At 45.0% G+C, this 57,671-nt stretch carries 57 protein-coding genes (2 of these 57 cut by a window edge); 36 read left to right on the forward strand and 21 right to left on the reverse strand.

All coding sequences use genetic code 11. The features are described 5' to 3' along the window. The 3 genes from F0229_RS06410 to galM form a co-directional block, all read left to right on the forward strand. On the forward strand, positions 1–91 hold the final stretch of the coding sequence (locus tag F0229_RS06410) for a UDP-glucose--hexose-1-phosphate uridylyltransferase (protein WP_171732490.1). Its footprint begins 962 nt before the window's first position; the window shows 91 of its 1,053 coding nt (coding positions 963–1,053); its start codon lies off the left edge, out of view; it ends in the stop codon at positions 89–91. A 233-nt stretch (positions 92–324) separates the two neighbouring features. Further along, positions 325–1,485: a galactokinase gene (gene galK / locus F0229_RS06415; RefSeq protein WP_017060799.1), complete on the forward strand. Its 1,161-nt coding sequence runs from the start codon at positions 325–327 to the stop codon at positions 1,483–1,485. A gap of 111 nt (positions 1,486–1,596) precedes the next feature. After that, positions 1,597–2,676, forward strand: a complete 1,080-nt coding sequence (gene galM, locus F0229_RS06420) for a galactose-1-epimerase (protein WP_171732491.1) — start codon at positions 1,597–1,599, stop codon at positions 2,674–2,676. Between the two features lie 219 nt (positions 2,677–2,895). On the opposite strand, the gene F0229_RS06425 is transcribed toward galM, so the two are convergent. Beyond that, positions 2,896–3,894, reverse strand: a complete 999-nt coding sequence (locus tag F0229_RS06425; RefSeq protein ID WP_017066816.1) for a substrate-binding domain-containing protein — start codon at positions 3,892–3,894, stop codon at positions 2,896–2,898. A 197-nt stretch (positions 3,895–4,091) separates the two neighbouring features. Here F0229_RS06425 and F0229_RS06430 point away from each other — a divergent pair, with 197 nt between their 5' ends. Then, positions 4,092–4,424, forward strand: coding sequence for a tRNA-binding protein (locus tag F0229_RS06430; RefSeq protein WP_017060796.1), 333 nt, complete (start codon positions 4,092–4,094; stop codon positions 4,422–4,424). Positions 4,425–4,470: 46 nt separating this feature from the next. On the opposite strand, the gene F0229_RS06435 is transcribed toward F0229_RS06430, so the two are convergent. Next, a complete protein-coding gene (locus tag F0229_RS06435) occupies positions 4,471–5,025 on the reverse strand; it encodes a gamma-glutamylcyclotransferase family protein (RefSeq protein WP_017060795.1) in 555 nt (184 codons plus the stop codon). 288 nt (positions 5,026–5,313) lie between these two features. On the opposite strand from F0229_RS06435, the gene F0229_RS06440 reads away from it, so the two are divergent. Beyond that, on the forward strand, positions 5,314–6,498 hold the full coding sequence (locus F0229_RS06440) for an NnrS family protein (protein ID WP_171732492.1): 1,185 nt from the start codon (positions 5,314–5,316) through the stop codon (positions 6,496–6,498). A 67-nt stretch (positions 6,499–6,565) separates the two neighbouring features. Here the strand turns inward: F0229_RS06440 and F0229_RS06445 are convergent, their stop codons facing one another. Beyond that, positions 6,566–7,573 carry an adenosine deaminase gene (locus F0229_RS06445; protein WP_171732493.1) on the reverse strand — a complete coding sequence of 336 codons (1,008 nt, stop codon included), beginning with the start codon at positions 7,571–7,573 and terminating at the stop codon, positions 6,566–6,568. A 355-nt stretch (positions 7,574–7,928) separates the two neighbouring features. On the opposite strand from F0229_RS06445, the gene F0229_RS06450 reads away from it, so the two are divergent. Then, positions 7,929–8,246 (forward strand): DUF3622 domain-containing protein, encoded by a 318-nt coding sequence (locus F0229_RS06450; RefSeq protein ID WP_017069509.1) that lies wholly within the window; start codon positions 7,929–7,931, stop codon positions 8,244–8,246. 202 nt (positions 8,247–8,448) lie between these two features. Here the strand turns inward: F0229_RS06450 and F0229_RS06455 are convergent, their stop codons facing one another. After that, positions 8,449–9,495, reverse strand: coding sequence for a succinylglutamate desuccinylase/aspartoacylase family protein (locus F0229_RS06455; RefSeq protein ID WP_171732494.1), 1,047 nt, complete (start codon positions 9,493–9,495; stop codon positions 8,449–8,451). Positions 9,496–9,766: 271 nt separating this feature from the next. Between F0229_RS06455 and F0229_RS06460 the strand changes: the two genes are divergently transcribed. Continuing rightward, entirely contained in the window at positions 9,767–10,306 is a 540-nt protein-coding gene (locus F0229_RS06460) for a DUF3332 domain-containing protein (RefSeq protein ID WP_017070352.1), read from the forward strand. 138 nt (positions 10,307–10,444) lie between these two features. Here the strand turns inward: F0229_RS06460 and F0229_RS06465 are convergent, their stop codons facing one another. After that, on the reverse strand, positions 10,445–11,917 hold the full coding sequence (locus F0229_RS06465; protein ID WP_017060790.1) for an aminoacyl-histidine dipeptidase: 1,473 nt from the start codon (positions 11,915–11,917) through the stop codon (positions 10,445–10,447). 1,064 nt (positions 11,918–12,981) lie between these two features. Here F0229_RS06465 and F0229_RS06470 point away from each other — a divergent pair. From F0229_RS06470 to pgpA, 14 genes are all read left to right on the forward strand, one after another. Then, the gene (locus F0229_RS06470; RefSeq protein ID WP_017066820.1) at positions 12,982–14,271 is read left to right on the forward strand and encodes an NCS2 family permease; all 1,290 of its coding nucleotides are present in this window, start codon (positions 12,982–12,984) and stop codon (positions 14,269–14,271) included. Positions 14,272–14,355: 84 nt separating this feature from the next. Beyond that, positions 14,356–14,820, forward strand: coding sequence for an oxytetracycline resistance phosphoribosyltransferase domain-containing protein Tet(34) (tet(34), locus tag F0229_RS06475; RefSeq protein WP_009847475.1), 465 nt, complete (start codon positions 14,356–14,358; stop codon positions 14,818–14,820). A gap of 89 nt (positions 14,821–14,909) precedes the next feature. After that, on the forward strand, positions 14,910–16,163 hold the full coding sequence (gene frsA, locus F0229_RS06480) for an esterase FrsA (protein ID WP_017060788.1): 1,254 nt from the start codon (positions 14,910–14,912) through the stop codon (positions 16,161–16,163). A gap of 144 nt (positions 16,164–16,307) precedes the next feature. Continuing rightward, entirely contained in the window at positions 16,308–16,697 is a 390-nt protein-coding gene (crl, locus tag F0229_RS06485) for a sigma factor-binding protein Crl (RefSeq protein WP_017060787.1), read from the forward strand. 76 nt (positions 16,698–16,773) lie between these two features. Continuing rightward, positions 16,774–17,958 carry a glutamate 5-kinase gene (proB, locus tag F0229_RS06490; protein ID WP_012604650.1) on the forward strand — a complete coding sequence of 395 codons (1,185 nt, stop codon included), beginning with the start codon at positions 16,774–16,776 and terminating at the stop codon, positions 17,956–17,958. A gap of 66 nt (positions 17,959–18,024) precedes the next feature. Next, a complete protein-coding gene (locus F0229_RS06495) occupies positions 18,025–19,275 on the forward strand; it encodes a glutamate-5-semialdehyde dehydrogenase (protein ID WP_017060786.1) in 1,251 nt (416 codons plus the stop codon). 156 nt (positions 19,276–19,431) lie between these two features. Next, positions 19,432–19,881: a transcriptional regulator NrdR gene (nrdR, locus tag F0229_RS06500; protein WP_004734394.1), complete on the forward strand. Its 450-nt coding sequence runs from the start codon at positions 19,432–19,434 to the stop codon at positions 19,879–19,881. Positions 19,882–19,921: 40 nt separating this feature from the next. After that, positions 19,922–21,040, forward strand: coding sequence for a bifunctional diaminohydroxyphosphoribosylaminopyrimidine deaminase/5-amino-6-(5-phosphoribosylamino)uracil reductase RibD (gene ribD / locus F0229_RS06505; RefSeq protein WP_171732495.1), 1,119 nt, complete (start codon positions 19,922–19,924; stop codon positions 21,038–21,040). Between the two features lie 46 nt (positions 21,041–21,086). Further along, positions 21,087–21,743: a riboflavin synthase gene (locus tag F0229_RS06510; RefSeq protein ID WP_048612249.1), complete on the forward strand. Its 657-nt coding sequence runs from the start codon at positions 21,087–21,089 to the stop codon at positions 21,741–21,743. Between the two features lie 108 nt (positions 21,744–21,851). Next, on the forward strand, positions 21,852–22,961 hold the full coding sequence (gene ribBA, locus F0229_RS06515) for a bifunctional 3,4-dihydroxy-2-butanone-4-phosphate synthase/GTP cyclohydrolase II (RefSeq protein WP_017060784.1): 1,110 nt from the start codon (positions 21,852–21,854) through the stop codon (positions 22,959–22,961). 295 nt (positions 22,962–23,256) lie between these two features. Next, positions 23,257–23,727, forward strand: a complete 471-nt coding sequence (ribE, locus tag F0229_RS06520) for a 6,7-dimethyl-8-ribityllumazine synthase (RefSeq protein WP_004741508.1) — start codon at positions 23,257–23,259, stop codon at positions 23,725–23,727. Continuing rightward, positions 23,727–24,194, forward strand: coding sequence for a transcription antitermination factor NusB (nusB, locus tag F0229_RS06525; RefSeq protein WP_004734399.1), 468 nt, complete (start codon positions 23,727–23,729; stop codon positions 24,192–24,194). Before ribE ends, nusB begins: the two co-directional genes overlap by 1 nt. Positions 24,195–24,308: 114 nt before the next feature. After that, entirely contained in the window at positions 24,309–25,283 is a 975-nt protein-coding gene (thiL, locus tag F0229_RS06530) for a thiamine-phosphate kinase (RefSeq protein WP_017066823.1), read from the forward strand. After that, a complete protein-coding gene (gene pgpA, locus F0229_RS06535; RefSeq protein WP_017060782.1) occupies positions 25,283–25,789 on the forward strand; it encodes a phosphatidylglycerophosphatase A in 507 nt (168 codons plus the stop codon). The genes thiL and pgpA overlap by 1 nt, the downstream gene beginning before the upstream one ends. Before the next feature lie 119 nt (positions 25,790–25,908). On the opposite strand, the gene dxs is transcribed toward pgpA, so the two are convergent. Genes dxs through xseB form a run of 3 tightly spaced genes read right to left on the reverse strand, consistent with a single transcriptional unit; the run spans position 25,909 to position 28,961 of the window. Continuing rightward, the gene (dxs, locus tag F0229_RS06540; protein WP_171732496.1) at positions 25,909–27,792 is read right to left on the reverse strand and encodes a 1-deoxy-D-xylulose-5-phosphate synthase; all 1,884 of its coding nucleotides are present in this window, start codon (positions 27,790–27,792) and stop codon (positions 25,909–25,911) included. A 21-nt stretch (positions 27,793–27,813) separates the two neighbouring features. After that, positions 27,814–28,698: a (2E,6E)-farnesyl diphosphate synthase gene (ispA, locus tag F0229_RS06545; RefSeq protein ID WP_017063336.1), complete on the reverse strand. Its 885-nt coding sequence runs from the start codon at positions 28,696–28,698 to the stop codon at positions 27,814–27,816. 20 nt (positions 28,699–28,718) lie between these two features. After that, a complete protein-coding gene (xseB, locus tag F0229_RS06550; protein WP_004734405.1) occupies positions 28,719–28,961 on the reverse strand; it encodes an exodeoxyribonuclease VII small subunit in 243 nt (80 codons plus the stop codon). A gap of 298 nt (positions 28,962–29,259) precedes the next feature. On the opposite strand from xseB, the gene pomA reads away from it, so the two are divergent. The 7 genes from pomA (at position 29,260) to rlmM (ending at position 36,423) form a co-directional block, all read left to right on the forward strand. Then, positions 29,260–30,024 (forward strand): flagellar motor protein PomA, encoded by a 765-nt coding sequence (pomA, locus tag F0229_RS06555; RefSeq protein ID WP_017060778.1) that lies wholly within the window; start codon positions 29,260–29,262, stop codon positions 30,022–30,024. Positions 30,025–30,036: 12 nt separating this feature from the next. Beyond that, on the forward strand, positions 30,037–30,984 hold the full coding sequence (locus F0229_RS06560) for a flagellar motor protein MotB (protein ID WP_017060777.1): 948 nt from the start codon (positions 30,037–30,039) through the stop codon (positions 30,982–30,984). A gap of 318 nt (positions 30,985–31,302) precedes the next feature. Beyond that, positions 31,303–32,751, forward strand: coding sequence for a tRNA uracil 4-sulfurtransferase ThiI (thiI, locus tag F0229_RS06565; RefSeq protein WP_029235325.1), 1,449 nt, complete (start codon positions 31,303–31,305; stop codon positions 32,749–32,751). Between the two features lie 671 nt (positions 32,752–33,422). Next, positions 33,423–34,331: a transcriptional regulator GcvA gene (locus F0229_RS06570; protein ID WP_012604639.1), complete on the forward strand. Its 909-nt coding sequence runs from the start codon at positions 33,423–33,425 to the stop codon at positions 34,329–34,331. Next, on the forward strand, positions 34,324–34,947 hold the full coding sequence (locus F0229_RS06575) for an alpha/beta fold hydrolase (protein WP_171732497.1): 624 nt from the start codon (positions 34,324–34,326) through the stop codon (positions 34,945–34,947). The genes F0229_RS06570 and F0229_RS06575 overlap by 8 nt, the downstream gene beginning before the upstream one ends. Continuing rightward, positions 34,937–35,335 carry a DUF423 domain-containing protein gene (locus F0229_RS06580; protein ID WP_102319950.1) on the forward strand — a complete coding sequence of 133 codons (399 nt, stop codon included), beginning with the start codon at positions 34,937–34,939 and terminating at the stop codon, positions 35,333–35,335. Before F0229_RS06575 ends, F0229_RS06580 begins: the two co-directional genes overlap by 11 nt. Beyond that, complete coding sequence (rlmM, locus tag F0229_RS06585; RefSeq protein ID WP_017070491.1) at positions 35,332–36,423, forward strand: 23S rRNA (cytidine(2498)-2'-O)-methyltransferase RlmM; 1,092 nt, start codon at positions 35,332–35,334, stop codon at positions 36,421–36,423. Before F0229_RS06580 ends, rlmM begins: the two co-directional genes overlap by 4 nt. Positions 36,424–36,503: 80 nt before the next feature. Here the strand turns inward: rlmM and xni are convergent, their stop codons facing one another. The 5 genes from xni to queF all read right to left on the reverse strand — a co-directional run bounded on the left by xni (position 36,504) and on the right by queF (position 43,825). Beyond that, on the reverse strand, positions 36,504–37,277 hold the full coding sequence (xni, locus tag F0229_RS06590; protein ID WP_017069498.1) for a flap endonuclease Xni: 774 nt from the start codon (positions 37,275–37,277) through the stop codon (positions 36,504–36,506). Positions 37,278–37,370: 93 nt separating this feature from the next. Further along, positions 37,371–38,735, reverse strand: a complete 1,365-nt coding sequence (gene ppnN, locus F0229_RS06595; RefSeq protein WP_017060771.1) for a nucleotide 5'-monophosphate nucleosidase PpnN — start codon at positions 38,733–38,735, stop codon at positions 37,371–37,373. A gap of 243 nt (positions 38,736–38,978) precedes the next feature. Then, positions 38,979–40,544 (reverse strand): GGDEF domain-containing protein, encoded by a 1,566-nt coding sequence (locus F0229_RS06600; protein WP_171732498.1) that lies wholly within the window; start codon positions 40,542–40,544, stop codon positions 38,979–38,981. Positions 40,545–40,662: 118 nt separating this feature from the next. After that, positions 40,663–42,921 (reverse strand): tetratricopeptide repeat protein, encoded by a 2,259-nt coding sequence (locus tag F0229_RS06605; protein ID WP_065584007.1) that lies wholly within the window; start codon positions 42,919–42,921, stop codon positions 40,663–40,665. 58 nt (positions 42,922–42,979) lie between these two features. Continuing rightward, complete coding sequence (queF, locus tag F0229_RS06610) at positions 42,980–43,825, reverse strand: NADPH-dependent 7-cyano-7-deazaguanine reductase QueF (RefSeq protein WP_171732499.1); 846 nt, start codon at positions 43,823–43,825, stop codon at positions 42,980–42,982. Between the two features lie 131 nt (positions 43,826–43,956). Between queF and syd the strand changes: the two genes are divergently transcribed. Together syd and F0229_RS06620 are read left to right on the forward strand one after the other, a co-directional pair. Next, complete coding sequence (gene syd, locus F0229_RS06615) at positions 43,957–44,502, forward strand: SecY-interacting protein (protein ID WP_171732500.1); 546 nt, start codon at positions 43,957–43,959, stop codon at positions 44,500–44,502. A 4-nt stretch (positions 44,503–44,506) separates the two neighbouring features. Further along, positions 44,507–45,283, forward strand: coding sequence for a Zn-ribbon-containing protein (locus tag F0229_RS06620; RefSeq protein ID WP_017060766.1), 777 nt, complete (start codon positions 44,507–44,509; stop codon positions 45,281–45,283). Positions 45,284–45,403: 120 nt separating this feature from the next. Here F0229_RS06620 and F0229_RS06625 read toward each other — a convergent pair whose 3' ends face one another. The 3 genes from F0229_RS06625 to metN form a co-directional block, all read right to left on the reverse strand. Beyond that, a complete protein-coding gene (locus tag F0229_RS06625) occupies positions 45,404–46,213 on the reverse strand; it encodes a MetQ/NlpA family lipoprotein (RefSeq protein WP_171732501.1) in 810 nt (269 codons plus the stop codon). 66 nt (positions 46,214–46,279) lie between these two features. Beyond that, entirely contained in the window at positions 46,280–46,963 is a 684-nt protein-coding gene (locus tag F0229_RS06630) for a methionine ABC transporter permease (protein ID WP_017060764.1), read from the reverse strand. Next, positions 46,953–47,987: a methionine ABC transporter ATP-binding protein MetN gene (gene metN, locus F0229_RS06635; RefSeq protein ID WP_017060763.1), complete on the reverse strand. Its 1,035-nt coding sequence runs from the start codon at positions 47,985–47,987 to the stop codon at positions 46,953–46,955. Before metN ends, F0229_RS06630 begins: the two co-directional genes overlap by 11 nt. Before the next feature lie 207 nt (positions 47,988–48,194). On the opposite strand from metN, the gene gmhB reads away from it, so the two are divergent. From gmhB to treC, 5 genes are all read left to right on the forward strand, one after another. Next, a complete protein-coding gene (gene gmhB, locus F0229_RS06640) occupies positions 48,195–48,779 on the forward strand; it encodes a D-glycero-beta-D-manno-heptose 1,7-bisphosphate 7-phosphatase (protein WP_017060762.1) in 585 nt (194 codons plus the stop codon). A 112-nt stretch (positions 48,780–48,891) separates the two neighbouring features. After that, a complete protein-coding gene (locus F0229_RS06645; RefSeq protein WP_017060761.1) occupies positions 48,892–49,233 on the forward strand; it encodes an MliC family protein in 342 nt (113 codons plus the stop codon). A gap of 91 nt (positions 49,234–49,324) precedes the next feature. Beyond that, complete coding sequence (gene treR / locus F0229_RS06650) at positions 49,325–50,269, forward strand: trehalose operon repressor TreR (RefSeq protein WP_017060760.1); 945 nt, start codon at positions 49,325–49,327, stop codon at positions 50,267–50,269. A 205-nt stretch (positions 50,270–50,474) separates the two neighbouring features. Next, on the forward strand, positions 50,475–51,899 hold the full coding sequence (gene treB, locus F0229_RS06655; protein ID WP_017063347.1) for a PTS trehalose transporter subunit IIBC: 1,425 nt from the start codon (positions 50,475–50,477) through the stop codon (positions 51,897–51,899). 141 nt (positions 51,900–52,040) lie between these two features. Continuing rightward, the gene (treC, locus tag F0229_RS06660) at positions 52,041–53,726 is read left to right on the forward strand and encodes an alpha,alpha-phosphotrehalase (protein WP_171732502.1); all 1,686 of its coding nucleotides are present in this window, start codon (positions 52,041–52,043) and stop codon (positions 53,724–53,726) included. Between the two features lie 181 nt (positions 53,727–53,907). On the opposite strand, the gene F0229_RS06665 is transcribed toward treC, so the two are convergent. Beyond that, entirely contained in the window at positions 53,908–54,510 is a 603-nt protein-coding gene (locus F0229_RS06665) for a YitT family protein (RefSeq protein ID WP_171732503.1), read from the reverse strand. 347 nt (positions 54,511–54,857) lie between these two features. Here F0229_RS06665 and glyA point away from each other — a divergent pair, with 347 nt between their 5' ends. Then, complete coding sequence (gene glyA / locus F0229_RS06670) at positions 54,858–56,108, forward strand: serine hydroxymethyltransferase (RefSeq protein ID WP_017072002.1); 1,251 nt, start codon at positions 54,858–54,860, stop codon at positions 56,106–56,108. A gap of 334 nt (positions 56,109–56,442) precedes the next feature. On the opposite strand, the gene F0229_RS06675 is transcribed toward glyA, so the two are convergent. From F0229_RS06675 to F0229_RS06690, 4 genes are all read right to left on the reverse strand, one after another. Next, positions 56,443–56,769, reverse strand: a complete 327-nt coding sequence (locus F0229_RS06675) for a hypothetical protein (RefSeq protein WP_102394418.1) — start codon at positions 56,767–56,769, stop codon at positions 56,443–56,445. 232 nt (positions 56,770–57,001) lie between these two features. Continuing rightward, the gene (locus tag F0229_RS06680) at positions 57,002–57,193 is read right to left on the reverse strand and encodes a DUF4250 domain-containing protein (RefSeq protein ID WP_010436438.1); all 192 of its coding nucleotides are present in this window, start codon (positions 57,191–57,193) and stop codon (positions 57,002–57,004) included. A gap of 1 nt (position 57,194) precedes the next feature. After that, positions 57,195–57,398, reverse strand: a complete 204-nt coding sequence (locus F0229_RS06685) for a YaeP family protein (protein WP_008222923.1) — start codon at positions 57,396–57,398, stop codon at positions 57,195–57,197. Positions 57,399–57,562: 164 nt separating this feature from the next. Beyond that, positions 57,563–57,671 carry the 3' portion of a tellurite resistance TerB family protein gene (locus F0229_RS06690; RefSeq protein ID WP_017060754.1) on the reverse strand. 581 nt of this gene lie beyond the right edge of the window, so the window shows 109 of its 690 coding nt (coding positions 582–690); its start codon lies beyond the right edge, outside the window; the stop codon is at positions 57,563–57,565.

Raw genomic sequence — 57,671 nt, forward strand, 5'->3', positions numbered from 1 at the left:
AATGTTGGCTGAATCTCAACGTGATTTAACCGCAGAACAAGCGGCACAGCGTCTGCGCGACTTGAGTGACGTGCATTACAAAGAGCAGTAATACGTTACTTCGTAGATAACAAGCAAGATCCCCGATATCTCGTCCCTCGATTCTGGAATGACGACAGGTGAGAAGCCCACAAGTGTAAGAGCTTAGAAGCTTAAAAGTTTAGTCGCAGATGTTGTCATTCCCTACCTGAGGTGCGAACGAGATAGGGAGTCTAAAAGAATTAAAGTGGTGCCGTGAAGGGGCCATAACCAATTGAACAAAGAGTTTAACCAGAGAGTTTACTTATGTCTGACCTAATCCAAAACGTGAAAGCATCTTTTGAGCAAGTCCTTGGTTACCAAGCGACTCATATTATCCAAGCACCAGGTCGTGTGAACCTGATCGGCGAGCACACTGACTACAACGATGGTTTTGTTCTACCGTGTGCCATTAACTACCAAACGGTAGTCGCCGCGGCTAAGCGTGACGACAACATTGTTCGCGTAGTATCAGTGGACTACGGTAATGCAGTCGATGAGTTCGATTTAACTCAAGAGATCACATTCCAACAAGACAAGATGTGGGCTAACTACATTCGTGGTGTGGTGAAGTGCTTAAAAGGTCGCGGCTTTGAATTTACAGGTGCAGACATCTCTGTAACGGGCAACGTGCCTCAAGGTGCAGGTTTAAGTTCTTCTGCGGCGCTGGAAGTGGTGATTGGTCAAACATTCAAGGTGCTTTATAACCTAGAGATCAGCCAAGCTGAAGTGGCGCTAAATGGTCAGCAGGCCGAAAACGAATTTGTGGGCTGTAACTGCGGCATCATGGACCAAATGATCTCTGCAGAAGGTCGCGCAAACCACGCGATGCTTTTGGATTGTCGTAGCCTAGAGACTCAAGCGGTTTCAATGCCAGAAGATATGGCTGTGGTTATCATTAACTCAAACAAGAAACGCGGCTTAGTCGACAGCGAATACAACACACGTCGTGAACAGTGTGAAGAAGCGGCGCGCATCTTTGGTGTTCCGGCACTTCGTGATGTGACCATTGAGCAATTCAAAGCGAAAGAGTCTGAATTGGATGAAATGGTCGCGAAACGTGCTCGTCACGTGATTACTGAAAATGACCGTACTGTTGAAGCGGCTCAAGCTCTACGCACTCATGATATGAAGCGTATGGGCGAGTTGATGGCTGAATCGCATGCATCAATGCGTGATGATTTTGAAATCACGGTGAAAGAGATTGATGCGCTGGTTGATATGGTCAAAGAAGTGATCGGTGAACAAGGTGGCGTGCGTATGACTGGCGGTGGTTTCGGTGGTTGTATTGTGGCATTGGTTCCACCTGCATTGGTTGATGAAATCAAAACAACCGTTGAACAGAAATATCAAGCGGCGACGGGGCTAAAAGAATCTATTTATGTGTGCCAAGCGAAAGACGGAGCAGGCTTAGTTGAAGTAATCTAACGGCTTCGAGACTTAATATAGAGCTTACCAAGTAAAAAGATCATGGTAGGCCAAATGCTAAAGCCTTTACTTCAGGTAGAGGCTTTTTACTGGCACTAGAAGGAATTTAGAATGACACAAGAGCAAAACCTGCATCAATCCATGACGCAGACTCCTGCCTATGATGGCCAACCCGCTCAGTTAGTGACGCTATCAAATACGCATGGCATGCAAGTGACATTCATGGATATTGGTGCAACATGGTTGAGCTGTATCCTGCCAGTAAAAGGAAACAAAAGAGAAGTGTTGTTGGGTGTTAACTCAATGGAGAACTTCGATAAACAAGCCAGCTATATGGGCACAACTGTTGGCCGTTATGCTAACCGCATTGCTAATGGTCGTTTCAAAATTGATGGTCAGAATTACAAGCTGGAAACCAACCAAGCGGGCAATACCTTACATGGTGGCCCGAACGGATTTGATAAACGCCGTTGGAATATTGCCGAGCAAACCGAAACGTCAGTGGTGTTTACTCTTGAGTCTGCTGATGGCGACCAAGGATTCCCGGGGAATTTGAATGTGTCGGTACGTTATGACATCACCGAAGACAATCGAGTGTCCATTAATTACTCTGCAACCACAGACAAGCCGACTGTAGTCAACCTAACGAATCATGCGTACTTCAATCTACTTGGCGCTGAAGCTGGACATGATTGTTTGTCACACATTGTCAGTATCAATGCTAATCAGTTCTTACCGACCAATTCGGTGGGTATTCCGTTAGGTAACCTTAAATCAGTGAAATCGACCAGCTTTGACTTCAATCAGCCTATGATGATCTCAGAGCGTTTGTTGGGCGATGAACAGCAGAAAGCAGCAAAGGGTTACGACCACTCTTTCTTATTGGCTGATGGCTGCAAACGCACTCAATGCGCCGCGACCGTAACCTCACCGGATGCGCTCGTCACACTAAAAGTATTTTCAACCAAACCTGCGATGCAGCTATACACCGGAAACTGGCTTGGTGGCACACCAAACCGAAGTGGTGGCAGCTATGAAGACTACGCTGGTTTGGCGCTAGAAACCCAGTTCTTACCTGACTCTCCTAACCACCCAGAGTGGAACCAGGACAGTTGTATTCTCAAGCCTGAACAAGAATATAACTACAGTACCTGTTACCAGTTTGAATTTTCGGGGGATTCTTCAAACTAGTACGCTCTAGCTCAAAGCGGTTACGTCAATATCTTTTGTTTGTGAATAGGACGATGTGAATTATCGCGTTGTTCTTGGGGGATGAGCAAAAGTGGCGCTCAACAAGAGTGCGGTTTATTAAGCGCGATTGTTGAGTATCTGAGTAAGGTAGGAAAGCCCTAACAGAAGCGATTCTGTTAGGGCTTTTTTTTGTTTATTGCTTGATGAGTCGACCAGAACCTAGACTTTCTCTACCGAATTACGGCGTACCAGAGTTGGAGAGAACATCATTGGTTCAGTTGAGGTGTTTTCACCTTTGGCTAAGTGCAACGCGAGTCGTGTCGCTTTCTCTGCCATCATCTGAATCGGGTAGCGAATAGTGGTGAGCTTTGGATGAACATAGCGGGCAATCAAACCATCATCGAAACCGATGATCGACATTTTGTCTGGCGCTTGAATACCGTTTTCATCAAGGACAGACAAAGCACCAGCTGCCATGTAATCGTTGTACGCCACAATGCCAGTGATTGGCAGTGACTTAGTCAGAAGGTTAGTCATGGCGTATTCGCCACCGTCACTGGTCGGCGCTGAGTATTCAATATAGCTGTCAGAGAGCGCTATTTTGTAATCTGAGAGTGCCGCTAAGTAACCTTGGATACGCTCATCGGCATCTTCAATGCTATGCGATGAGGCGATACAGGCAATGTTCTTATGGCCATGGCGGATCAGATATTCCGTCGCAAGATACGCACCTTTTTTGTTGTCTAAGAAAATACAGTGGTTGGCAATCTCAGCAATATAACGGTTGATCAGTACTAAGCCTTTGACCTCTTTTGCATAGGCAATCAGTTCTTCGTCGGTGAGGCCTTTAGAGTGGATCACCAGGGCGTCACAACGGCTGTTAATCAGCAATTCAATCGCTTGTCTCTCTTCTTCACGATCGTGCGAGCCATTACCGACAAGGATATGTTTTCCGTTCTCACGAGCGACATTGTCGACAGCCTTAACCAGCGTGCCAAAAAAGGGATCGGAGATGTCACCGACCAATACACCAACAGTGTTCGTGCTTTGGCTTACCAGCGCTCGAGCATTGGCATTCGGTCGATAGCCAAGTTTAGACATCGCTTTAGTTACAGACTCTACCGAGCTTGCACTCGCCTTGGGAGACTTGTTGATCACTCGAGATACGGTTGCAACAGAAACACCAGCTTCCTTTGCTACATCTTTAATTGTTGCCATTTTTAACCTCTATACATTGCTTCATCTATTTAACACCGACAATGATAGTAAGGCAACGAAACTCTCATTTTACTTCCAGTAATGAGATCTTTACCGCTTGTAATTATTAGGCTTAATGCTAGTGTAAACATTTACATTTTACTTAATTTTAGTAAATGATTTAATGAGTGAAAATAAACCAATATAGGAAGTGAGAAATGGATACTGTCTCTTATGGTGACTTTGCTAAGTTAGAAATGCGTGTGGGTAAGATCATTGAGGTTGTGCGTCATGAAAACGCCGACAAGCTTTACATAGTGCAAGTGGATGTTGGTGACAAGACACTGCAAACGGTGACCAGCCTAGTCCCTTACTACACAGAAGAAGAGTTGATGGGTAAGCAGGTTGTTGTTTTGTGCAATCTAGCGAAGGCGAAGATGAGAGGCCACACTTCTGAGTGCATGTTGCTTTGTGCAGAAACGGAAGATGAATCTGAAAGTGTATTGCTAACACCTGAACGTGCGATGCCAGCAGGTATTCGTGTCGTTTAAGCTCACTTTAGGTTGGTGAGTCAATGTGTTCACCAACCTAAATCAACTAGCTGCGTACAGTTAGTATCAAGCCATCAATCACACTGTGATGGTGATCGGAAACCCCAGCAAGGTTGCCGTATTTAGGCTGGTGGCGATCATTTTCTAATGGGTGATGCCAACCTTGTGTGTGTTTAACGAAGTGCGCCGCAAAGCTTTCAGACACCTCTAAACATCCTGCTAATACAGTATCGACGTAGGTTTGAACGATAGGGCTGTTTTCGCAAGGTGCTTCAATCTCGTCTTTGATGTAAACCCAGATCGGTTGATCCTGTTTGAATTCATCTTGGCTTTCTATCTGAGAGGCCTTTAATTCGATTCGGTGATAACCACGCTCACGGCGATCAAACTCAGCCAGTGCAATATCATCCACCTCAAGCAACACACCATTCACTTGTCCTTCGCCGAGATTGACGATCAAAGGGGATAAGACATAGCTGTCATCGATCTTGCTCCAATGGCGAATCAAGCCATGAACAATCGCAGGGATCGCTTGCCCTGTCTGACCGGTAAGCTGACGTGAAGATGAGTTGATTAAACTGCCATAACCAAAAATATACATCGCATTCCTTGTCTGAGTTGTTCCATTTAAGTCTAGTCTTACTATATGTGGCGAGATACCAAAAGTCAGTAAGTTTCTATTTATACATGTATATGTCTTTATGACTCTTTTGGTTGTGTTTTTTTGACTTATTTATTGGCTATTGAATCTCGTGAGTCGCTGTTTTTACTGGTTTTATCTAATTGGCGCGTTTCATGCAATGTGATCTGCATATTGCATCGGATTTGATGCACACAAAATTTGGTTTAGGTAATACCTTGGCCGCTTATCTGAGAATTAGGAGCGAGTTTGTTAAATATCACAGATAAAAGTGTAGAAGACGCGATTCCAGCCTACCTGCGTTTAGGCTTTCGACCTTTCTTCTTTTTAGGCAGTCTCTATGCAGTGATCGCAATTGTCGCTTGGGTGATCATGTTCCAAAACGGTCAGCCTGAGATTTTAAAAGTTCCCGCACTTTGGTGGCACGTGCATGAGATGCTGTTTGGTTTCTCAATGGCGATAGTGGTCGGTTTTGTGTTAACGGCAGTACAAACGTGGACGGGTGTCAATGGCACCAAGCATTATCGATTAGCTGCGCTAGTCGGTTTGTGGCTCGCACCTCGTATTCTGTTTTGGACACCCGCTCCGTTATGGCTGATCTCGTCGGTTGAGGCGCTGTTCTTAATCTTCGCCGCCTACGAAATTGGTTTCCGAGTCGTGAAGTCGAAAGGCTGGAAGAATCTATTCTTTGTGCCACTGTTTATATTGGCTATCGTGGCGAACTTTGCTAGTTACGCGACCATTAAGGGGATGCCTCCATTCCCATCGTCTGCAGTTTGGCAGGCTATGTTGTGGTGGTTTACCTTGCTGTTATCAGTGATGGGTGGGCGAGTGCTCCCATTCTTTACAGCGCGTCGTTTTGATTTCGAAAAAGCACAACCACTAGTTTGGTTAGAATGGTTAGCGAATCTACCTTTGGTTGGCTTATTTGTATTGAGCTTCTTCCCATTGACCTTTGCTCAAGTCGGCAATGAGTTGATTGTATTTGCAGGTGTGGCTCAGTTGGTGCGCTTTATCCGTTGGAAGCCTTGGACAACCTTGTCTGAGCCTTTGGTGTGGTCGCTGCATGCGGCTTACCTATGTATCCCTCTCAGTTTGCTGTTACGTGGTCTGTTAGACAACCCGTTCGCGAGCCACAACATGCTGCACTTGTTTGCGATTGGTGGCTTGAGTGGGTTAATTCTGGCGATGATTACGCGCGTGACAATGGGACATACTGGTCGTGCTATCTATAAAGGGCCAAGTATGGCGTTAGCGTTCTCGGCTATTTTTATCGCGGCTTTGGTTCGCAGCGTAGGTGTGACTTTCTTCCCTGCGTATTTATTTGAGATGGTGAACATCAGCGCGGGTTTATGGACGTTAGCGTTCGGTCTATTTATCTGGAAATTTGGGATGATGCTGTTAACGCCAAGAGTGGATGGTCACCCGGGCTAAGCCAATTAGTTATCTATTGATATAGATAGGGAAGCTCAGAGCTTCCCTTTTTGATCTTGATAACTCATTAAGTACTCGCAGCAAGGTATTGGCGTACCTGTGTGATGAGATCTTCCTTGGCGTGAGGCGAGATAAAACTGGCTTCGATGGCATTAATACTGAACTGCGCCAATTCGTTTTTGGTCACTGGGTGAGCATTGGCGACGGCGAGGAAGTTATCATTCATATAGCCGCCGAAGTAAGCCGGATCATCGGAATTGATGGTGACGCACAGCCCTTTTCTCAGCAACTCGACGATGTTGTGCTCTTGCATGGTCTCAAACACCTTGAGCTTGGTATTCGACAGCGGGCAGACGGTCAGTGGTGTACGTTTTGCTATTAGCTGTTCCATCAACTCTTCATCTTCTACACAGCGAACGCCATGATCAATTCGGGTAATGCCTAGCAAGCTCAGTGCGTCGCTAATATTTTGTGCTGGGCCTTCTTCTCCGGCGTGCGCGACAGTCAGAAAGCCTTGATTGATCGCTTCTTGGAATACATGTTTAAACTTCTCTGGTGGATTGCCCTGTTCTGATGAATCTAACCCAACGGCAATGATCTTATCTTTATAAGGAAGGGCTTGTTTGAGCGTTTCAAAAGCGCTGTCTTCATCAAGGTGACGCAGAAAGCACATGATCAGTTGGCTGCTGATGCCAAGTTCTTGCTCTGCTTGATTCAATGCTCGAGTGATCCCACCGACTATGACTTCAAAGGCAATGCCGCGTTTAGTGTGAGTCTGAGGGTCGAAGAATATTTCGGTATGAACCACATTATCTTGCTGGCACTTCAGTAGATAAGCCCATGTCAGGTCGTAGAAGTCTTGTTCATGAATGAGTACGTTAGCGCCTTGGTAATAGATATCGAGAAAGGACTGAAGATTGTGAAATTGGTACGCGTCCCTTACTTGGTCTGGGGTCTCAAAGGGAATCGACAGGTTATTACGCTTGGCGAGTTGGAACATCAGCTCTGGCTCTAATGTGCCTTCTATATGTAAGTGCAGTTCAACTTTAGGTAAATTTTTGATAAAGCTATCCATAGCAACCCCTTCGCTATTGTAATTATGGGCGGAGTAGGTGAGGTGTTTCGATGGTGAGATCCGAGTCTATAGGCTATCTCTTTCATTTATCTCTATTTGAGCATAGTTCATTTGCTCGTTATCGAGAAAGTGCCCCGTAAATTGGAAGCTATTTTGGAGTTATGAACCGATTGAAATTAGGCGCAAACGATTTGCAGCATTGGAGTGTGATCCGCTGCAAATATTTGCAGCAATATTCATTGATTTGTGCTCTAATACCGCGCTTACCAAGGGATGGTGTTAAAAGATGCTCACTTAGATGGAGTTATCAAAGTTGACCGATCCCTTAATGATCTCCCTTAGGAAAAAATAGAACATGTCTAAGAACAAAAAATTTGATATCCGCCTTACAGAAAAACGCAACGGTTGGTGTGCAGAGATTACTCGTCAAGTAACGTCTCGCAGCACTACAGTATCTAAGCGTGAGTCTGGTTTCGAAACTGAAGCTCTAGCACAAGAGTGGGCAGAGAAAGAGCTAGCATCTTTCATCGCTAACCAAGCTGAACGTAACGAGCGTAAATCAGAGCAACGTAAAGAGCGTGACGAACTACGTCACACTAAAGAGCTTAAAGCTGAGCAAGCACGTGAAGCGCGCGCTAAAGCTCGTGCAGAAGAGCAACAAGACGCTGAATAATTCAGTGCATGACTAATTTATAGATCCCTTAATTTTAAGATAAGGGATTTGTGAAAAAAAAGCCCCGATACAACTTTTTTCTTTCGAGTTAAAAGTGTTTTGGGGATTTTTAGTTTGTGGAGTTCTGTTTTATTGTGTTTAAGAGCTCGGTTTGGCTTCTCGCTTTTAACGTCGAGCTCTTAAACTGTTAAGCATTGTCTGATCAGTTATTCAGTGCAGTTAGCCAATCGTCTTCTGCCACTTCTTCAATGTAGCTTTCTACTGATTGTCCTACTTCTTCATCGTCTTGCTTGAAGTAAGCGATGTGGAACACAGCATCACCTTCGTTGACCAAAGGCAGAGTTTGCTGACCAATCACGATACCGCCTTTGGTTGTGATCACTTGGCCTTCTTGGTGACCCAATGGAGAGCTGATGTAAGCAAGGGTTTGTCCTGCTTCAACCTGTTCGCCAAGTCTTACCATGTTACGCAAAATACCGTCTGATTCAGCGCGGATCCAGCTGGTGGATTTACTCAATACTGGCTCTGGTAACTTCTTACGGTTAGGGCGCAGCATGCCTATTTCTTTCATCACTTGATGAACGCCTAGATAGCCTGCACGAATCGCTAAAGGATCAAAACGCAGCGCTTCACCACCTTCATAAGTCAGTACCGGGATGCCCAGTTTTTCAGCTTCGCTACGCAGTGAACCATCACGCAAAGGTGAATCAATGATTACTGGCGTTGCGAACGCTTTCGCAATTCGTAATGTTTCTGGATTTGATAGGTTTGCACGAATCTGTGGCAGGTTAGTACGGTGAATAGCACCTGTATGTAGATCCAAAATGTAATCACAGTGCTTCGCTACGTTTTCGAAGAAGGTGTAAGCGATGCGTGATGTCAATGAGCCTTTCTCACTACCTGGGAAGCAACGGTTTAGGTCGCGACGGTCTGGTAAGTAACGAGATTTATGAATGAAGCCAAATACGTTTACGATCGGCACAACAATTAATGTACCTTTCAGTTTATTAGGTTCTATTGCGTTAGTTAACTGTCGTGCAATCTCAACACCGTTTAGCTCATCACCGTGAATAGCAGCGTTTACCATTAGTGTTGGGCCTGCTTGGCGACCGTGGATGATCTCAATCGGGATCGAAAGTGGAGAGTGCGTGTAAAGCTGAGCTGCCTGTAGTTCAATCTCTTTTCGTTGTCCTGGCTGAACAGTATAACCAAGTAATTCGAATGGTTGATTAGGTTTTAGTCTTGCCATTTAGGTTGTTCTCAACATAGTGATAATTCGTTAACACGGAATGTAGCAATCGTTGATTTTTAGTACGAATCAATCGCTTTACGGTGACGACAAAAGTTTTTTATGAAGGGGCTTATGAATTGGTTTCAGTTTTTTATTTGGTTAATTGAAGGGTGTTTCAAATTGTGAATTTTCTGACAATACATTGATTTAGCGCTGATATTTGTCATTTGGTTCGTTGGTATTATCCACCGCCATTTTTTGGCGGCCAAATTCAAATATTGAGATCAAAATGAAAAAAACAATTTCAAAAGTTGTAGCACTAGCGGTGGTATCTGTTGCTTTATCTGGCTGTGTTGGTAGCAACGCAGTAACGGGTTACCTAATGAAGTTCAACATCAAGGCTGTTGATAACCGTTACGCTCGTGGTGGTTTGAACATGCTATTTGCACCTGCATACGGTCTAACAGTTGCTGCCGATTACCTAGTATTCAACTCACTAGAGTTCTGGACTGGTAGCAACCCACTAACAGGTGCTCCGCACATCTTTGATACTAAGACTGATACTTACCTAGACATCAACCACCAACTTGATCCGTCTCTAACGGAAGCGCCAGTGGGTCCTATCACGAGTGCAGATGTGATCGAAAAAGGTCAAATGCAGCAGATTGATGAAAACACGATCCAAATGGACATTACTTACCAGTCTGGTGAGCGTGCGACGTTAATCGGTGTTCGTGATGGCGAGATGGTGACGTACTTCATCGATGGCGAAGTTGTGGCACAAACTTCAATTGATGAGCTAGAAAGCTACGCGGCTTCACGCGCTTAATTGTTTATTTAGTCACAAGTAGTAGCTACAAAGATTAGATACAAAAACAGGTACTCATTGAGTACCTGTTTTATTTTGTCTCAGATAAACGGTGTTTACTGTAAAACACCATTTACTGAACAAACATAGCTTATCGAATTAAGCTTTTTCTGGGATCGCTTCAAGCAATGCAACCATTTGGTTCCAGAATAGCTCAACGGTGTCGATCTTCACTTTCTCATCAGGAGAGTGCGGAAACTTGATGGTTGGGCCGAAAGAAACCATATCCATGTTCGGGTAAGGTTCTTTGAATAGACCACACTCAAGACCAGCATGGATAACCATGATGTTTGGCTTGTGACCGTAGATACCTTCGTACATGTCACGGAAGATATGCATGATTTCTGAATCTGCGTCTGGTTTCCAACCTGGGTAAGCACCAGAGAACGCGATGTTAGCGCCTGCTAGTTCAGCAACAGAGTGAAGCATGCTTTCTACTTGGCTACGACCTGAATCGATAAGAGAGCGGATCAGGCAAAGTACTGTGATTGAGTTCTCTTCTGTTGTGATAACACCTACGTTTAGAGACGTTTCCACAACACCTTCAATCTCGTCACTCATACGAATCACGCCGTTTGGACATGCGTTAAGTGCCGCGATAAAGCGAGCTTGGTCTGCTGACGCAAGTGCGCCCATTTCTACAGAAGCTTCTTCATTGAAAGTCACGATGCTGTCTTCTACTTTACCTAGCTCTGTTGAAAGCAGCTCAGTGTAGTAGTTGTATAGTGAAGCCAGTTTTTCTTGGTTTGCCGCAGGAACAGCAACCGTTACGAAACCTTCACGAGGGATCGCGTTACGAAGGCTACCACCTTTGAATTCGACGATGCGAAGGTCTAGCTCTTTTGCGTGACCCGCTAGGAAGCGAGCAAGCAGTTTGTTTGCGTTTGCACGACCTGTGTGGATGTCACAACCAGAGTGACCGCCTTTTAGGCCTTTTAGCGTTAGCTTACGTGTTACGAAGTCAGCTGGAATCGCATTACGAGCAATTTCAAATGTCATTGCGCCGTCGATACCGCCAGCACAACCCATGTACACTTCGCCTTCTTGCTCTGAATCGGTGTTAAGAAGGATATCGCCTTCTAACCAACCCGCTTCAAGACCGAAAGCACCAGTCATGCCTGCTTCTTCATCTACTGTTAGTAGAACTTCGATAGGGCCGTGCTGGATTTCGTTTGAAGCAAGAACCGCTAGGCAAGAAGCCATGCCCATGCCGTTATCAGCGCCAAGCGTTGTCCCTTTTGCTGTAACCCACTCACCATCAATGTATGGTTGAATTGGATCTTTAGCAAAGTCATGAACTGTGTCTTCGTTCTTTTGTGGAACCATATCGATGTGAGCTTGTAGCACTACACCTTTTTTGTTTTCCATACCCGCCGTTGCTGGCTTTTTGATGAATACGTTACCCGTTGGGTCACGACGTACATCTAGGCCTTGCTCTGTTGCCCAAGCAATAATGTATTGAGCAAGCTCTTCTTCATGCTTAGAAGGGTGTGGGATTGAGCAAATCTTATCGAAGAACTGCCAGATAGGGGCAGGGGATAATTTACTGATCTCAGAATGGAATTCAGACACGGATGACTCCTTTTTTATTTAATAACCATATATTTAGGTTTTGTATGGGGAAAAGCCTAGAACAAAAATCTAAAATATGGGTCTGTTTTGATGGCAACAGCATACCACTTGAGCGTTTTGACGAGTAGCGGTTCTAAACCTCAAATAGCTCAAATTTTGAAAGCGATCTTGTCCATCTGATCACAGCTAAGCGCCTTGATGCTTATAAATGGAGCAGGCAAACGTTTGTTTAATTCTATTCTGTAATTTTATTACAAAAATAAGTTTGCAAAATAACCGTAAATGGCCAAAAATGTGACGTATAGCAAAAAATACTTGTAATCTTTTTTCTTTAGGGTATATTAATAACCAACTTCTGAGATGAAGAGTAAATGCTCAAAGGATGAGTCCGTTTTATCGCCTCCAAGGAACCGAGAAATCAAATTCGTTTTTTATTGATTTATTAAGGTGATAGTTATGAAAGGTTTACCATCTGCAATGTTCTGGCTTAACAGCTCTGTTTACACTAGCAACTTTGCATACCCTACAAGCTTTGGTTACTAATACCGTAAGCATGTAACTCGAACAGTTTTGTTCACCCCTATATATTGGAATTCTTTTACAGCCCTTTTGGTTGACAGATTCTACCGCCACTCAGTTTTGAGTGGCGTTTTTTTTGCCTGCTACTTTTCCAAACCGCTTTCGCTTGTCACTTTCCTTGCTGTTCTGCGTGGTTGTTTTTTAAACGCCGAAATATCAATTTGCGCCTTATTACTGATCCTGTTGAAAAATACATAACTATTGTGAGTTTGAATTCAGAATTTACTGGCTAGATTATCAATGAAAATAACCGATGGTAGAAAAAACAACCAACTAGTTTTAGTGAGTCTATTGTTATTAATTGTTTGTTTTTAATGGTTATTTATCGATGATATCTTCATTTTTAATCGCTTTGTTTCATACGGCATTCTGATAAATATCGATTAGAGCCTTAATTCTATCTGGAATTTGTTATTTGATAACTTTATAATCCACAGCCAATCGATTACGCAACCGTTTACTTTTTACCCTTATAGGATTCGATAATGTTCGAAAAGCTATTCAAACTCAGTGAAAATGGCACCAATGTGCGCACTGAAATCATCGCAGGTCTAACAACCTTCCTAACAATGGCTTACATCATTTTTGTAAACCCAATGATTCTAGCTGATGCTGGTATGGACCATGGCGCTGTATTTGTAGCAACCTGTTTAGCGGCTGCTATTGGCTGTTTCATCATGGGCTTTGTTGCTAACTACCCAATTGCTCAAGCTCCAGGCATGGGTTTGAACGCTTTCTTTACCTACGCTGTTGTAATGGGTATGGGTTATACGTGGCAAGTTGCTCTGGCAGCGGTTTTCGTATCAGGCGTAATCTTCATCTTCTTAAGCATCTTTAAGATCCGTGAATGGATTATCAACTCGATCCCTATGTCTCTGCGTGTTGGTATCTCTGCAGGTATCGGTCTTTTCCTAGCGTTTATTGCGCTTAGCAATGCAGGCATCGTTGTTTCTAACCCAGCAACTAAAGTTTCACTGGGCGACATTACCGCGATTGCTCCTATCCTAGGCTCAATTGGTTTCTTCCTAACGATTGCTCTTGTTCACCGTGGCGTGAAAGGGGCAGTAATGATTGCGATTCTAGCTATCACAGCTCTTGGCATTGTTATTGGTGACGTTCAATACGGCGGCATCATGTCTACACCACCAAGCCTTGCTCCTACATTCATGCAGCTTGATTTCTCTGCTGTATTTGAAATCGGTATGATTTCAGTGGTATTCGCGTTCTTGTTCGTCGATTTGTTCGATACAGCGGGTACTCTGGTTGGTGTTGCAACGAAAGCAAACCTAATCAAAGAAGACGGCAAACTACCTCGCTTGAACAAAGCACTGCTTGCTGACTCTACAGCAACATCTATTGGTGCACTGCTAGGTACATCAAATACTACTTCTTATGTTGAGAGTGTTGCGGGTGTTGCTGAAGGCGGCCGTACCGGTCTAACGGCTGTTGTTGTTGGTATCTTATTCCTACTGGCTCTTTTCTTCTCGCCACTTGCAGGTATGATTCCGGCTTACGCAACATCAGGTGCACTTTTCTATGTAGCAATTCTGATGATGTCTGGCCTAGTTGGCATTGATTGGCGTGATCTTACGGAAGCAGCACCAGTCGTGGTAACATGTCTGCTTATGCCGCTGACGTACTCTATCGCTGAGGGTATCTCACTAGGTTTCATCGCTTACGCTGCAATTAAGCTGCTAAGTGGTAAAGGTCGCGACGTTTCACCTGCTGTGTGGGTAATGTCGGCTATCTTTATTCTTAAATACATTTTCGCTTAATCGTCTAGATTTCTGCTTAATCGCTGAAGAGGCTATGTTTGAAATAGCCTCTAATAACATGACAAAATTATTAGGTTTTATACTATGAGCAACAAATTCGTTATCACTTGGGACAACATGCAGACTTACTGCCGTCAACTTGCTGAAAAGCAAATGCCAGCAGAGCAGTGGAAAGGCATCTGGGCAGTAAGCCGTGGTGGTTTGGTTCCTGGTGCAATCTTGGCTCGTGAGCTAGGTATTCGTCACGTAGATACGATTTGTATTTCTAGCTACGACCACGATCACCAACGTGATATGACAGTAGTTAAAGCACCTGAAGGTGACGGCGAAGGCTTCCTAATCGTTGAAGACTTGGTTGATAGTGGTGACACTGCACGTAAGCTTCGCGAAATGTACCCTAAAGCGAAACTGATCGCTGTATGTGCAAAACCATCTGGCGCTGATTTGCTAGACGAGTACATTGTTGATATCGCTCAAGACACATGGATTGAGCAACCTTGGGATACTAGCCTAAGCTACGTAGAGCCAGTAAATCGCAAGTCAAAATAAGCGTAAACTTAGTTTTTTGAGAAATGACCCTTTATAGGGTCATTTTTTTTTATATTATTAGTGACAACCATTTCTTATTAAGTATCCCAATGTCTGAACCAGAAGAAACGAGCTCGAACCTTTCGGAAACTTTGTTTGTAAAGCACAAGCAAGCGAAAGAGACCTCAATGTTGACACAATACATGCCAAGCTCTGAAGCGCTATTGGATGAGAAACGTGAACAGCAAAACTCATCATGGTATCGAAACCTAAGACGTCTTCAGTGGGTATGGCAAGGCGTTAATCCAATAGAGCAGGAAGCGGTATTGGCTCGCATCGCGTCATCAGATAACTCTCGTACAACCGATGAGTGGCTTGATACGGTCATGGGTTACCGAAGTGGTAACTGGGCATACGAATGGACCAAGCTGGGTATGCAGCATCAAAATCGTTCTAATGAGAAGAATGGTGAAGAGATGGCTGAAGAGCTATTTTCCGCATCGTTGTGCTTCAGTATTGCGGGTTACCCACACCTCAAGAACGACAACTTGGCAGCTCAGGCTCAAGTGTTGGCCAACGCAGCGTATTCTGAAGCGATCAAGCACACTAAGTTGATCGTCAAGCAGATTGATATTCCATACCAAAACAAGAAGATCAAAGCGAACTTGCATCTAACCAAGACAGATAAACCACAACCGGTTGTGATTGTCAGCGCGGGTCTAGATAGCTTGCAAACCGATATGTGGCGCCTGTTTAGGGATTATTTAGCACCTAAGAACATTGCTATGTTAACGGTAGACATGCCATCAATAGGGCACAGTGCACATTGGCCGTTAACAGAAGACTCATCTTGTCTTCACCAAGCAGTGCTGAATGAATTGCCTAACATCCCATGGGTCGATCACCACAAAGTCGGCTTGTTTGGTTTCCGCTTCGGTGGCAATGCGATGGTGAGATTATCTTTCCTCGAGCAACATAAGATTAAAGCGTGTATTTCTTTAGGCGCGCCAATTCACGATATCTTTGTTCATGCAGACAAACTTAAGCAGATGCCTAAAATGCATCTAGATGTGTTGGCTTCGCGCCTTGGTAAAGGGGCGGTCGATATCAATAGCCTTTCTGGGCAGTTGATGGCGTGGTCACTCAAGGTACAAGGTTTGCTGTCAAACAGTAAAACCAGTGTTCCTATCTTGGCATTGGCTCTGGAAGGCGACCCGGTTTCACCGCCAATGGATAATCAACTGGTTGCTATTTACAGTGATTACGGAAAAGCGAAGAAAATCAAAGCTAAGTCAATTACACAAGGTTATGAGCAATCCCTCGAATTGGCGATAAAGTGGCTTGAGGATGAATTATTTAGATGACATTTCTCCTAAATTAGTTAAGCATGAAAAATGTACAAACTAAGTACCTGATACTCAGAGGTCATTTATAAAATCCAAATGCGTAGTTTCTACGTATAACAGTCTGAGTAACGTCATTCTTAACATTGAAAATGGAGATTCAATATGTCAGAAGTGACACAACAACCTACGCATTACCGCTTGTTGAATGTTTTAAAGGCGATCGGGCCTTACTTAAGGGAACCGCAATCAGAAGAAGGCCACTATATCTTTGATTGCTTGTCTGTATGTGTGAACGATAAAAAATCACCAGAAGAACGCGAGTTCTGGGGCTGGTGGCTGGAATTGGATAAGTCGGAAGAGGGATATTCGGCGAAGTACAATATCGGCAAGTACAACATCGATGGTAACTGGGATTCTTTGCCGTTACCTAAAAAGGCGGTCGCTGAGGTCTCTCGAACTCAAGAAGCCTTCCACAAGAAACTGGTTGATGAACTTCAAAGTAAGTTTGAAATCAGTATCCAATTAGACGAAGAGTCTGTCGAATTCGTCTAATTTTAAAGGTTACTCTTCTATATAAAGCAAAAAGGTGCGATTTCGCACCTTTTCTGCTTGTGAATTCCCCTTTTGATTGCTAAAACATCACCTCTTATTTGTTTTATCCATAAAAGACTTCATGACAACAAATCATCAAAGCGGGACAACAACACAGCGTAAAACTGTCGTTGTTAAACTGGGTACCAGTGTCTTAACTGGTGGAACATTGGCATTAGACCGCGCTCATATGGTTGAGCTGGTTCGTCAATGTGCTGAATTAAAAAAACAAGGCCACTCTGTGGTTATGGTTTCGTCTGGTGCAATTGCAGCAGGACGTGAGCACCTTGGTTACCCCGCACTTCCCAACTCAATGGCGAGCAAACAGTTGCTTGCGGCAGTTGGGCAAAGTCAGTTGATTCAAGTTTGGGAGTCTTTGTTTGCTATCTATGGCCTTAAGATTGGCCAGATGCTACTGACTCGTGCTGATCTCGATGATCGCGAGCGTTTTCTTAATGCACGTGACACGATCAACGCACTGGTTGAGCACGATATTATTCCGGTAGTAAACGAAAACGACGCAGTAGCAACCAACGAAATTAAAGTGGGCGACAATGATAACTTGTCGGCCTTAGTGGGTATTTTGTGCGGTGCTGATAAGCTTTTGCTACTAACAGACCAAAAAGGCCTGTTTACGGCTGACCCTCGTAAAGATCCAAATGCTGAGCTCATCAAAGAAGTGAAAACCATTGATGACACGCTGCGTAAGATCGCAGGTGGCAGCGGTACTACGTTGGGTACTGGCGGCATGGCGACAAAACTGCAGGCGGCTGACATTGCTCGTCGCGCAGGCATCGAAGTGATTATTGCTGCGGGCAGTGCTGAAAATGTGGTGTTTGATTCACTGAGTGATAACCCACAAGGCACACGTTTCTTGCCTTTAGCGGAAGCGCTTGAAAACCGTAAACGCTGGATTTTAGCGGGCCCTGCTTCAGCAGGTGACATCGTGGTTGACGACGGCGCAGTAAACGCAGTCAACACCAAAGGCAGCAGCTTGTTGGCGAAAGGGGTTGTTCGAGTTAAAGGCGAATTCTCTCGTGGTGAAGTTACCCAAGTCACAGACAGCAAAGGCAAAGTAATTGCGCGTGGTATCGCCAGTTATTCAAGCCAAGACCTAGCAAAAATTGCAGGCAAGCACAGTAAAGATATTGGCGACATCCTTGGATACGATTATGGGTCAGAAGTCATTCACCGTGACGACCTAGTTGTAATCCAAGAGTAGCTCGTGATGATAAGGTGAATCACCTTTTTGCATCCAAAGACAGACAGAATTTAGGGAGAGTTAAACGTGGATTTAACTAACATGGGTATCGCAGCAAAAGACGCTGCTTTCCACCTAGCGACCGCATCTACGGCGCAAAAGAATAAAGCATTGGCGATTATCGCTGATGAGCTAGAAGCAAACGCAACAACGATTTTAGAAGCGAACGCGAAAGACATCGAACTGGGTCGTGAAGCGGGTTTAACTGACGCACTGCTCGATCGTCTACTTCTTAACGAAGAGCGCTTAACCGGTATCGCTAACGATGTTCGTAACGTGATTAGCCTGAATGACCCAGTTGGCAGCGAAATTGACAGCAAAGTACTAGAAAACGGTATGTCACTGTCTCGCCGCCGCGTGCCACTTGGTGTGGTGGGTGTTATCTATGAAGCGCGTCCGAACGTAACCATCGATATTGCAGCTCTGTGTCTGAAGACAGGTAACGCAAGCATTCTACGTGGTGGTAAAGAGACGTTTTTCTCGAACATGGAACTGGTTAAGGTTATCCAGTCTGCATTAGAGAAAGCGGAGCTTCCAGCCGCTTCTGTTCAGTACATCGAGAAGCCTGATCGTGAACTCGTTTCTCAACTGCTTAAACTGGACGACTACGTGGATATGATCATTCCTCGTGGCGGCGCTGGTCTGCACAAGATGTGTAAAGAGAACAGCACCATCCCAGTAATCATCGGCGGCTTTGGTATCAGCCATATCTTCGTTGATGAAAGCGCTGATCTTGAGAAATCTGTCGATGTGGTCGAAAACTCAAAAGTTCAACGTCCATCGGCGTGTAACTCGTTAGATACACTGCTAGTGCATGAAGCGGTTGCTGAAGCTTTCCTAACTAAGCTGAAACAGCGTTTAGCCGGCAAGGTAACCTTAGTTGCTGATACCAGTGCAAAATCGCTGCTAGCGGGTTTTGAAGACCAACGTGATGCGGTTGAAGGCGACTTTGACACTGAATGGCTAAGCTACACGCTAGGCGTGAAAGTGGTAGCGGATGTGGCAGAAGCGATTGACCACATGCGTGTACACAACGCGAGTCATTCAGATGCGATCATGACCAATAGCTTAGAGAGCTCAGAGCGTTTCATTAACTCTGTTGGTTCTGCAGCGGTTTATGTGAATGCATCAACACGTTTCACTGATGGAGCGCAGTTTGGTTTGGGCGCTGAAGTAGCAGTCTCTACCCAGAAATTACATGCTCGCGGCCCTATGGGCTTAGAAGAGCTAACAAGTTACAAATGGGTAGGTAAAGCGAACTATTTAGTTCGCGGTTAACGCTGGTCGTTAATTTTACTCCTCAGCTCATTTTTGAAATGGCGTTCGAGTAGCAATAATCAATGAATCACCACACAAAAGGGCCTTAATTGGCCCTTTTTCTTTCCTAACGTTTGGCAATTCCGTTACACTGATATTCAATTATTTGGAGGTGATATGCATTGTCCTTTTTGTTCAGAGAACGACACTAAAGTAATCGATTCAAGACTGGTTGCCGATGGCCATCAGGTTCGTCGTCGCCGTCAATGCCTTGCATGTAGCGAGCGTTTTACTACGTTCGAATCGGCAGAACTTGTGATGCCTAAAGTAATTAAGTCGAATGGAAACCGCGAACCATTTAACGAAGATAAAATGGTCGGTGGTGTTCAGCGCGCCCTCGAAAAACGCCCAGTGAGTGCTGATGCAATTGAACTTGCGATCAGTACGATTAAGTCACAACTCCGTGCAACTGGTGAGCGTGAAGTACCAAGCGAGATGATTGGTAACCTTGTGATGGGCCAATTGAAAGAATTGGACAAAGTGGCGTACATCCGTTTTGCCTCTGTTTACCGTAGTTTTGAAGACATCCGAGAGTTTGGCGAAGAAATCGCTAAATTAGAGGATTAACTCCTCAATCATGTCAAACTTTACTCCCCTAGATTTTCAAATGATGTCGCGTGCTATTCAGTTAGCAAAACGCGGCATTTACACTACTGCACCAAACCCGAATGTGGGCTGTGTCATCGTACAAACCGATGGTCAGATCGTCGGTGAAGGTTTTCATGCTAAAGCGGGCGAACCTCATGCCGAAGTGCATGCCATGAGAATGGCAGGCGATAAGGCCAAAGGCGCGACAGCTTATGTCACACTTGAACCTTGTTCGCATTATGGTCGAACGCCGCCTTGTGCCGAAGGTTTGATTAAGGCTCAAGTTGCAAAAGTAATTTGCGCTATGCAGGACCCAAACCCAAAAGTCGCAGGTCGTGGTATAAAAATGCTACGCGACGCGGGTATTGAGGTTGAAATTGGTTTGTTAGAGCAAGATGCTCTTGATTTGAACCCTGCATTTATCAAGCGTATGCAAACTGGCATGCCATTTGTTCAGTTGAAGATGGCGGCTAGCCTTGATGGTCAAACGGCATTGGAAAATGGCCAAAGCCAGTGGATCACATCGCCAGAAGCGCGTCGTGATGTTCAGAATTACCGAGCAAAAGCGGGCGCAGTGTTATCCACAAGCCAAACGGTGATTGAAGATAACGCCTCGTTGAATGTTCGCTGGGCAGAGTTGCCAAGCAGTATTAAAGCTCATTACGCTGAAGATGAACTTCGTCAGCCAATTCGCGTGATTCTTGATCGTCAAAATCAACTGCGTCCTGAGCTCAAGTTATATCAATCGCCAACACCAGTGTTAAGAGTGGCTGAAGCGTCTGCGGATATTGAAGTAGGAACCACAGATGCAGGTCAGCTCGATTTGCACGATCTGATGCGTCAATTACCTGCCAATCATATCGACCATATTTGGGTCGAAGCGGGCGCAACATTGGCAAAAAGCTTGATTGAAGAACAGCTGGTGGATGAGCTAATCCTCTATTTAGCACCTAAACTTATGGGCAGTGACGGACGAGGTTTGATGGGCGCATTAGGGCTCACTTCAATGTCTGACGTTATTGACCTAGAAATTAAAGATGTTCGACAGGTTGGTGTGGATATTCGCATTGTGGCTAAACCAATAGCGGCGAAACCAATTGTGGCTAAACCAATAGCAGCGAAACCACTCTCGAAATAGTTACTCCAACTGCATACGTGTCGTTGACAACAAAAAGAGTTTTAAAATGTTTACAGGAATTGTAGAAGCCGTAGGTACATTGAGTGCAATCACTCCCCGCGGAGAAGACATCACCGTAACGGTCAACGTTGGCAAGCTTGATATGGCTGACGTTCAGTTAGGCGACAGTATCGCAACCAATGGTGTGTGTTTGACAGTCGTTGAATTCAACGACCACAGCTACAGTGCAGATCTTTCGCTTGAGACCCTGAAAAAAACGGGTTTTGTCGATTACCAAGCGGGCGATAAAGTTAACCTTGAGAAAGCAATGTTACCAACCACGCGTTTCGGTGGACATATAGTGTCTGGTCACGTTGATGGCGTGGGTGAGATTGTTGAACGTAACCAAGTTGGCCGTGCGATTGAATTCTGGGTAGAAATGCCAGCAGAAATCTCAAAATACGTGGCTCAAAAAGGCTCAGTAACAGTTGATGGCATTAGCCTGACTGTGAACGATTTACGTAAGAACGCATTCAAGCTGACTATCGTTCCTCATACTTCTTCAGAAACCACCATCGACCAATTCAATGTCGGTCGTAAAGTGAATCTAGAAGTTGATGTATTAGCACGTTACATGGAGCGTTTACTGCAAGGTCAGCAACAAGAATCTGAGCCTGAATCTCGATTAACGATGGAATTCTTACAGCAGAATGGTTTTGCCTAACCGTTGATACAAAGTGCGTTAAGCGAGACTTTGTAAAGCGAAGCAATATCATCAGGTTTAAATAGTGTCGGTTCTAGGAAGCAGAACCATTTCAAAGGATATAGAACAATGCCAATTAGTACTCCTCAAGAAATTATTGAAGACATTCGCCTAGGAAAAATGGTTATCCTGATGGATGATGAAGATCGCGAAAATGAAGGCGATCTGATCATGGCAGCAGAACATGTGACGCCAGAAGCGATTAACTTCATGGCGATGTACGGCCGTGGTTTAATCTGTTTAACGTTGACTAAAGAGCGTTCAAACCGCATGGGCCTAGCGCCTATGGTTCAAGATAACAACGCACAGTACACCACTAACTTTACTGTTTCGATTGAAGCGGCAGAGGGCGTAACAACGGGTATCTCTGCATCAGACCGTGCAGTGACGGTTCAAGCTGCAGTGGCGAAAGATGCGAAAGCGGCTGACCTTGTTCAACCTGGTCATATTTTCCCACTGACAGCGCAAGATGGCGGTGTTCTAACACGCGCAGGTCACACGGAAGCAGGTTGTGATTTAGCTCGTCTAGCAGGCTGTGAGCCAGCATCGGTTATCGTTGAGATCCTAAACGACGACGGCACCATGGCTCGTCGTCCAGATCTTGAAGTGTTCGCAGAAAAGCATGACATCAAACTAGGCACAATTGCTGACTTGATCGAATACCGCAACAACACAGAAACAACGATTGAGCGTGTAGCACAATGCCATTTACCAACAGAGTTTGGTGATTTCGAGCTGGTGACTTACCGCGATACAATTGATAACCAGATCCACTACGCGATGCAAAAAGGCGACCTATCTGAAGGTGCTCCTTTGGTACGTGTTCACCTGCATGACACGTTCACCGATCTGCTTCATTCAGACCGTGGTACTGAACGCAGCTGGTCGCTAGATAAAGCGATGAAGCGTATTGGCGACGAAGGCGGTGTGTTGGTTATTCTTGGCAACGAAGAGTCGTCTGATTCTTTGATTCACAAAGTGAAGACATTCGAAGCGCAAGACAAGAACGAGCAGCCAACTATGGCGAAGAAGCAGGGTACCTCGCGTCGTGTTGGTGTCGGTTCTCAGATTCTTCAAGATCTAGGTGTGCACGATATGCGTCTGCTTTCTTCAAGCACTAAGCGTTACCACGCATTGGGTGGTTTTGGCCTTAACGTTGTTGAGTACGTTTGCGAATAAACCATGCGTTAGCAAGCAGACGTTTCTCCGTTTGTAGCAACATAATTTACCGATGATTTCAGTGGCTCTTTTGGTGATAAATCTTGCCAAAAGAGCAAAGTAGCCAAGTCCGACTCAAAACGTGTTCAACACACAAACTTGGTTACTCGCTGTTCCTATATGCTTGGGATCAGCGCTGCATTATCATCTTTACATTGCCGGTGTCTGTTCTTCTAAATTACCATTAGATATTGCTCACAGTTTTGTGCTAGAATCCGGCGATTCTCACTTGATGAAAATAGTTAAAGGAAGGCTTATGAAAGTGATCGAGGGTGGCTTCCCAGCGCCAAATGCAAAAATTGCTATCGTTATTGCTCGTTTCAACAGTTTTATTAACGAAAGTTTACTTTCTGGTGCAATCGATACTTTAAAGCGTCATGGACAAGTAAGCGAAGACAACATCACTGTTGTTCGTTGCCCTGGTGCAGTAGAACTTCCACTTGTAGCGCAGCGCGTTGCAAAAACAGGTAAGTTCGATGCGATTGTATCTCTTGGTACAGTAATTCGTGGCGGTACACCTCACTTTGACTATGTTTGTAGTGAATGTAATAAAGGTTTGGCACAAGTGTCTCTGGAATATTCTCTTCCAGTAGCGTTTGGTGTTCTTACTGTTGATACGATCGATCAAGCTATTGAACGCGCAGGAACCAAGGCTGGTAATAAGGGTGCAGAAGCAGCACTTAGCGCACTTGAGATGATCAACGTTCTTTCTGAAATCGATTCCTAATGGGGGCCAGTGTGAAACCAGCCGCACGTCGTAACGCACGTCAATTTGCTCTACAAGCAATTTATTCTTGGCAAATTACTAAAGAAAATATTGCTACCGTTGAAGAACAGTTCTTATCTGGTGGTAAGTATGATGAAGAAGAGCATCATGCTGCAGAGCCTGCTCTTGCTATGCCAGAAACAGACGTTGCATACTTCCGCGACCTACTAACTGGTGTTGCTCTTAGCCACATGGAACTTGATAGCAAGCTTCGTCCATTCGTATCTCGCCCTATGCAAGATCTGGATCTGATGGAACTAGCGCTTCTACGTTTAGCTATGTACGAGATGACTCGTCGCGAAGATGTACCATACAAAGTGGTTATCAACGAAGCTATCGAGCTTGCAAAAGTATTTGCAGCAGAAGACAGCCATAAGTTTGTTAACGGTGTGCTTGATAAAGCTGCACCGCACGTTCGTAAGAAATAAGACGTTCGTATATTGAATCTAAAGGTCAGCTTTTATGCTGGCCTTTTTTGTAACTAAATTTCTGTAATATCCATGATTACGGCGATTTTTATGAGACTAAAGATAGGGCATGTGATGTCTGGCGAATTTAACCTGATTGAAAAATATTTTGTAAATCGACAACCACAACGTAAAGACGTTCTTCTAGCTGCTGGCGATGATTGTGCTTTGGTCAAAGCGCCGGGCAATGTTGAGATAGCGATCAGCACGGACACCTTAGTGGCTGGTACCCATTTCTTAGCTGAGGCGAATCCGGCTTGGGTGGCACACAAAGCGTTGGCTTCCAATATCAGTGACCTTGCTGCAATGGGCGCGACGCCTGCTTGGGTGTCTTTTGCTTTAACCATGCCTGAAATCGATGAAGCATGGCTTGCTCCCTTCTGTGACTCCTTTTTTAAACTCGCAGACTACTTTGGTATTCAGTTAATTGGTGGCGACACAACCAAAGGTCCACTAAGCCTGACACTGACGGTACAGGGCTTTGTTCCTGAAGGACGAGCGCTGCGCAGAGATGGCGCGAAAGTGGGCGACTGGATTTACGTAACAGGTAATCTAGGTGACAGCAAAGCTGGCTTAGAAGTGTTACTTAACCCTGAGCAGAACAGAGCGAAGCCCTATGCTGCTGAGCTTGAAGAGAGACATTATGTGAGCGCCCCACGAGTGTTAGCGGGTCAGGCTCTAGTGAACCTTGCTTCATCTGCGATTGATATCTCTGATGGCGTTATTGCTGATTTAAAACATATCCTTAAGCGTTCTCAAGTTGGCGCGAGTATTGATGTAAGCACGCTGCCTATCTCTCCAGAGTTACGTCAGTTCGCTCCTGATATCACTTCAGCTCAGCAGTATGCGCTAACGAGTGGTGAAGAGTACGAACTGTGCTTTACTGTACCAGAAGAGAATAAAGGGTCGCTGGAAAGTGCTTTGTCACACACTGGTACAAAAGTCACCTGCATTGGCCAGATAAGACCTGTAGAATATTTTGAATTACACAATAATGGTGAACCACTAAGCTGGAACTTAACTGGTTACGATCACTTTAAGGTTAATTGATGACAAACCCACTTTCTCTTATTTCTCTTAAAAATCCTTGGCATTTCTTAGCAACGGGTTTTGGCAGTGGCTTATCGCCTATTATTCCCGGCACAATGGGCACGCTTGCGTCAATTCCGTTGTACCTATTGTTGGTTCAGCTACCGTTTCCTGCTTACGTTGCCGTGGTGGTGGTAAGCTGCATTATTGGTATTAAGATCTGCCAAGTAACGTCTGATGATATGGGCGTGCATGACCACGGTTCTATCGTTTGGGATGAGTTTGCGGGCTTTTGGATCACCATGAGCTTAGTGCCTATGCTGAATATCCCTGCCGATGACTGGAAATGGCTTCTGACTGGTTTTGTGCTTTTCCGCTTCTTTGACATGGTAAAACCTTGGCCGATTGGTTGGCTAGATGCGCGAATTCACGGCGGCTTGGGTATCATGATTGACGATATTGTAGCGGGTATTATGGCGGCTATTTCGTTGTATGCCGTGGCACATTTCGCAGGTTGGTTAGTGTGAGTTAACTGAAGGGCTAAGGTTTAGTTGGCGATACACCAAACTAATTAGCAGATACTAAAAAGGTTGACCCTAGGGCCAACCTTTTTAGTTTGCATAGCTTACGAGCTTACGTATTAAAGCTACTTGGCAAGATAGTCAGTGATAGACTTCTCAATCCCTTTCGCATCTAAGCCAAGCTCTTCATGCAGCTCACCTTGAGTACCTTGAGCAATAAACTTGTCTGGTAGGCCAAGGTTCAATACTGGCATCAGTAGTTTTTCTTGCATCAAGAATTCAATCACACCCGCACCCGCACCACCTGCAATCGCATTCTCTTCGATAGTTACCAGAATATCGTGGTCAGCAGCAAGTTGTTTGATCAGAGCTTCATCGAGCGGTTTCACAAAGCGCATATCTGCAACTGTCGCATCGATGGCGTCAGCGGCTTGAAGTACACTCTCAAGGAAAGTACCGAAGCTTAAGATAGCGACTTTCGAGCCATCTTTTGCTTTTTCGCTTTCGCGAACGATACGACCTTTACCAATCTCAAGCGCGGTAAATTCACTTTGTATCTCAGTGCCCATACCATTACCGCGAGGGTAACGAACGGCACTTGGACCTGTGTGCTGGTGGCCGGTGTAAAGCATTTGGCGACATTCGTTTTCGTCGCTTGGCGCCATGATCACCATGTTTGGAATACAACGCATAAAGCTTAAGTCGAACGCACCTTGGTGTGTTTGACCATCAGCGCCGACAAGACCAGCACGGTCGATAGCGAACATGACAGGTAAGTCCATGATAGCCACATCGTGGATCAGTTGATCGTAGCCACGTTGTAGGAACGTCGAGTAGATAGCGACTATCGGCTTATCACCCGCAATCGCCATACCGGTTGCTAGCGTCACAGCATGCTGCTCAGCAATTGCTACGTCGAAGTATTGTTCTGGGTACTCTTTCGAGAAACGCACCATGCCAGAACCTTCACGCATTGCAGGCGTGATCGCCATTAGCTTAGGATCTTGCGCAGCCATATCACACAGGAAGTCACCAAAAATCTTAGAGAAAGTTGGTTTAGAGCTGGTGCTCTTAGGCAGACTTGAGTGTGCTGGATCGAATTTCGGTACGCCGTGGTAACCGATTGGATCTTTCTCAGCTGGCTCGTAGCCTTTGCCTTTCTTAGTCATGATATGCAGGAACTGAGGGCCTTTAAGGTCTCTCATGTTCTTAAGCGTTTTAATCAGCTCATTGACATCGTGACCATCAATTGGGCCAATGTAGTTAAAGCCTAACTCTTCGAACATGGTGCCAGGGACAACCATGCCTTTTAGATGTTCTTCTGTACGACGAACCAGCTCTTTAATCGGCGGAACGCCTGATAGCACTTTCTTGCCGCCCTCACGAATTGACGTGTAAAGACTGCCAGAAAGAACTTGAGCTAGGTGGTTGTTTAGCGCACCTACGTTTTCAGAGATCGACATCTCGTTATCGTTCAGGATAACCAGCATGTCATTGTGAATATCGCCCGCGTGGTTCATGGCTTCAAATGCCATACCCGCAGTAATCGCGCCATCACCAATCACACTCACGACTTTACGGTTCTTGCCTTCTTTCTTCGAACTGATAGCCATACCAAGTGCAGCACTGATCGATGTTGAAGAGTGACCAACAGAAAGGGTGTCGTATTCGCTCTCTTGACGCCATGGGAATGGGTGCAGTCCATCTTTTTGACGGATAGTCGACAAGCGGTCGCGACGACCTGTAAGAATTTTGTGCGGGTATGCTTGGTGGCCAACATCCCAAACCAACTGGTCAAAAGGCGTGTTGTACACATAGTGCAGAGCAACGGTTAGCTCTACTGTACCTAAGCCTGACGCTAAGTGACCACTTGACTGGCTCACTGAGTTAAGAAGATAGGTACGTAATTCATCACAAAGCTGTGTCAGCGTCTCTTTTGGAAGTAGACGCAAATCCTCTGGCTTATCAGCCAAAGCAAGAGTTGGGTACTTTGATATATCAAGAGTCATAGGTAATGCGCGCTTATTGTCTTAGTTCTTGCGCTCGATGACGTATCGGGCGAACTCTTCGAGTAACTGGGTATTGTATGGGATTGCAGCCAAAGCTTGAAGCGCTTCCTGTAGCAGAGTTTGCGCTTTTTCTTGAGCGCCCTCTAAACCTAGCAAAGAAGGGTAGGTGCTTTTGTTCAATTCTTGGTCAGAACCCTGTGGCTTCCCCAAAGTTTCAGTATCGCCAGTGATATCTAAAATATCATCTTGAACCTGGAATGCTAATCCAATGGCGTCGGCGTACTTGTCTAATTGAGGCATCACTTCAAACGCTTTTTCACCAGCAGCGAGAGCACCTAAACGAATCGCACATTTCATTAGCGCGCCCGTTTTATTGCGGTGAACTTCTTCTAACTCTTCTAGCGTGACAGAGCGGTTTTCAGCTTCAATATCAAGTGCTTGTCCAATGCACATACCTTGTGCACCAGAGGCTTCGGCTAGGCGTTGAATCATTCGAACGCGATTGCTTTCACCGTCAGCACTTAATGTACCTTCCGCAAGTATAGTAAACGCGAGAGTTTGTAGTGCATCGCCAGTTAAAATTGCCGTTGCTTCATCGTATTTGATGTGACAAGTCTGATGGCCACGACGCAGTTCATCGTCGTCCATTGCTGGAAGGTCGTCGTGAATCAGAGAATAGGCATGAATACATTCGATTGCAGATGCTGGAGTGTCGAGTTCTTCAGCGGTGCAGCCGAGCATTTCCCCTGTAATGTAGACAAGAAATGGACGTGCGCGTTTACCGCCTAAAAGTAACCCATAACGCATCGCGTTGATCAGGTTCTGATCTTGGTGTGGTAGGCGATCAAGCCAAAGGTTCAGTTGCTCGTTATTACGTGCTTGATAAGACAATAAAGTCTCAATCATAGGGGATCTCATACAATTCGTTATTCTGGTTGTGGGTTAAAGTCACTAAGTTCTGCGTTTTCATCATTTTGCAGTAGGATGCTAACACGCTGTTCAGCATCGTTTAGTTTGCTTTGACCGGCACGAGCGAGGGAGATGCCTCGTTCGAACTTTTTCAGCGCATCATCTAAAGCTAGATCACCATTTTCTAGTTGATCAACCAAGCCATCAAGCTCTTCGATTGCTGCTTCAAAGCTCATATTTTCAGGTTTCTTAGTAGCCATAATAAATCTGCGTTTGGAAAGATGAACGAACGTTACCCTAGGCCGCTGAGATGGTCAAATGTAACCAAGAAATTTTGCTAGAAAGTTCGTTTTTAAGGGGCTTGAACGTACTTTGCTTGAATAACCTTAGCTTTATCGAGTTTATGCGCTACGTATAAGAGCAAAGTAAGCCAATAGTTGGGATTCAAAAACGAAAAGTGTGATACTTAGGCCAAGAATTTACTAAAAGATCTTATAGTCTTGCCGATACAAAGATTATCGTCGACATAGAGCTACAAAAAAGCATGAGGAGTGCTCAGTGGATTTAGCAACCCTAATAGGTTTGATTGGTGGATTTGCCTTTGTAATTATGGCAATGATCCTAGGTGGAAGCCTCGGGATGTTCTATGACACGACATCCATTTTGATCGTAGTTGGGGGCTCAACCTTTGTTGTTCTAATGAAGTTCACCATGGGACAGTTCTTTGGTGCGACTAAAATCGCAGGCAAAGCTTTTATGTTTAAAGCGGATGAGCCTGAAGATCTTATTGCGAAAGTTGTAGAGATGGCTGATGCGGCTCGTAAAGGTGGTTTTTTAGCACTGGAAGAGATGGAAATTAACAACAGTTTCATGCAAAAGGGCATCGATCTTTTGGTGGATGGCCATGATGGAGATGTAGTTCGTGCTGCACTGCAAAAAGACATCGCATTAACCACAGAGCGTCATGAGCAGGGCGCGAAGGTGTTCTCTGCATTTGGTGATGTAGCACCCGCGATGGGTATGATTGGTACCTTGGTTGGCTTGGTTGCCATGCTTTCTAACATGGATGATCCAAAAGCGATCGGCCCTGCGATGGCGGTGGCACTTTTAACCACCCTATATGGTGCGATTCTTTCGAACATGGTGTTCTTCCCAATTGCCGACAAGCTTGCGCTGCGTCGTGACCAAGAGACACTCAACCGTCGTTTGGTTATGGATGGCGTACTCGCGATTCAAGATGGTCAGAACCCACGAGTAATCGATGGTTACCTGAAGAGCTACCTAAACGAAGGTAAGCGTACGATTGATGGTGAACCTGCGTAAGAGGAGTTGAAGATGGATGAAGAAAATCCATGTAAATGTCCTCCTCCGGGATTGCCTCAATGGATGGGGACATTTGCTGACTTGATGTCACTGCTGATGTGTTTCTTCGTACTGCTGCTCTCATTCTCTGAGATGGACGTACTGAAGTTCAAACAGATCGCTGGCTCGATGAAATTTGCGTTTGGTGTACAAAACCGCTTGGAAGTGAAAGACATTCCTAAAGGCACCAGCATCATTGCACAAGAGTTTCGACCTGGTCGTCCAGAGCCGACACCGATTGATGTGATCATGCAGCAGACGATTGATATTACGCAGCAAACGCTTGAGTTTCATGAAGGTGAATCTGAGCGTGCTGGCGGTACCATGCGTGATCAAGGCAAGATGACCGGAGGCAAGTCGCCAGAGGTTTCGACTCACGACAATCAAAACTCTGAGTCAGACCAACAGCAACAACAAGCTGAAGCTCAATCGCAAGAGATGGAAACCTTGATGGAAAGCATCAAGAAGGCGTTGGAGCGAGAGATAGACCAAGGCGCGATTGAAGTTGAAAACCTTGGCCAGCAGATTGTGATTCGAATTCGTGAGAAGGGTGCATTCCCATCGGGTTCTGCTTTCCTACAGCCTAAGTTCCGACCTTTGGTGAGACAGGTTGCTGAGTTGGTGAAAGATGTTCCGGGTATCGTTCGAATCTCAGGGCACACCGATAATCAACGTCTTGATTCCGAGCTTTATCGCTCTAATTGGGACTTGTCATCACAGCGAGCAGTGTCTGTTGCTCAAGAGATGGAAAAGGTGCGTGGTTTCTCTCATCAACGCTTGAGAGTACGCGGCATGGCGGATACCGAGCCAGTCGAGCCGAACGATACTGAATGGCAACGTAGCCTCAACCGCCGCGTTGAAATCAGCATCATGCAGGGCGAGCCGCTTTACAGTGACGAAGTACCTGTTATTAATGAATAGCCGATACGTGTACACACGGTAGCATGCAGATAGCATCGAAAGCCCAACCTTATAATGAGGTTGGGCTTTTTGTTTGCTGGTCTTCAATGGTTCTCTCTGCGGCATTTATGTCGTTTCGAAACCTGCTACTGTTAATAACAAGCGGTTTAATGATGGTGTTACAGCAAGCACTCTTTTCCTTGCTTCACTTTCTCATGTATAATTCGCGCCCTTAGATTTAGATATGATCTATTCTTGCTTCAAGTGCTGTGTAAATTCTCTAATTTACTTGGCGATGAGCGTTTTCAAAATTTTGAACATTAATGTTGTGAAAGTACTATGAAATTTATTGTTAAGCCCCATCCGGAAATTTTTGTAAAAAGTGAATCGGTGCGTAAGCGCTTCACAAGGATTCTAGAGTGCAACATTCGTAACGTTATTCAACGTCGCTGTGAAAGTGTTGCGGTATTCAACCGTCGCGATCATATTGAAGTGACGTCTGAGAGTGACCAGTACTACGCAGAAGTGTTAGAGGCTCTGACTCACACTCCAGGTATTCACCACTCTCTTGAAGTTCAACAGTCTGAATTCAAAGACTTGCACGATATTTACGAGCAAGTACTAGAACGCAGCCGTGCTGACATTGAAGGCAAGACTTTCTCTGTACGTGCTAAGCGTCGTGGTAAGCATGACTTTACCTCTATTGAACTTGAGCGCTACGTAGGCGGCGGTCTAAACCAAGCAGTTGAGTCAGCGAAAGTTCGACTTAAGAACCCTGATGTAACCGTTAAGGTTGAAGTGGCTAACGACAAGCTAAACCAAGTTCTAGCTCGTCACAAAGGCCTCGGTGGCTTCCCTCTTGGTACTCAAGAAGATCTACTGAGCTTGATCTCTGGCGGCTTTGATTCTGGTGTTTCAAGCTACCTGCATATCAAACGCGGCTCTAAGGTTCACTACTGTTTCTTCAACCTTGGTGGCCCAGCGCACGAGATTGGTGTTAAACAAGTGGCTCACTACCTATGGAATAAATACGGCTCATCTGCAAAGGTGAAGTTCATTTCTGTAGACTTTGAACCTGTGGTTGCTGAAATCCTTGAGAACGTAGAAGACGGCCAAATGGGCGTTGTTCTTAAGCGTATGTTCATGCGTGCTGGTGGTATGGTTGCAGACAAGTTCAAGATCGAAGCGTTGGTTACTGGTGAAGCACTAGGTCAGGTATCAAGCCAAACGCTAACTAACCTGCGTCACATCGACAACGTGACAGATACTTTGATTCTTCGTCCGCTTATCAACTGGGATAAAGAAGACATCATCGACCTTTCTCGTATCATCGGTACTGAAGACTTCGCTAAGGTAATGCCTGAGTACTGTGGTGTTATTTCTAAGAAGCCAACAGTGAAAGCGAAGAAAGGCAAACTGGAAGCAGAAGAAGCTAAGTTTAACTTTGAAGTGCTGGATCAAGTGATCGAGAACGCTCGTGTTATGGATATCCGTGACATCGAGAAAGAGAGCCAAGAGCAAGCGCCTGAAGTTGAACAAGTTCAAGCTGTTGCTGAGCACGCTATCGTTCTTGATATCCGTAGCCCAGAAGAAGAAGACGAAAGCCCATTAGAGATCGAGGGTGTTGAAATTAAACACATCCCATTCTTCAAGCTTTCGACTCAGTTTGGCGACCTAGACCAAGCGAAAGAGTACTTGCTGTACTGTGACCGTGGTGTAATGAGCCGTCTACAGGCACTTTACCTACAAGAGCAGGGCTTCCATAACGTTAAGGTTTACCGCCCATAGTGGTGTGTTGACCAAGCGTTAATCATTTTGCAAAGCCGTTTACTGAAAAGTAAGCGGCTTTTTTATTTTCTATTGTGAATGATTTACAGTAGTCAGACAGAGGCGTGAGTTTGGGCGTGCTATCGTCATGCTCAGCTTTGAAATTTTTGATTGATAGAAAGAGTGTGTTCTAAACGGGTTTATAAGTACCGAAGAAGTGTGAGTATCTTGAAGTATTCTGTTACTTTTTAGTGCAACTCAATGGTGCTATTTGTATGTGTTCAGTTGATTATTTGAGTGGGTGTCTGATTCTGTGATTGGCGATGAAAAATAATAAAGATTAATTAGCACAGCTATTGATAAACTTGTTGTTACATTTCTTTGCACATAAAAAAACACCGCCCATAAGGCGGTGTAAACAAATTTGACAGACAGGTCAAAATAAATACAGGAAGTACATGCCTCGTTTCAGTATAAACTGCAACAAAACATTTGGTAGAACTCTACCCAACTCGAAAAGAACGAGTTTGCAAACACAACATCGCAGGAGCTAAGCCAATTGATTCTAGAGAGAATCAAGCCGTTCAGGCTAGCTGCTGCGGGATGAAATATAGAATTTCTCTGGCTGCTAGGCAATGGACAAATTATAATGTTTCAGATAAAAAAAACTAATGCTTATTTAGAGAGTAACTATGTCTCGTCGATTACCCCCATTAAACTCGCTAAGAGTGTTTGAAGCTGCAGCTCGACACTTGAGTTTTACGCGTGCTGCAGAAGAGTTGTTTGTTACTCAAGCGGCAGTCAGTCATCAGATCAAAGCGCTTGAAGAATTCTTATCTTTGAAGCTGTTTCGCCGAAGAAACCGCTCTTTGCTGCTAACTGAAGAAGGTCAAAGCTACTTCTTAGATATCAAAGATATTTTCACATCACTAGCAGAAGCGACAGACAAAGTGCTGGAGCGAAGTGAGAAGGGCGCATTGACCATCAGTTTACCGCCGAGTTTTGCTATTCAATGGTTGGTACCAAGGCTCGCTGACTTTAATCAGCAAGAGCCTGATATTGATGTAAGAATCAAAGCCGTTGATATGGATGAAGGCTCGCTAACCGATGATGTAGACGTCGCTATCTATTATGGCCGAGGTAATTGGTCGGGGCTTAGAGCCGATAAGCTTTACCAAGAATACTTGATCCCTCTTTGCTCACCTTCCGTGCTGCTAGGAGTAAAACCATTAGAATCTCTCAGTGATTTGGCATGTCATACGCTACTGCATGATACATCTCGAAAGGATTGGAAACAGTTTGCTAAGCAAAATGGTATTGATGGGGTAAACGTTAATCATGGCCCTATCTTCAGTCACTCAACCATGGTATTGCAGGCGGCCGCTCACGGGCAAGGTATTGCTTTGGGTAATAATGTGTTGGCGCAACCTGAAATCGAAGCAGGTCGTTTGATTGCACCTTTTGATGAAGTGTTGGTAAGTAAGAACGCCTTCTATGTAGTGTGTCATGAGAAACAAGCTGACATGGGGCGTATTGCGACTTTCCGTGATTGGATGTTGGCGAAAGCGCAAAGTGAACAAGAGGACTTACTTGATGAATAACCTCATCATTGATGGTGAAGACAACCCAATAACCTTTATCTTTGCACATGGTGCTGGCGCAGGTATGGATCATGAGTTCATGCAGTCGGTAGCAAAAGGGTTGGCGTTTAAAGGGATACGAGTGATTCGTTTTAATTTCCCTTACATGATTAAACGTGCTGAAGATGGTAAGCGTCGTCCACCTGATCGAGCCCCTAAACTGCTCGAAGCTTACCAAGATATTATCGGACAGGTAGATGCCGATAAGCTTGTGATTGGCGGTAAGTCGATGGGAGGACGTATGGCGAGCCATTTGTCTGAACTTGATAAGGTGGCCGCAATGGCCTGTTTAGGCTTTCCTTTCCACCCACCAGGTAAACCCGAGAAATACAAAGGTGAGCATCTGGCTGAGTTAGCAAAGCCATGCCTCATTTTACAAGGTGAGCGCGATACCTTTGGTAAGCGTGAAGAGTTTGCTGATTTTGATCTGTCTGATTCTATTCGTGTTGAATTTATTCCCGATGGCGACCACAGCTTTAAACCTCGTAAGAGTTCTGGTTACACCGAGCAGCAGAATATTGCGTTAACCGTTGAGAAGTTATCAGCGTTTATCAAAGAGGTACTCAATGAGAAGTAAGTATTTACTCACGTTTGCTGGCATCTCTGGTGCGGTTGCTGTGATGCTTGGCGCCTTTGCAGCTCACGGTTTGAAAGCTATCTTGTCTGAATATCTGCTAGGCGTGTTTGAGACGGGTGTTCAGTACCAATTTATCCATACTCTAGCGATATTGGCGTGTGGCGCTCTGCTGCAGATGAAACTTGGCGCTAAATCACAAAAATATTTTTTCATTGCGGCAATTTGCTTTATCATCGGCATCCTTTGTTTTAGTGGCAGCCTTTATGGCTTGGCACTGACAGGAATAAAATGGTTTGGCCCTATCACTCCGTTTGGTGGTCTACTATTTATCATTGGTTGGGGAGTCTTCTCCTTCGCTGCTTTGAATATAAAAGAGGTAACTCAGTGAAACACGTACTACTTTATTGTCGCTCTGGTTTTGAAAAAGAATGTGCTGGCGAAATTCAAGACAAGGCAACACAACTGGAAGTGTTTGGTTTTCCTCGCCTAAAGAACAATACAGGTTTTGTATTGTTTGAATGTTACCAAGCAGGTGAAGCGGACAAGTTGATCAAAGAGATCGATTTCCAATCACTGATCTTTGCTCGTCAAATGTTGGCAGTGGCTGTTGAAATTAAAGACCTGCCAACCGATGACCGTATTTCTCCAATTCTTGAGGCGCTTTCTGAGAAAGAAGGTTTCCCTCGTTGTGGTGATATCCGTATTGAAACGCCAGATACTAACGAAGCAAAAGAGCTTTTGAAGTTCTGCCGTAAATTTACCGTGCCGATGCGTCAAGCTATGCGTGGTAAAGGCCTGATGACTGCGAAAGATAACGCTAAGAAGCCTGTGCTTCATTTATGCTTCATCGCTCCGGGCCACTGTTTTGTTGGTTACTCTTACCCAACGAATAACTCCCAGTTCTTTATGGGTATCCCTCGTCTGAAGTTCCCATCAGATGCGCCAAGCCGTTCTACATTGAAGCTAGAAGAAGCATTCCACGTATTCATCCCTCGTGATGAGTGGGACGAGCGTTTGGCTCCAGGTATGTGGGGTGTTGATTTAGGTGCATGTCCAGGTGGTTGGACTTACCAATTGGTTAAGCGCTCGATGTTCGTTCACTGTGTTGATAACGGCATGATGGCAGACAGCCTAATGGAAACAGGTCAAATTAAGCACCACATGGTGGATGGCTTTAAGTTTGAACCAGACCGTAAGAACGTAACTTGGATTATCTGTGACATGGTTGAGAAGCCAGCTCGTGTTGCTCACCTTATGGGTGAGTGGATCATCAAAGGCTGGGCGAAAGAAGCACTGTTCAACCTTAAACTGCCTATGAAAGGCCGTTACGATGAAGTACTGCAAGATATCGAGAACCTAAAAGTGTTCCTGATTGAGAACAAAGTGAAGTTCAAGATGCAGGCTAAGCACCTTTACCACGATCGCGAAGAGATCACGGTTCATATTCAGGCGCTTTCAAACATCTCACCGCACTAATATTTACGTTAGTGTGTCAGTGATAAAAAATGCTCCTTTAAGGGGCATTTTTTGTATCAATATTATCGAGTCACAGCGACTTAAGCGTTTGCTTCGTAACGAATATCTTGCAGGTTGAACCCTAAATCAATATCGGTTTTGAGTGCCGATACTTGCTTACATACACGAGCGGATTCGATGTGTTCGTCGAACTTCTTACGATATTTTTTCGGCAGATCTTCTGCTTGATAGGCCGCTTCGATATCTGGGTAAGTGGTCAATATCTCTTTGGCTGCTTTTGGCCCGATACCTGGGATGCCCGGTACTTGGCTTGAGCTTACGCCCGTTAATCCCCAGTAATCCGCCAGTTGTTCAGGTTTAACGCCAAACTCAGCTTCGATAAAGGGTTTATCTAACCAGCGGTGCTGGAAGTAATCTCGGATCTGAAGCGTTGGTGACAACAGTTGGCAGTAGCCCTTATCCGTCGAGACGATGGTGACGGTTTCTCCGTGGTCAGCCACTTTCTTTGCCAGTGTTGCGACGAGATCATCCGCTTCATCGCCATCAGACAGCAGTGAATCAATGCCTAACTCCCACCAAGCTTGTTGAATAGCATCAAGGCCTTTCATCAATGGCTCAGGCATGGGTTTACGGTTCTGCTTATAAGCAGGAAGCACATCTGCGCGCCAACCACGGTCTTGTAAATGGTGATCAAATACCGCGATGATGTGGGTAGGCTTTGATTCATTCAGAATCTTATTGAGAGTGCGAATTGTGGTGGTAATGGTTCTTGCTATATCGGTTGGATCCGGCTGAACAGAGTGCACGCGTCGGATGAGGTTTAAGGCATCGATAATAACAAGATGGATAGACATAAGTTTCCACTAAATAGGCAATAAAAAAGGGGCTGCTAGCCCCTTATAGTAACGTATCACTTGGTGAGTTGAAACGTTGGTAACGTAAACGCCTTAATCACGTGAGGCGATTTTATAGCAAGGCACGTAGTCGGTCCCTCCCGGTAACTTCATTCGATGTTGCTCAACAAAGTCATTCAGCAGTTGGTCCATCTTGGTCATTAGCTCTTTGTCGCCATCAATTAGGAATGGGCCGTGCTTCTCGATCTCCAGAATACCCTCTGCTTTGACGTTACCAGCCACAATGCCTGAGAACGCTTTACGTAAATTAGCGGCTAGGCTTTCTGTTTTTTGGTCCATATGAAGATCAAGCGCCGCCATAGATTCGTGTGTTGGGTCGAATGGCAGTTGGAACTCAGGCTCAATATGCAGTGACCAGTTGTAGCTGTAGGCATCACCGGTCTCTTTACGGTGAGAACGCACATCTGGCATCGCTTGTTTCATGATTTTCGCAGCGCGTGCTGGGTCATCAATCACGATCTCGTAATGTTTCTGAGCATCAGGCCCTAGAGTTTCCCCAATGAACTTATCGATTGAGCGGAAGTAAGCCTCACTCTCTTTCGAGCCCGTTAACACAATCGGCATTGGCTGTTCGGCGTTATTCGGGTGCATCATGATCCCTAAGATGTACAGCAGCTCTTCGGCCGTGCCGGGGCCGCCTGGGAAAATGATGATGCCATGTGCCATACGAACAAACGCCTCAAGACGCTTCTCAATATCTGGCATGATCACCAGTTCGTTTACTATCGGGTTTGGTGGCTCAGCGGCAATGATTGAAGGCTCTGTCAGCCCTAAGTAACGATGATCAGTATAACGTTGCTTAGCGTGACCAATAGCCGCGCCTTTCATTGGCCCTTCCATCGCACCCGGTCCACAACCGGTACAGATGTTCAGCTCACGTAGGCCGAGCTCATTACCGACTTCACGAGTGTATTGGTATTCGCTGGCATTAATAGAGTGACCACCCCAACATACAATCAGGTTAGGCTCGATGCCTGGCGTCAACGCACCTGCATTTCTCAAGATACCAAACACAAGGTTAGTAATGTGAGTGGCATTAGTCAGGTTGAGCCTTTGGTTATCGGCTAAGTGCATGTTGACGTAAACAATGTCACGCAGCACTGAAAATAGGTGCTCTTGAATACCCTTGATGATTTCACCATCGACAAAGGCATGCTCTGGTGGGTTGCTTAGTTCGAGCTTAATACCACGCTCACGGCGAACGACTTCGACATCGAACGACAGATATTTGTCGAGCAACTCTTTGGAGTTGTCGGTATGGCTACCCGAGTTCAGGACCGCTAACGTACAGTTGCGATACAGTTGGTACAGATCACTAGACGCGGTTTTCTTAAGACGCTCAACCTCAAGTTGAGAGAGTAAATCCATGCTACCGGCAGGGCTGATATGAGTGATCATAGTGCCTCCTTGTTGAAAAGAGCAGGGGACGTTGAAGTGACCCTCTGGCTCGAGAGTGAGAAGCAAACGTTGAAAGTGTTTGGTTAAAGGTAGGAGAGAGTTAACCAGACGAAACGGATACGACAGCGTTGCTTGCCATGAATGCTTGTTAAGCGAATGTTAATCATTAGCTTAGCAAACATTGAGGGAAATGGTATGTGATAAGTATTTGAAAAAATGAAATAAATTAAATCTAGGGCTGGCCTAGTGCCAAACAAGTTGGTTGGTACCGCGTTGTTTTGCTTTATTTAGAGTATTATTGAGTCGCTCTAGCACTTCTTCAGGTGTATCTGACTCTTTAAACTGAGTACTTGCCGCGCATAAAGTGATCGTGATTTGCTGGTCACGGAATTTAAAGGGCAGGCGGCTTACTTGAGTTTGAATGTTCTGAATCACCTGATGGCAATATTCATCGGTTTGCTCTGGCAGCAATAACACAAACTCTTCACCTGAAAAACGTGCCACAGTATCGGTGGTGCCTGCTTCTTTGGTAATAGTTCTTGCGATGATCTTGAGTGCTTTGTCGCCCGCGGTGTAACCAAAGCTATCGTTAATTGCTTTGAAGTTGTCGATGTCGAGCAGTACTACGCGTAGCGAGTGTTGAGCGCGGATCCAGCGGCGATACTCAAGCTCTAAGCGATCAGTAAAGGCAGTGCGATTGTAAACCTTGGTTAGAGGATCAAGCAGCATACGCTGAGCCTGATCTTCCAAGCGCTTACGGTAATCTTGCGTCACTTCATAGAGTGAATCTAACTGAGTCTTTCCGTAACTCATTCTCTCTATCAGAGCTTGTTCTTTTTGCTCTGCGTGGTTCAGCCTTTCCGAAAGAGAGGCGATTTCACTGAGTAGCGGATTAATCGACAGCTTTAAACTATCAATATCTTTCGCTTTATCTACCGAGCTTTGGCTTCTAGTGACTAGTTCATTTAACTCAGAGTTTAGACCTTGTCGGTGCTCAAAGTAGCTCTGGCTCTGGTCGGCATTTTGGTCTGCCGTTTTGATGCTGGAAGCTAGAGATGAATTAAGCTGATCGATGAATTGTTCAGACTTCTTACGTTCTAGGTTGGTGCCTTCAATAACCAGTTTGAGGATCTGAAGTGTTAGCTCAAGTAGGTTTTGTGTGGAAACACCAAGCAGCAGCTTCGCTCGAATATCGGTAAGTAGATCACCCGATTCACCCTCGAAGTCGAGTTCAGTGATCAGATGTTGTAGTTCGTTTGATAGGTCGGAAAGGAGCTCTTGTTCCGGAGAGTGCGCAGCGTCAGCAAAATGGGTGCGTGAGTTATTCGCCATAATCTTTATGGCACGCTCATAAATACCGAGAAGTTTCATGGCGTGGTCGACTTTCTGACTGCCATTGCATTCGGAGAAGCTAAGTAAGTTTCGTAGGTCGCGTTTGAGCTGTGCTGGAAGGCCAGTTATGCGCTGCAGCGTTTCCCCACTGTGCTTAATGCTATCGTCCAGATACCCGTTCTGTTTATCCATAGCCAACGTTTTCTGCTTAAGCATCCTTTCTAATACTGCCAGTTTTGGGATCATTGAGCTAATGTCTTTTTGCTTTTCTAGCTCTTCCCTAAGGGCAATGAGGTTTTCATCTAAATGGCTGTTACTACCAACACATGCATCACTTAAAGACGTGACGATACGCTTTAGAACTTTCTGTTCTCTAATAAACTTGAACGAGGTGTCTCTTTGCGTCAAACGGACCTGCTCCAACTGAGATTTCAGCTGGTGGAGTTGCGCCTGAATGTCTTTTTCAAGAATGCCCATAGATGTATTTATTAGCGCCGCGTAGACCGATCTCGATCATTTTGATGAAATTCCGTTACATCGATAATAACAAAACTAAAAATAAGGTCACGACTTGCTGCTCTTAACCGCTCGCAAATCAGTCATCTTTTAGCATTTTTTTGATGTTGTCCTCATTCTGGTACGAGGATTGTATTTTTATTAACCCTTGATTAATCGCATGTTTACACGCTTCTCTTATGTTACCAGTTGCAAGGCTCGCTGCTGGTGCATTATCGATAGCTTTTAGATAGACCCATTGGCTACTGCGCTCTTTGAGACTGATCTCACGGGCGAGATTGGTCGACATCAACAATACGTCGAGCAGCTCTTGATCGTTAATTGCGGTGTAAGCGCGTGGCAAGAATGGGTAGTCAGCGATGCCCATACGGACCGTTCGGTTGATGTTTCGCTCTGTTTCGAAGTCATTCACCCAAGACTGAATCTTTCTGAACATGTCCTCAGGCGACAAATCACGGTCCGCGTTTGGCTCGATATAAAGCAGGTTCGCATCCGAGAAGTGGTAGACACGAGCTGGGCCTTCAAGCTTAGATTTTAGGAATTCACCGAAAGCGTCTTCCAGTTCTAGACCGGCTTTGTAACCGTTCTGCGTGTACATATTGCGTAAGAACGGTAAATCAATCATCACGAAGCGTAAGCGGTCGTTGAGTGGCTCATGAATCAATTCGCCAAGTTGCCACTGTTCGAAGGTCTGGCTGGTTTGTTCTAGCGAATTGGACAGCTTGGCATTCAGCATTCTGAGGTTCGGGAGCTTAGATCGTGAGTGCGTAAACAGGTCTGTTCGTAGTGAGTCGACTTCTTTGGCTAAGGTTTGAATGAGGTAGCCACGGCGAAGCACAAAGAAGAACAAGATAATACTGAACAAGAATAGGGCGAACGATATTTTCTGGAACTTGCGATGCTCTAGTTTGTACTTTTCTAGCTCTTGCGCTTGGCCTGCGTAGTGCAGGGTTTGTTCGGCAAATTCTTTCTGTTGACGGAACGCGTCTTCGCCAACACGGTTGAGTTTTTGCTGCTCTAGAGAGACAAGGCTGTTGTATTGCTTGAGGTTTGCCAATGCTTGCTGTGGACGACCTGCCTGTTCATAACCCAAAGAAAGTAAGTAGTACGAGCGTTGTGAAAGGCGCATGTTCTCTATCTGGCGTGAGATCTCAAGTGCACGTGTCGCATGCTTTATCACGTCTTCGCTTTCTTGTAGGTGATACGCTAACCCTGCAGATAACAGTGCAGCACGGCCTTCCAGCTTTGGAATGTCGGTATATTCCAGCAGCTCAAGGGCACGGGTTAGGTACTGTTCTGCTAGAGGGTAGTTATAAAGGCGTAAGTAGGTCGCCGATAGACTTAGTCGGATATCAATGACTTGGTGGATATCTCGGTCAGTGCTTTCGTGATCAAGAACGTTGAAGAAGTGTACCAAGGCAAGGTTATATTTCCCTTGATAGAAGTACACATCCCCCATTTTCTTAAGCACTTGTGCTAAGACAGGCGAGTTTTCAAAGTTGTCATAGAAATCAGCGGCTTGAGATAGGTGTTCTAACGCTTTATCCAACACTTGGCGCTCAAAGAAAAGCTGCGCAAGTAGGCGGTTGACCTTGGCCAAACGTGAACTTAGATTGCCCTCTACTGATTTCCAGTAGCCATACAACAACTCGGATAACGCGTGGTTGTACTCTTTGTGAGTCAGATAAAACTCGCCGACGGAGATATGGTAGTCGATGGTGACTTTTTCAGAGTAACGTTGATCGAGATAGGTTTTGGCTTCTTGATAGAACTTTTCGGCTTCATCGATCTTGTTGTCGTAAGAGGCGATGTCGGCTTTCAACATGATCAAGCGATAGGTAATGCCTTCCGTTAAGCGTAAGGTTTTATTCACCGACTCTAGATTTGTTTCAATGTTAGTGAGCTCTGATTTTGCTTTGGCTGATTTTCTATCACTCAGCCAAAGTAAGCGAACTTTTAGGATCTGAAGATCTATTTTTAGGTAATCAAGCTTATAGGTTTGCGCTAGCTCGGAGGCTTTGTCGATGTGCTGAATCGCAATACGCATATTGCCAAGGTTGTATTCCGCTTTGGCTAAGATCTTATACGCATCGATACTGCTGTTTGGTGTTCGAATCGAGGAGTCTGTCTCTTCGCGAGAAATAGCTGAAGGGCTTTTCTCGCGTTGATCAGAAAGGACACGCAGCGTTAGGTAGCTGTTGGCCATTTGTTTTGCTTGGCTCGGATCGATCTCAACCAAATTATTGGCTTCATTGAGTAGCGCCGACGAATAAACCGACGCATTGACCGATGTGCTTAAGCTTAAAATAAATAGACTAACAACGTATAACCAACGCATTTCAATGTCCCTTTAAAGATTTGGTAGGTTCAAATAAGTGTGGGTGGTTCTCGCCTGATTATTGGCGAGCCATACGCTTATTGTGGCTTGGTCTATCTTGCTCTGTTGAACGGTATGGGTTGATATCCAGACCACCACGACGTGTGTAACGTGCGAACACAGTTAGCTTCGAAGGTGCACAGTATTTCATGATGTCAGTGAAGATACGCTCAACACATTGTTCGTGGAATTCATTGTGCTCACGGAAAGAAACTAAATAGCGTAGCAGAGCTTCACGGTCAATTTGCTTACCAGAATATGCGATCTCAACGCTGCCCCAATCCGGTTGATTGGTGATCAAACAGTTCGACTTCAATAGGTGGCTGTGCAGTGTTTCTTCAACGTCTTGTTCGCCTGCAGCGCCTTCAAGCAGCGACGCTTCAAAGTCGTAGCTAGTGATTTGGATGTCTTGGTTGTCGATACAGTCACCTGCCATCGTCACGATAGGTTGGTTAGTGTAGTCGGTTACTGAGTTTACATTCACAATCACCGTTTCGCCTGCACATGCCGACAAATCTTGGGTCAGGCGCTCGGTTACTTGATCCCAGTTTTCAAATTGAGTCTGGTTGTAGCTGTTCAGGTACAGCTTGAAAGATTTTGATTCAATTAAATTTGGGCTGGTTGCTGGGATGAAAACTTCACCGACAGCCACTTGTGGTAGACCATTGGTGTTTAGCCACGAAAGCTCGTACATCGTCCAAATATCATGACCAACAAAAGGCAGCTCGCCGTTTAGCGCAAGATCATCGCGATTAAGGCTACGAGGCACTGGTTGCAATAAACTTGCATCGTATTGGTTAGAGTACTCAGTTTTTTGGCCAAGGGTTAAACCCGCTAGCTCTTTTGCGTCAGAATATTTGCTCATACTTTCGTTTCAAATTCGATTAGAATGGGGTCGATTTTACTGAATCCCCCTTACCCTGTCATTAAGTCATCGCTTAATCGGCGCGGAAAGGGCTCGGATTCTATTTATTATTTTGTGTTTAGGAGATTTTCATGACTCAACGTGCTCAAGACGCACTACTTTCTTTTAGTCAGCGATACGTTGACGCGTGGAAGCAGAAACACCAAAGCTTACCTCGTAATGAGGAGTTGGTGGACATCGTATCGCTATGCGTAGAAGAAAAGAGTGGCGATGCCGTGTTGTGGAAGCACTATCCACGTGAGCAATTCGCGGATTTCACCAACGTTGAAACCGGTATTGAGTTGACTCTGCATGAAGACATCAAAACTTTCTACGGCGCACAATTCAGCGCAGATATGAACGCAACTTTCGATGGTAACGAATTGACTCTGTTACAGATTTGGAGTGATGAAGACTTCGAATGCCTACAAGAAAACATTTTGGGTCACCTAGTAACTCAGCGTCGCTTGAAGCTAAAACCAACGGTTTTCATTGCCGCGACCGATGCTGAGCTGGATGTTATCTCTATCTGTAACCTAACGGGTAACGTGATTTTGGAGCGCTTAGGTACCAAAAATCGTGATGTGCTCGCCGAGACATTGGCAGAATTTTTAGAAAAGCTACAACCAGCGGTATAAATAGATGTACGTACTAGAACTTCAATTTGAGTGTTTTGATAACACAACGGTAAGCGCTGTCGACAAGGCGGTTAATGGCTTAATGGATGCACTTCGTTATAACGGACAAGTGTTAGGTCGTGAGTTCCCAATCGTGATGGGCGATGGTGAATTCTATGTTCGCGTTGTGTGCCCGGAGCAAGATAGCTTGCACCCGCGCAATCACTCAGACTTTGTGAAAGTGTGTTTTGATCGCTTGTCTAACGCGAGCCTACTAGCGCCTAAAATGCGTTTGCTAGGTCGAGATCTGAACTCAGAAGAAGTGGCAGAAGATGAAACACCAAGCTGGCAGGTGTTATACACGACATTCGTGCACACCTGTTCACCGCTGCGTAGTGGCGATAGCTTGCTACCAATCCCTTTGTATCGCAATCCACCTACCTTCAATGGCGACCATAAAGCCGTGTTGAAATGGCAGACCGAATGGCAAGCCTGTGATGAAGTACAAATGGGTGGTGGTTGTCGCGCGGAACATGCAACGCTAACCGAGATCAGTGACACGAAGAGTGTGCTGTTTAAACGCGGTTGGGGTCTAAGAGGGCGCATTGAGTATCTGACTAAGGTTCCAACCTACTACTACTTATACCGTGTCGGTGGGATCAGCCTGAAAGATGAAAAAGAGCGCAAATGCCCGCAATGTGGTGGTGAATGGCTGCTAGATGCGCCTATCCACGATATTTTCTATTTCAAGTGTGATGACTGCCGATTGGTGTCAAACATCTCTTGGGATCACCTGAAGTAATCGACTTTGTTTCGCTTAAATCTGAGATGCTTTACTTTCTAGCAAATCTTTATCATTAAAAAAGGGGCTGACGTTATGTCAGCCCCTTCGGGTATCTATACAGTGCTGTCGTTTAGTTGATTACCAACCTTTAACGACGCCACCTTGGAAGATTTCAGAAGCTGCGTTGTACACTTCTTCAGTTTGGTAAGCTTTAACGAAGTTTTGTACGTTTTCAGCGTTTAGGTTGTCTTCACGAGAAACGATTAGGTTTACGTAAGGAGAATCTTTGTCTTCAACGAATACGCCATCTTTTTGTGGAGTCAGGTTGATAGAGCTCGCGTAAGTTGTGTTGATGATAGATAGAGCAACATCATCAAGAGAACGTGGCAGTTGAGCTGCGTCTAGTTCAACAATCGTTAGGTTCTTAGGGTTACCCACGATGTCGCGAACTGTAGCTAGAAGACCTGCGCCTTCACGAAGTTCAAGAAGACCTTGTTGCTCAAGAAGAAGTAGAGAGCGACCTAGGTTTGTAGGGTCGTTTGGTACAGCAATACGAGCACCGTCTTGGATTTCGTCTACCGATTTCACTTCTTTAGAGTAACCCGCAATTGGGTAAACAAACGTGTTACCAGCGATAGTTAGCTTGTAGCCACGGTCAGCCACTTGCTGATCTAGGTACGGTGCGTGTTGGAATGCGTTGATGTCGATAGAACCATCATCTAGAGCTGCGTTTGGTGTTACGTAATCCGTGAAAGTAACCAGTTCAACGTCTAGGCCGTATTTCTCTTTCGCTACTTTAGCTGCCACTTCAGCAACTTGCGCTTCTGCACCTGCCATTACGCCAACTTTTACTTTAGAAGTATCCACTTCTTTATCGCCACAACCTGCTAGAACTAGCGCTGAAGCTGCTGCTGCGATAGTTAGTAAACCTTTAAGGTTAAATTTCATAATAATCTCCTTTTAATAAATCTATTTAATTAGGTTCAGACGACTCTACTCTTTATGTGTGAGTCTTTATCTGTGGTCAACACGGCGAACTAATGAATCACCGATTGATTGAATAATTTGTACCAGCACAATCAACATCACTACTGTCACAGCCATGATGGTCACATCGTAGCGGTGGAATCCGTAACGAATCGCGACATCACCTAGGCCACCTCCGCCTACAGTACCGGCCATTGCTGAGTAGCTCACCAGAGTCACTAGCGTAATCGTTACTGAGTTGATGATAGTCGGTAGTGCTTCTGGAAGCAGAACCTTATTGATGATTTGTGTTGGTGTTGCGCCCATTGATTGGGCCGCTTCCACTAGACCTGTTGGTACTTCAAGTAGTGCACTTTCGATAAGTCGAGCCACGAATGGGATAGCGCCAATCGTCAGTGGAACAATCGCTGCTGTTGTACCGATGAAGGTACCAATCAGCATCTTAGTCAGTGGAATAATCGCAACCATCAAAACTAAGAAAGGTACTGAACGACCCACGTTCACAATCGCACCTAGAATCTTGTTTACTTTGGTGTTCTCTAACAGGCCACCTTTTTTAGTCGTATGCAGAATCACGCCTAGTGGAATACCGACCGCGAAGCCAACAATGCCTGCAACAGCAACCATGTAAAGCGTTTCGCCTGTTGCGCCTAATAGAAGGTTACCGTTAAGGCTGATCCAGTCAGCAATCTCGTTGAAACTAAAGGACATAACCAAGCACCTCTACTTTTACATTGTTGTCGCGTAGGAATTGGATAGCAGCATTATCATCTGCTTCATTACCGAACAGTTCAGCGACCATCATGCCGAACTTCACGCCACCGGCGTAATCAAGGTCAGAACTTAAGATGCTGACATCGATATTGAATTTACGTGCGATTTGCGTCATTAGCGGAGCATCAACCGTTGCACCAGTAAACTCAAGACGCACCAGCGGGTAGCTGCTGTTTACGCGAGTCTCTTGCAAACGTGCTTGGTAATCTTCAGGGATCGTCAGATCCAACGTTGAGCGAATAAACTGATGCGCTAGCTCTGTCTTCGGATGAGCAAAGATGTCACCGACTGTACCTTTCTCTACCAATTCACCGCCGCCAATGATCGCAACCTCGTGACAAATGCTTTTAACCACATCCATCTCGTGTGTAATAAGCAGGATAGTGATGTTCAGCTTGCGGTTGATTTCACGCAGCAGCTCAAGGATAGATTGAGTTGTTGCTGGATCCAATGCGCTGGTGGCTTCATCACATAGCAGTACTTTCGGGTCAGAGGCCAGTGCGCGAGCAATCGCCACACGCTGCTTTTGACCACCACTTAGGTTTGCCGGGTAGGTGTCACGCTTATCAGCAAGGCCAACCAGTTCAAGTAACTCGCTGACTTTCGCTTCAATAATCGCTTTATCTTTACCAGCAAGTTCTAGAGGCAGTGCTACATTGTTAAATACAGTACGAGAAGACAGCAGGTTGAAGTGCTGGAATATCATGCCGATGTTACGGCGCGCTTCGCTAAGCTCTGATTTGCTGAGTTTTGTTAGGTCGATACCATCAACAATCACTTCACCCGAAGTCGGGGCTTCCAACATATTTACACAGCGGATTAGGGTACTTTTGCCTGCACCTGAAGAGCCGATGACTCCAAAGATTTGACCTTGAGGAATGTGGAGGTTGATATCAATTAAGGCGTTGATTTCTTTAGTGCCTTGATAAAAAACCTTGTTGACTTGATTCACTTTAATCATAGAGAAACCCGTGCAGGTAGAACAGAATAATATGTCGATAGCTCGCTCGATTTACAGACGATGCTATGGTGTTCTATGATCTAAGTCAATAGATATTTTTACGTCTAGACGGCTAAACGTCGATTGTGTTGATAAGCTAGAAACAAATCGTTAACGAACGCAAAACTAAATAGATAGTGATGAAGCAAATAAAGCGTGTAATAATTAATGATTAATAGAGAGTTGATAGAGAACAAAATTTTGTCTAAACCTGCTGTTTTTTTAGATCGTGATGGTGTGATTAACGTTGATCACGGCTACGTACATGATGAGCATGACTTTGAATACATCGATGGTGTGTTTGAAGCGGCGAAAGCGTTTAAAGATATGGGTTATTTATTGGTGCTAGTGACCAACCAATCTGGTATTGCTCGCGGCATGTTTAGTGAAGACCGTTTTCTTTCTTTAACGCAGTGGATGGATTGGAACTTTGTCGATAACGGCGTTGAGCTTGATGGCATCTATTACTGCCCGCACCACGCTGAACACGGTATTGGTGACTACAAGCAAGATTGTGAATGTCGTAAACCAAAGCCAGGTATGTTCATTTCTGCTCGTGACTTTCTGAAGATTGATATGGCTAACTCGGTCATGATCGGCGATAAAGCTGAAGACATGATGGCTGCAGAAGCGGCAGGTGTTGGCACAAAAGTACTGGTAAGAACCGGTAAGCCAATCACTGAAAAGGGTGAGGCGCTAGCTAGTGTGGTACTTGATAGCATTAAAGATGTACCTGCTTTCTTAAAAGGCTAAACGTTTTATTTATCACTAAGGTATGGACCTATCATTAGGCACTTACATTAGGTTTGTTCGAACCTGTGAATAGGCTAAGTGTCGTTGACTATATAAAGATGAGGAACGAAGTATGAAAGCTATGTTGGTAGCATCTCTATGTACAGTAGCATTGGTTGGGTGCTCTAAATCAGCAGCCCCTGAGACTGATAGCGCAACATCGAATGATCAATTCGCGACTTATCAATGTGAGTCTGACGTCTCGTTTGATGTGTCTTACCTTGATAATGAAAAAGCGGTACTACGCTTGCCTGATAATGAATACCGCCTGACTCAAGTTCCAGCGGGCTCAGGAACCAAATACATCTTAGATGATGGCACTTCAGAGATGATTAACAGCATCACTTTGCGCACGAAAGGTGACAATGCGCGTCTAGAACTTGGTCGCGTAGTCTATCGAAATTGCCAAAAGTAAGTCATAGTAAGAACTGCTAGTATTTACAAACAGTTAAGTGAGGGAATCTACCCTCACTTTTTCTTCTCTTCCCTTTAACGTTAGACTTTTTATGAGCAAAAAACTCACTATTCTTGATATTGCAAAGCTGTCCGGTGTTGGTAAGTCAACCGTATCACGCGTTCTGACCAATGATCCAAAAGTGAAACCTGAAACCCGTGAAAGGGTAGAAAGAGTAATTCAAGAATCTGGGTACACGCCTTCAAAGTCTGCGCAATCGATGCGCGGTGGCAGCCAAAAAGTCATCGGCGTAATCATTTCTCGTCTGGACTCTCCTTCTGAAAACAAAGCGGTAAGTACGATGCTGGCCGAGTTGTATCGAGCGGATTACGATGTCGTGATCATGGAAAGCCAACTTGATAGAGATAAAGCCAATGAGCACCTGCAAGTTCTAAAGCGTCGTAACGTTGATGGCATTATTGTATTTGGTTTTACTGACTGCGATATTCCGGCAATCGAAGCTTGGGAACACAAAGCGGTGGTGATTGCTCTGGATACCGAGAACGTGACGTCGATTAACTATGATAACCAACAGGTGATCAATAGTGCGTTGGTGCATTTATCGGATCAAGGGATCTCTGACGTTGGTTTTATCGGGGTTGATCCTAGTGATAAATCAACCGGTGAACTGCGTCTTAAGGCTTATCTCGATTGGTGTGAAAACACAGGTTCAGTGGCAAACTATCGTACTGGTCAACTTCATCACGAAAGTGCTTATCAGCTGGTGGATGAGGTGTTAACTCCCGCGACTCAAGCGATCGTTTGTGCCAGTGATACGCTGGCTCTTGGTGTAATCAAGCGTCTGCAAGAACTACAACGTGAAGATGTGGTCGTCACTGGCGTTGGTGGTAATGATCTTCTCTCTTTCTTATTCCCACGAGTATTTAGCATTGATCCTGGTTACCAATCTGCAGGTAAGTTGGCTGCTAATCTATTGATCTCTCAGCTTTTAGGCAATTCAGAGATCTCTCATCATACGCAATCTCCTATTCTATAATCCACTCAATTAAGCGAAATTGAACGGCTTAGATTAAAATTAGAGTGTGATCTCTTTCAATTAATGGGATTGTTCCCATTTTAATTTATCATTCATACGGGCATTATAATAACCGTAATTGGGAATGTTCCCATAAATCTAAGTCTGAGTGATTATAGCTTGCATGGTTTAGATGAGTAATTGAATGAAACCAGGGTGGGGTAGTATGAGTAAGATAGCGAAGCAAGACGTTGCGCGTCTTATCGAGTTAGTCGGTGGTAAAGAAAACATTGCGAGTGTCAGCCACTGTCTGACTCGACTGCGTTTTGTATTGAACGATACAGAGCAGGCCAACAAAGCTGAACTCGAAAAACTGAAGCTAGTAAAAGGCTGTTTTACTAATGCAGGCCAATTCCAAGTTGTGATTGGCACTGAAGTTGATGAAGTGTACGCACTTCTGATTGAACAGACAGGTAAAGAGGCATCATCAAAAGATGAGGCGAAGCTGGCTGCTCGTCAAAACATGAACTTCCTTGAGCGTGGTATCTCCCATTTAGCCGAAATTTTCGTACCACTGCTGCCTGCCATCATTACAGGTGGTTTGATTCTTGGTTTCCGTAATGTGATTGGCGACATTCGCATGTTCGACGGCAAAACCCTCGTTGAAATCAGTCAATTCTGGGCAACCGTTCACTCTTTCTTATGGTTGATCGGCGAAGCTATTTTCTTCTTCCTACCGGTTGGCGTGTGTTGGGCTACGGTTAAGAAGCTTGGCGGAACCCCTATTTTGGGTATCACGCTCGGTGTGACCTTGGTGTCGCCGCAACTAATGAACGCATACATGATAGGTAAATCGGTACCTGAGGTATGGGATTTTGGGCTGTTCGTGATTGAGAAGGTCGGTTATCAGGCTCAGGTGATCCCAGCGATGTTAGCGGGTGTGGCTTTGGCGTTCATTGAAACCAATCTTAAGCGTATCGTCCCTGCTTACTTGTACCTAGTGGTTGTGCCATTTGTATCGATTATTTTGTCTGTGATTCTAGCGCACGCTTTCATTGGCCCATTCGGTCGTATGTTAGGCGATGGTGTGGCATTCGCGGCTAAAGCTGCAATGACAGGTGATTTTGCGATTCTTGGTTCAGTGGTTTTTGGTTTCCTATACGCACCTTTGGTTATCACGGGTATTCACCACACCACCAACGCGGTGGATCTGCAACTGATGCAAGACTTAGGCGGGACACCAATTTGGCCTTTGATTGCACTATCAAACATTGCACAAGCATCGGCAGTAGTCGGCATCATTATCTTGAGTAAGCGTGAAGGTGAACGAGATATCTCGGTTCCTGCGGCAATCTCAGCCTACTTAGGTGTAACAGAGCCTGCGATGTACGGTATTAACCTTAAATACAAATTCCCAATGCTGAGCGCAATGATTGGTAGTGCTGTTGCAGCCGCAATCTGTGGTAGCGCGGGTGTGATGGCGAATGGTATCGGTGTCGGCGGCTTGCCGGGCATCCTATCGATTCAACCTCAATATTGGTCGATTTACCTAGTCGCGATGCTGGTGGCGATAGTACTGCCTATCACGCTAACCCTGTTTTTCTACAAGCGAGCCCAATCCAAGGGTGAGTTAGAAACCGCGAACGCGTAATGCATTGAATAAGCGATGACTCCAAAATGAGTTATCGCTTTTTCTCTTAGTTATAGCTTTTTCTTTTAGTTATAACGGCTATTCGACCATGATTCACATGGTGATTTTTATTTTATATTTTCTGGTAAGTGAGTGTTAGAGATGGCGATGACTGAACATGATGAAAGCTGGTGGAAAACCGCAACCATCTATCAAATCTACCCAAAGAGCTTCTGCGACAGTGGCAGTAAAGGTACTGGCGACATCAAAGGGATCATTTCGAAACTGGATTACCTCAAACATTTGAGTGTCGATGCGATTTGGCTAACCCCGGTTTACGCATCGCCAATGATTGATAACGGCTACGATATTTCAGATTACTACGCGATTAACCCTCAATTCGGCACTATGGAAGACTTCGACTTATTGCTGGCTGAAGCACATCAGCGTGGTATTCGTATCGTGATGGATATTGTGGTTAACCATACCTCCACTGAGCATGCATGGTTCCAATCTGCTTTGGGCGACAAAAACAGCCCTTACCGCGATTATTATATCTGGAAAGATCCGGTAGATGGTCAAGCTCCAACTAACTGGCAGTCTAAGTTCGGTGGCAATGCGTGGGAACTCGATGAGGCGACTGGTCAATATTACCTTCACCTGTTTGCCAAAGAGCAAGCCGACCTGAACTGGGAGAATCCGGTCGTACGTGAAGAAGTGAAAGACGTTATCAGCTTCTGGGCTGAGAAGGGCGTCGACGGTTTCCGCTTAGACGTGATTAACCTGATTTCAAAGCAGCAAGATTTCCCTAATGACGATATCGGTGATGGTCGCCGTTTTTACACAGACGGCCCACGTGTGCATGAATATCTAAAAGAGATCAGCGAAGCAGTATTCCAGAAATATGGCAGCGTGACGGTTGGTGAGATGTCTTCGACGACACTCGAGCATTGCCAGCAGTACTCAAACATTGATAACAGTGAGTTATCGATGGTGTTTAACTTCCACCATCTTAAAGTGGATTACACCAATGGTGAGAAGTGGACTAATGCACCGTTTGACTTCTTGCAGCTCAAATCGATCTTCAACCATTGGCAAACTGGCTTAAACGGAAAGGGTTGGGGCGCGCTGTTCTGGTGTAACCATGACCAACCGCGAGTGGTGAGTCGTTTAGGTGATGATGAGAACTACCGCGTTGAGTCGGCTAAAATGCTGGCGGCGTCAGTTCACATGATGCAGGGCACACCTTATATCTATCAAGGTGAAGAGATTGGCATGACTAACCCTAGCTATACTGAAATTAGCCAGTATCGTGATGTTGAGAGTACCAATATGTACGACATCATGGTGAACCGTGATGGTGTGGCTCATGAAGATATGATGGCGATTTTGGCGCAGAAGTCTCGTGATAACTCTCGTACACCAATGCAATGGAACAGTGAGCCTTACGCAGGGTTCTCACAAGCTCAGCCATGGCTTGATGTAGCGAATAATTACCCTGGGATTAACGCTGAGCAAGCACTGGAAGACAAAGACTCTGTTTTCTATTTCTATAAGAGTTTGATTGAGTTACGTAAACAAGTGCCAGTGATTACAGATGGCTGCTATCAAGATCTATTACCTGATCACTCATCCATTTTTGCATATGCACGTGAGAACGAAGGGCAAACCTTGCTGTGTATTAGCAACTATTATGGTGAAGAGGCGGAGTGCGTTTTACCGGAACGTTTTGATATGACTAAGGCGAAGAGTCTGTTGTCTAACTATCAACAAGCGAACACTTCAGTTGCATTACATCATCAAGTCTTACGTCCTTACGAGACTCGTATTCTCTTGATTGAAGGTTAACCTTGTTTCATTTTAAGAAGCTTGATTCTTATTCCCCTTAAAGGATTGGGCTTCTACAAAGGCTTTGGAGTGCTCCCCAAAGCCTTTTTTGTTTTAGTGATGGCTGGAATATCGTGCCTCGAGTCTACTTGCGAGAAGTTTGAGCATCGAGTGCCAGCAACGACAGAGCAGGTAATGAACTCTAAGACGCGTAATTCACCGAGTAGCGAGTTGGTTTGTGGTTCATTGCCAATACGATGTTCAATACTGCGGTGCCTAATACAGAAACGGCAATCACCCAAGGTGACACGAAGAAGAACGATGCAAACAGAATACATGCATCAATACCCATTTGTGTTTTACCTACCGAGATACCGTAGCGGTCTTGGATAAACAAGCACAGTACGTTGAAGCCACCCAGACTTGAGCGGTGACGGAATAGGATTAGCATACCTAAGCCCATTAATAAGCCGCCGGCAACAGCACAATAGATCTCGTTATGAACTTCTAGCGAGATAACTAAGTATAAATGATCGGCAAACACAGATACTAAAGCCCCTGAGATGGCACTGCTTATTGCGAAGTGACGGCCAAATCGTTTCCATGCTAATAAGTAGAATGGGCAATTAGCAATAAAGTACAAAATACCAAAGGTTACCGGCATAAATTGACTCAAAAGCAGAGCCAAGCCAGTAGTGCCACCAGTAAGCAGGTCCGCTGACTGTAAAAAGAAGACGCCTAACGCCACTAAAAACGTGCCAGTGAGGATTGCTACCCAATCTTCTTTACGTGAGTGTTTTTCCATCGTTTTTATAATTACCTAACCAATAAAGGCGTGCATAGTAGAGAAAAACCTTAGCTTTCGGTAGCTAGAGGGGCAAAATTAAGGTAAACCTATGTAATCTGCGTTTTACAGGGTGTAAATCGTAAAATTGACAGTAAGCGTCATCTTTGGTTGGATAAGCTTAATAACCATGATGAATCTTATTTGTGATTATGAAAAAACTGCATGATAAAATTGCAATTAGCTCTTTATGACCTAGATCAAATTATGTAGAATGCGTCACATCAAAACGGTGACGGAAACGTTTGCTTTCGGTCGTTGTGTGGTTTTTTTGAAACTTTCAGTACAATCTGAGTCAGGAGATACAGATGCTTAAGCGTGACATGAACATTGCTGATTACGATGCGGATCTATTCGCAGCTATCCAAGAAGAAACTCTTCGTCAGGAAGAGCATATCGAACTTATCGCTTCAGAAAACTACACAAGCCCACGTGTAATGGAAGCTCAAGGTTCTCAGCTAACAAACAAATACGCTGAAGGCTACCCAGGCAAGCGTTACTACGGTGGTTGTGAGTACGTAGACAAAGTTGAAACTCTAGCAATTGAACGTGCATGTGAACTATTTGGTGCAGAGTACGCAAACGTACAGCCTCACTCAGGTTCTCAAGCAAATAACGCTGTATACATGGCACTACTAAATGCAGGCGATACGGTTCTAGGTATGAGCCTAGCACACGGTGGTCACCTAACTCACGGTTCTCCAGTAAACTTCTCTGGTAAGCTTTACAACATCATCCCTTACGGTATCGATGAAGCGGGTCAAATCGATTACGAAGAGATGGAAAAGCTGGCTATCGAGAACAAGCCTAAGATGATCATCGGTGGTTTCTCTGCTTACTCTCAAATCTGTGATTGGAAGCGCATGCGTGAAATCGCTGACAAAGTAGGTGCTTACCTGTTCGTAGATATGGCTCACGTAGCAGGTCTAATCGCTGCAGGCGTTTACCCGAACCCAGTGCCACACGCTCACGTAGTAACTACAACGACGCACAAAACGCTTGCGGGTCCTCGTGGTGGTCTAATCCTTTCTAACGAAGGCGAAGATCTTTACAAGAAGCTGAACTCAGCAGTATTCCCAGGCGGCCAAGGTGGTCCTCTAATGCACGTTATCGCTGGTAAAGCAGTAGCGTTCAAAGAAGCTCTAGAGCCAGAGTTCAAAGAATACCAAGCACGCGTTGTTGCTAACGCAAAAGCAATGGTTGCTGAATTCCTAGCTCGTGGTTACAACATCGTTTCAGGTTCTACAGAGAACCACCTGTTCCTAGTTGACCTAATCAACAAAGACATCACAGGTAAAGAAGCAGATGCAGCACTAGGTGCAGCAAACATCACTGTAAACAAGAACTCAGTACCAAACGACCCACGTAGCCCATTCGTTACTTCAGGTATCCGTATCGGTTCTCCTTCTATCACTCGTCGCGGTTTCTCAGAAGCAGACGCGAAAGAGCTAGCAGGTTGGATCTGTGACATCCTAGATAACATGGGTGATGAGTCTGTTATCGAAGCGACTAAAGCAAAAGTACTAAATATCTGTAAGCGTCTACCGGTTTACGCTTAATTTTTCTTCGTAGTAATTTGAACTTCGTTGTCGAGCATGCTCACTTACATCCGTAAGCTCCGCGTGCTCTCCTAGAATTTCAAACGACTACTTTGAAAAATACTTTTAAAGGGGCTCATTGAGTCTCTTTTGTTTTAGGGAAAGGTGCTGAAAACTCCGCGCCTGTTCCTTGAACTTAAGCTATTTGATTGAAAGTACGATTTGAAGGGCTCCTTGTTAGGGGCCTTTTTGGTATCTGTCGGTATGGAGTTGGGTTATCTGAGAATGCAGAAAGGCGGTACTAAAAAGGGCTGATATTTGCACATCAACCCTTTGTGGTTTTCTTATGTTGGTTCTACTTTCTGATACTAAGCAGGGTGCCAGACTTACACTTGAATGAGTAATAATGGCGGCTCTCGTTGAATTTTCCTAAGCCTTCGCCATCACAGTAGTCGATGTTGATGTCACGCATCACTTCTAATGTGTCTTCGCTGTTCAAAGCGAATTTAGAGCCATCAGAACAGACAATACGAACTCGTTCATCATGGCTTACAGAGTAAATATCGACTTCAGTATTACACAGCTCAAAAGAGGCTTCGCGAAAGTTGTCTTGCTGAGTATTTGAAGCGCAACCTGCGGTGAGTGCGGCTGCGATAACGGCTAAAAGTCCGAGTCTTTTCATTGTTAATCCTTCACTATCATCAAGTTGAGTGATGAGTTTTATATGCTAGTTTAGGTAGCCTATACAACAATACGCTTTGGTTCAAGGCGCGCTCGTTGACTCTAAGATATAAAAGTATAGATGTAGACAGATAATTTATAATTGGCTAACTGCATGTTTATCCAATACGTATCACCAATAAAAAAGACCAACACTGAGGTTGGCCTTTCAAAATCAAGCTTGTTTTAAATGACTATCGAAACTGTTTGGCTTCTGGAAGGAATTCAAAACCAGCAGACGCAAGTTTAGCGATCAATGCTGCTTTGTCGATCTCGTAGAAGTTGACCACTCGATCCAAATCACCACCGAAGTCGTCACGTAGCTTCATGTTGACGATACTCATCAACATTACAGGATCCATTTTTTCAAAATTAGCGAGGTTCATATTAGTCCTCGAAATCTGAGATCAGCAGGTTTGCAGCGGCAAAGGCTGCACGCTCACGCGCTTCTTTAGGAAGAGATTCATCTGCAGCAAGGTCATTCAATGTTTTTACCGCGCAGGTGATCGCTTTAGGGATATAGCCTTGGTCGCCACTGCCAATTTGAGAATACAGTTCACGCACCAAATCACAACAATCGTATACTTTCATTTTTATACCTAACCAAATGATAACTGATCTCAATATACACATAGAGATAAGCAAAAACAAAGTGGATCTGATTAAGTTCAGAGTTAGTTTGTCCTTGCTCAATATCTCACTTGGTTCGCTCGCTGCTTAGGCCGTTCTTTACGGCTTCGTTTGGTACTTGCCGATTAGCCAGAGACTTGTTGTTCAAGTTGATAGGTGACTTCATCAGCAAGATTGAGCTGTTTCGCGAGCTCTTTCAGGTACGCCTTTTCCATGAAATTCTGTTCGTCGGCC

The sequence above is a fragment of the Vibrio sp. AIC-3 genome, assembly GCF_013114515.1.
Lineage (GTDB): Bacteria > Pseudomonadota > Gammaproteobacteria > Enterobacterales > Vibrionaceae > Vibrio > Vibrio crassostreae_C.

Bases quoted from the DNA above. Each gene is read 5' to 3' on its own strand.
- galK (WP_017060799.1), top strand. From the start codon at position 325: ATGTCTGACCTAATCCAAAACGTGAAAGCATCTTTTGAGCAAGTCCTT.
- galM (WP_171732491.1), top strand. From the start codon at position 1,597: ATGACACAAGAGCAAAACCTGCATCAATCCATGACGCAGACTCCTGCC.
- F0229_RS06425 (WP_017066816.1), bottom strand. From the start codon at position 3,894: ATGGCAACAATTAAAGATGTAGCAAAGGAAGCTGGTGTTTCTGTTGCA.
- F0229_RS06430 (WP_017060796.1), top strand. From the start codon at position 4,092: ATGGATACTGTCTCTTATGGTGACTTTGCTAAGTTAGAAATGCGTGTG.
- F0229_RS06435 (WP_017060795.1), bottom strand. From the start codon at position 5,025: ATGTATATTTTTGGTTATGGCAGTTTAATCAACTCATCTTCACGTCAG.
- F0229_RS06445 (WP_171732493.1), bottom strand. From the start codon at position 7,573: ATGGATAGCTTTATCAAAAATTTACCTAAAGTTGAACTGCACTTACAT.
- F0229_RS06450 (WP_017069509.1), top strand. From the start codon at position 7,929: ATGTCTAAGAACAAAAAATTTGATATCCGCCTTACAGAAAAACGCAAC.
- F0229_RS06455 (WP_171732494.1), bottom strand. From the start codon at position 9,495: ATGGCAAGACTAAAACCTAATCAACCATTCGAATTACTTGGTTATACT.
- F0229_RS06460 (WP_017070352.1), top strand. From the start codon at position 9,767: ATGAAAAAAACAATTTCAAAAGTTGTAGCACTAGCGGTGGTATCTGTT.
- F0229_RS06470 (WP_017066820.1), top strand. From the start codon at position 12,982: ATGTTCGAAAAGCTATTCAAACTCAGTGAAAATGGCACCAATGTGCGC.
- frsA (WP_017060788.1), top strand. From the start codon at position 14,910: ATGTCTGAACCAGAAGAAACGAGCTCGAACCTTTCGGAAACTTTGTTT.
- crl (WP_017060787.1), top strand. From the start codon at position 16,308: ATGTCAGAAGTGACACAACAACCTACGCATTACCGCTTGTTGAATGTT.
- nrdR (WP_004734394.1), top strand. From the start codon at position 19,432: ATGCATTGTCCTTTTTGTTCAGAGAACGACACTAAAGTAATCGATTCA.
- ribD (WP_171732495.1), top strand. From the start codon at position 19,922: ATGATGTCGCGTGCTATTCAGTTAGCAAAACGCGGCATTTACACTACT.
- F0229_RS06510 (WP_048612249.1), top strand. From the start codon at position 21,087: ATGTTTACAGGAATTGTAGAAGCCGTAGGTACATTGAGTGCAATCACT.
- ribBA (WP_017060784.1), top strand. From the start codon at position 21,852: ATGCCAATTAGTACTCCTCAAGAAATTATTGAAGACATTCGCCTAGGA.
- ribE (WP_004741508.1), top strand. From the start codon at position 23,257: ATGAAAGTGATCGAGGGTGGCTTCCCAGCGCCAAATGCAAAAATTGCT.
- nusB (WP_004734399.1), top strand. From the start codon at position 23,727: ATGGGGGCCAGTGTGAAACCAGCCGCACGTCGTAACGCACGTCAATTT.
- thiL (WP_017066823.1), top strand. From the start codon at position 24,309: ATGTCTGGCGAATTTAACCTGATTGAAAAATATTTTGTAAATCGACAA.
- pgpA (WP_017060782.1), top strand. From the start codon at position 25,283: ATGACAAACCCACTTTCTCTTATTTCTCTTAAAAATCCTTGGCATTTC.
- dxs (WP_171732496.1), bottom strand. From the start codon at position 27,792: ATGACTCTTGATATATCAAAGTACCCAACTCTTGCTTTGGCTGATAAG.
- ispA (WP_017063336.1), bottom strand. From the start codon at position 28,698: ATGATTGAGACTTTATTGTCTTATCAAGCACGTAATAACGAGCAACTG.
- xseB (WP_004734405.1), bottom strand. From the start codon at position 28,961: ATGGCTACTAAGAAACCTGAAAATATGAGCTTTGAAGCAGCAATCGAA.
- F0229_RS06560 (WP_017060777.1), top strand. From the start codon at position 30,037: ATGGATGAAGAAAATCCATGTAAATGTCCTCCTCCGGGATTGCCTCAA.
- thiI (WP_029235325.1), top strand. From the start codon at position 31,303: ATGAAATTTATTGTTAAGCCCCATCCGGAAATTTTTGTAAAAAGTGAA.
- F0229_RS06570 (WP_012604639.1), top strand. From the start codon at position 33,423: ATGTCTCGTCGATTACCCCCATTAAACTCGCTAAGAGTGTTTGAAGCT.
- F0229_RS06575 (WP_171732497.1), top strand. From the start codon at position 34,324: ATGAATAACCTCATCATTGATGGTGAAGACAACCCAATAACCTTTATC.
- F0229_RS06580 (WP_102319950.1), top strand. From the start codon at position 34,937: ATGAGAAGTAAGTATTTACTCACGTTTGCTGGCATCTCTGGTGCGGTT.
- xni (WP_017069498.1), bottom strand. From the start codon at position 37,277: ATGTCTATCCATCTTGTTATTATCGATGCCTTAAACCTCATCCGACGC.
- ppnN (WP_017060771.1), bottom strand. From the start codon at position 38,735: ATGATCACTCATATCAGCCCTGCCGGTAGCATGGATTTACTCTCTCAA.
- F0229_RS06600 (WP_171732498.1), bottom strand. From the start codon at position 40,544: ATGGGCATTCTTGAAAAAGACATTCAGGCGCAACTCCACCAGCTGAAA.
- F0229_RS06605 (WP_065584007.1), bottom strand. From the start codon at position 42,921: ATGCGTTGGTTATACGTTGTTAGTCTATTTATTTTAAGCTTAAGCACA.
- queF (WP_171732499.1), bottom strand. From the start codon at position 43,825: ATGAGCAAATATTCTGACGCAAAAGAGCTAGCGGGTTTAACCCTTGGC.
- syd (WP_171732500.1), top strand. From the start codon at position 43,957: ATGACTCAACGTGCTCAAGACGCACTACTTTCTTTTAGTCAGCGATAC.
- F0229_RS06620 (WP_017060766.1), top strand. From the start codon at position 44,507: ATGTACGTACTAGAACTTCAATTTGAGTGTTTTGATAACACAACGGTA.
- F0229_RS06625 (WP_171732501.1), bottom strand. From the start codon at position 46,213: ATGAAATTTAACCTTAAAGGTTTACTAACTATCGCAGCAGCAGCTTCA.
- F0229_RS06630 (WP_017060764.1), bottom strand. From the start codon at position 46,963: ATGTCCTTTAGTTTCAACGAGATTGCTGACTGGATCAGCCTTAACGGT.
- metN (WP_017060763.1), bottom strand. From the start codon at position 47,987: ATGATTAAAGTGAATCAAGTCAACAAGGTTTTTTATCAAGGCACTAAA.
- gmhB (WP_017060762.1), top strand. From the start codon at position 48,195: ATGATTAATAGAGAGTTGATAGAGAACAAAATTTTGTCTAAACCTGCT.
- F0229_RS06645 (WP_017060761.1), top strand. From the start codon at position 48,892: ATGAAAGCTATGTTGGTAGCATCTCTATGTACAGTAGCATTGGTTGGG.
- treR (WP_017060760.1), top strand. From the start codon at position 49,325: ATGAGCAAAAAACTCACTATTCTTGATATTGCAAAGCTGTCCGGTGTT.
- treB (WP_017063347.1), top strand. From the start codon at position 50,475: ATGAGTAAGATAGCGAAGCAAGACGTTGCGCGTCTTATCGAGTTAGTC.
- treC (WP_171732502.1), top strand. From the start codon at position 52,041: ATGGCGATGACTGAACATGATGAAAGCTGGTGGAAAACCGCAACCATC.
- F0229_RS06665 (WP_171732503.1), bottom strand. From the start codon at position 54,510: ATGGAAAAACACTCACGTAAAGAAGATTGGGTAGCAATCCTCACTGGC.
- glyA (WP_017072002.1), top strand. From the start codon at position 54,858: ATGCTTAAGCGTGACATGAACATTGCTGATTACGATGCGGATCTATTC.
- F0229_RS06675 (WP_102394418.1), bottom strand. From the start codon at position 56,769: ATGAAAAGACTCGGACTTTTAGCCGTTATCGCAGCCGCACTCACCGCA.
- F0229_RS06680 (WP_010436438.1), bottom strand. From the start codon at position 57,193: ATGAACCTCGCTAATTTTGAAAAAATGGATCCTGTAATGTTGATGAGT.
- F0229_RS06685 (WP_008222923.1), bottom strand. From the start codon at position 57,398: ATGAAAGTATACGATTGTTGTGATTTGGTGCGTGAACTGTATTCTCAA.